Genomic DNA, 55,903 nt, shown 5'->3' with positions numbered 1-55,903 from the left:
GTTGGCTGCGGCGAGTTCGTTCCAGGCGCAGTGGCCGGCGACCGTGGGCGCGAACGATCGGCTCTGTTCGTCGCTTGCGCCGCGCATCAGATAGAACGGCGCGCCCTGCGGGTCTGCCACGAAGGCGAAGCGGCCAACGTCGGGGATATCGGTGGGTTCGACGTGCACGCTGCCGCCAAGCGAATTCAGTTTGGCGGCAGCCGCATCGACATCGTCGACGCCGATATAGAACAGCCATTGTGGTGCCATGCCGGCGTCGTCCGGACTGCGCAGCAGGCCGCCGACCGCGCTGTCCATGGTCGAGATGATGCGGTAATCCCGCTCCAGACCGCCGGCCGGCTTCGATACCGACCAGCCGATGACGGCGCTGTAGAACGTCTGTGCCGCGTCGGCGTCGCGGGTGAGCAGTTCGTACCAGATCGGGGTGCCGTGACGATTGCGCATGTCAATTCTCCGGGTCGGCGGTGTCCAGCAGCGGCGCGAACCCGCCCCAGATCATGCGCATGCCGTCGAAGGGCATGTCGCCGAGTCTGCATGCGCGGGTCGCTCTGCATGCGTTCGGCGCCGGCGTCGCAGGTTGCCCGGTCGGGCCATTCGATCCAGGCGAAGACGACGGTCTCGTCCGCTTTCGCCTTGACCGCGCCCTGGAAATCGGTGACCTTGCCGGCGGGCACGTCCTCGCCCCAGGCCTCGACGATTCGGGTGGCGCCGAATTCCGTGAATATCGGCACGGCCTTGGCGGCCATGTCGCGATAGGCGTCCTTATTGGCGGTGGGCACCGCGACTACAAAACCCTGGATATAGCTCATTGCAGGTCTCCTTGTTCTGACTTTTGTTGTGGCCCTTGTGTGGGGCCTTTTCTCCATATATCGGGCAGCCGAGCCGCGCTCAGCCGGCGTAGTCGAGTTGTGGATACCAGTCGCGGCCGCGCCCGTCGGGGGTCGCGTCGAGGATTGTCCATAGCGGCATGAGATCGGGTGCGCCGCGCGGATCTTCGCCGGGGTCGGCGGTCACGAAACCCATCTCCTGGCCCCAGAAGTGCCGGATCGCGCCGTCGCGGCGGATGAATACGTTGAAGGCGGGGTTGTCTTCGCCGGTCGCCGACAGGGCGTGATAATCGCGGCAGAAGGCGGCGCTCGTATCTGAATACAGCGGGAGGTGCTGCCAGCCGCGTTCACGCTTGAACGCCAGCAGGCGTTCGATCGGCGCGCGTGCGATCACCGCGAAAGCCACGCGCTGCTCGACATCCGGCGCTTCGCCGTCCCAGGCGCTCAGCAGCGAGGTGCACATGGGGCAGGGGCGCTCACGCTCGGGGCCGAACATGTAGTTGTAGACCACGAGCGTATTCTTGTCGCCGAAGAGTGCGGCGAAGCTCACGGCGCCGTCGACGCCCTCGAACCGGTAATCCGTGGTTACCTCGCCGCCCGGGGGCAACGCCCGGCGCTGTGCGGCCACGCGTTCTATATGCCGGCGCAGTTCGATCTCCTCGGCGAGCAGGGCGTCGCGGGCGATGCGATAGGCGCGGCTTTCATTGGGGTAGCGCACGCCATTGGCCTGGGCGAGGTCGGTGGCCGATTCCAATCGATTCCTATGGCTCGTCATGATCTTCCTCCTGATCACCGCGATTCCTTGCGGATAGGTCCGGCGCAAGTGCATGGCCGTCTGGGCCTAGCATTGACAATATAAGTTGATATCAACATAATAAGATCATGTCAACAGACACAATCCAGAAATCCCCTGTCCCCTACGAAACCACCCTTCACGTTCGCGATCATTGCCTGTGCCTGCACACGCAGCGGACCGCACGGACGCTGGCCCGGCGCTTCGACGAGGCCTTGCGGCCGGCGGGTATCACCAGTGGCCAGTTTTCGCTGCTGATTTCGCTCAACCGCCCGAAACCGCCGTCGATAGGGTCGGTAGCCACGTTGCTGGCCATGGACCGCACGACCCTGACCGCCAACCTCAAACCACTGGAGCGGCGCGGCCTGTTGACGGTGGTTCCCAATCCCGAGGATCGCCGCGGTCGTCTGCTCACACTGACCGCGGACGGCCTCAATCTGCTTCAGGCCGCCGTGCCCATCTGGGAACAGACACACGCAGACGTGGAAAGCGCGCTCGAAGACCCGGACGCGGATTCGCTGCGTCACGGGCTGGCAGCGTTGCGGTGAGTCAGGGCAGGTTGCCTGTATCACGCGATAGTGTGTGACCGGGCACCAAGCACCGATGACACCGGCATGGATGGCGCAGGCCAGGGCCGGTGCAGAAAGAACGCGAATCCCGACGACTGTCGTTGCGGGCCTCAGGCGCGCAGGCGGCCGACGAATCCGGCAATCGCGTCGCCGATCTCATGCGGCGAGTCTTCCTGGATGAAATGCACCCCGCTGACGGTGACTTCTTCCTGATTGGGCCAGCCACGACAGATTTCGCGCTGTGCCCCGATCAGGATGCTGCCGGGGTCGGCGTTGATGAACAGCTTGGGTAGAGAGGCGTCTTCGGCCAGCCAGCGGCCGTATTGAGTGACGATCTCGTGCACGTTCGCGGGCTCGCCGTCGATCGGGATCTCGCGCGGCCAGGTCAGCGTCGGGCGGCGGCGTTCGCCGCTGTCGGCGAACGGGCGACGGTATTCGTTCATCTCGTCCTCGCTCAGATCACGCAGTATCGAGCCGGGCAGTATCCGTTCCACGAAGATGTTCTTTTCCAGCACCAACTCCTCGCCGGCGTCGCTGCGCATGGCCTGGAAGATGCCGCGCGCATTGTCGGGCCAGTCGGCCCAGGTGACGGGTGCAACGATCGCCTCCATATAGGCGATGCCCTGGATTTTGTCGCGGTTGCGGTTCGCCCAGTCGAAACCCAGGCCTGAGCCCCAGTCGTGCACCACCAGCACCACGTTGTTGTCGACGCCGAGCTGTTCGAGCAGCGCATCGAGATAATTGCGGTGTTCGGCAAATGTGTAGGCATCGCGTCCGGTGGATCCACTCGGTTCGGAATCGCCCATGCCGATAAGATCCGGCGCGATGCAGCGGCCGTGTTGTGCCAGATGCGGCATGACGTGACGCCAGAGATAGGACGACGTCGGGTTGCCGTGCAGAAAGACGATCGGGTCGCCTTGGCCCATCTCCACATACGCCATCCGACGGCCGTGTACGTCGATGGTGCGTTTTTCGGGTCTGTCCGAGGTGGTGGTCATGGCGGCATCGCGGTTCGAATCGAAGCTCGACGTTAGCAAAGATTCGGGGCGATGTCGGGCGATTGCGGCGCAGTCTGCGGCTACGCAATGCGGCGATCGGCGAGTTGTGGGTCAAGGACGCTCGCGAAGCCCTAGGCAGGTGCCGAGCGCAGCATCGTGGTGCCGTGGCCACGCGACCATCTGTCGATCGGCCGCTTGACGCCTGTTCCCGCGCCGAAAGATACTCAGTCGCTGAAATGACGTTTTAAAAAACAACAGGTGGGTCATGAGCGAGTTGGAGGAGTTCCGGGCCGAGGTGCGTGCCTGGCTGGAAGACAACTGCCCCGAAGAGATGCGCCAGCCGCTGGCCTCGAACGACGAGCATGTCTGGGGCGGCCGCCGCTGGGAGTTTTCGTCGGACGCGCAGCGCGTATGGTTCGAGCGCATGGTCGCGCAAGGCTGGACCGCGCCGGCCTGGCCCGTCGAATACGGCGGCGGCGGCATGACGCCCGCCCAGCACGACGTCTTCAAGGACGAGATGAAGCGCATCAACGCGCGCAGCCCGGTCAGCAACTTCGGCTTCTGGATGCTGGGCCCGGCGCTGCTCAAGTTCGGCTCCGAGGACCAAAAGCGCGAACACCTGCCGGAGATCGCCCGCGGTGAGATCCGCTGGTGTCAGGGTTACTCCGAGCCCAATGCCGGTTCCGATCTGGCCAGTCTCAAGACCTCGGCCGAGATCGATCGCGACCACTTCGTGGTCAACGGCCGCAAGATCTGGACGTCCTACGCGGATCGCGCCGACAAGATGTTCTGCCTGGTCCGCACGGATCCGGAGGCCAAGAAGCAGGCCGGTATCTCGTTCATCCTCCTGGACATGGATATTCCGGGCGTTTCGACCCGGCCGATCCAGCTCATTTCCGGCGAATCGCCGTTCTGCGAAACCTTCTTCGACGACGTGCGCGTGCCGCGTGCCAATCTCGTCGGCGAGATGAACCAGGGCTGGACGATCGCGAAGTACCTGCTCACCCACGAGCGCGACAACATCGGCGGTGAGCCGCCGGGGCTGCTCAAGGGCCGCGATCTGGCGCAGATGGCGCTGGAAGCGATCGGTAAGGACGAGGCCGGTCGTCTGGACGACCCCATGCTGCGGGCCGATATCGCGCGCCTCGAAATCGATGCCATGGCCTTCCGGGCGCTGGTCGAACAGACCCGCGCCAAGGCCGAGGCGGGCGAGGGCGTGGGTGCGCGTTCGGCCATGCTCAAGTATTACGGCACCGAACTGAACAAGCGCCGCTACAACCTGATGATGGATGCCATGGGCGGGCTCGGCCTGGAATGGGACAGCGAGCGCACCGGCGGCGGGCGCTACGCACGCGAATGGTTGCGCTCGAAAGGCAACTCGATCGAAGGCGGCACCTCGGAGATCATGCTCGGCATCATCTCGTCCGCCGTGCTCGAACTTCCCAAAGGTTAACGAGGCATCTCCATGATATTGAATGAAGAACAGCAGATGCTCGCCGACCTGGCCGAGCGCCTATTCGCCGACAAGGCAAGCGTCGATACCCTGCGCGCGATACGCGGTGGCAGCCACGGCGGTGACTACGACAACGCCCTCTGGCAGGCCATGATCGAATCCGGGCTGACGGGCATTCTGGTGCCCGAGGCGCATGGCGGCATGGACTTCGGCCTGGTCAGCGCCGGGCTCGTGGCTCGCGAGACCGGGCGCCGGCTTGCACTCACGCCGTTTCTGTCGACCGCCGTGCTCGGTGCGACCGCCATCGGCCGAGCCGGCGATGCCGAGCAGCAGCAACAATGGCTGGGGCCGATCGCCGAGGGGCGCCTCATCGTCGCGCTCGCGGTCGATGAAACCGGCAAGCACCGGCCCGAGCGTATCGCCAGCCAGGCGAAAGCTGATGGCAATGCCTACACGATCAGCGGTGACAAGACGCTCGTGGTCGACGGCGCGAACGCCGGCCTGTTCGTGGTCAGCGCCATGCACGACGGCAAGCCGCGTCTGTTCGCGGTCGAAGCGGCCGATGCCGGCGTGAACGTCGAGGCCGTCGCGGCGGTCGATACGCGAAGCATGGCCAACGTGCGTTTCTTCAATGCCAAAGCCCAGCTGCTCGACGCCAATGACAACGCACTGGACGATGTGCTGAACGCCGGCCGCGCGATCCTGGCCATGGAACTGGTCGGACTGTCGCGCGCTGTGTTCGATCGTACGCTCACTTATCTGAGCGAGCGCAAGCAGTTCGGCCTGCCGATCGGTGCCTTCCAGGCACTGCAGCATCGCGCGGCACATCTGTCGGTCGAGATCGAGATCAGCGAAGCGATGGCCTTTCAGGCGCTGGCCGCTTTCGATGCCGACACGGTCGATGCGCCCCAGCAGATTCTGGCCGCCAAGGCTCGGGCCGCGGATACCGCACGACTGGCCAGCGCCGAAGGCGTGCAGATGCACGGCGGTATGGGCATGACCGACGAGTTCGATATCGGCTTCTTCATGAAGCGCGCGCGTGCTGCCAGCGAACTGCTGGGCGATGCCAACTTCTGCACCGAGCGCTTTGCCCGGACGCGCGGATACTGACCTGATGGCGCCCGCCGTCCGGGCGCGGGCGGCGTGTGGCCCGCTCCGGTATGGCTTACGGGAATGTTTCGGTAAAGAAGCGTTTTAGGCGGTGTTGAGAGAAGACCAGCCAATTGGGGGCGCCGCTGGCCACCCCGGCAGTCTCGATGGCGTGGTGGTTTCTGGCCATCTCCTCGATCGTCTGTCTGTGGCGCGGTTCCACGTCCACGAAGAACACGTGTTTTCCGTCCCTGAGTGCCTGCTCGAACGACTTGAAGTGGGTATTCGGTGTCTGAATGCCCCAGAGCCCACCCTGCCAGGTCAAAAAGCCAAGCACGACGATCGCAAGAAACAGAAAGGGCATCCATCCCGCTGGCGTATAGGCCCAACCGGCCAGATGCGAAACCACCAGCACCAGTAACGCGCCGCCGACTCCCAGTGCGGCCCCGATCAGCGTCGAATGAATAATATCCTTGTGCATGAAGGACGTGATCTGATGCAGCTTCGGATGCGTCGCCGCGCCGCTGTCGTCCAGGGTCAGCAGATGCATCTGGGGCGTCACGACAGCGATACGCTCGAGACTCTGTTCGAAGCGTTCCAGATCGTGGAGGCTCTCGCTGATGAAAAAGAAGCGTGTCAATTTCATGGCCGCTCTCCGTCGAGCCTGCCCTGTGCGAGTCGTCGGTCTGTATCGACAAAACCCTCGCCAGGCAGGGCTGGAGTTCGTCTGGAGATCATCCTCCGAATCAATTCTTGCACTCTCGTTACGTTTTGCAAGCACTTTCGCCACGCGGGGTCGGGCATCGTGGTGAAGTCTTGCGCAAGACGCCGTCTCACCGCGCTCCCGGAAAGATGATCCAATTAAAGCCGATAAACGCGATCATTCGGCCCGGTTCGTCGCTTCCCACTCTGCCGTGGACAGAGGCGCGATCTGCGGATATCCGTCGCGTCTCGGTCGGCCACGCAAACTCGCCGCATTTCGATGCCGTTCGGTTCGACGGGCAAAGGGCGCAAGCGAAAAAAACGCCATGCGCCTTGACGACATGGGCGCGTGGGCTGGCTCGTCAGCGACGTTTCGGCGCGCCGCGCTTGGGCGTTTTCTTCGGCGTGCGTTTCGCCGTGTTGCTGCGTCGGACTTTCTCGCCGGTGGTCTGAGCCTGGCGTACCGCCAGGCGTTCGGCGGCACCGGCGATCTCGCTGTCCAGTTTCAGATAGTTGCCGACGCGCCGGGCATCCAGCGTGCCGGCCGCAATAGCGTTGCGTAGCGCGCAACCGGGCTCCTGGTCGTGCTGGCAGTTGCGGAATCGGCATTGCCGGGCCAGCGCCTCGATATCGGTGAAACCGCTTTCGGCAAGGTCTTCCTCGCCGGTGGGCTTGAGTTCGCGCATGCCCGGCGTATCGATGAGGCAGCCGCCCGACGCCAGCGAAATGAGCGCCCGGTGGGTGGTCGTATGGCGCCCGCGTGCGTCGTTCTCGCGCACGGCCCCGGTTTTCATGCGTTCGCTGCCGACCAGTGTGTTGGTTAGCGTGGACTTGCCAGCGCCGGAGCTACCGACCAGAACGGCGGTCATGCCCGGCCCGAGCCATGCGTGCAGGGTGGCGACGCTGTCGTGGTCAAGCGCGTTGACCGTGCATACGGGCACATCCTGGGCGTCGAGTTCGGCGAGCGTTGCGCGTGCTTCGTTCGCGCGGTCGCCGTTGGCACCGCCGCTGACGTCGGCCTTGGTCAGCACCACGACCGGCTGGGCGCCGCCCTGCACCATGAGCAGATAGCGTTCGATCCGGCGCGGATTGAAGTCGAGGTCGAGCCCGCAGACGATGAACGCTGTATCGATATTGGCGGCGATCAGCTGCTGGCCGTAGTGTTCACCGGCCGCCGCACGCTTGATCGTGCTCCGGCGGGGCAGCAATGCGACCGCCTTGGGCTTGTGCTCCGGCTCGCCGCGGATCAGCAGCCAGTCACCCACGGCGGGACGCTTCTCGGGCGTCAACCGCGGTCGTTGCCACTCGGGCAACGATTCGACGCTGAATCCCTGCTCCGGATGTTCCGCCACGACATAGCCGGAACGATGCTGTTCCACCACTCGCGCCGGACGCGCGTCGGGGTGAGCAGCCATGATGTCGGCCCATTCGCCGGCCGTCGGTGCGGCGCTGAACGGCCAGCCGATCGCACGCAGGGCGGTGAAGTCAGGAATCAAATGCGGTTGCAGACGTCTTTCATGGGTGGAGTCTAATGGCTGCCGGCCCCAGACGCAGGGCGATGCGGGTTTATTCCCGTACCCTCGACTCTTTCGTGGGTGCCGTCCGGGTAGACCTTGAACGTTTCTCCGCCCGAGGCCGCGGGGCCGACCGTGCCGCCGCTCTGCGCGGCTTCCATGCCGGACTCGAACTGGTCGAGCGTAATGCCGCCGGGTTTGGCGTTTGTGGCGCTGTCCTCGATGGTCGGGCTGGTGTCCAGCGAATCGTACATGTCGCTGAGTGTGGAGTCGGCCTCGGCCTCGGTTCGGCTGAGCAGGCCGTCGCCGTTGCTGTCCAGTTGGGCAAATCGGGCGGCGAGGTCGGTGCTGGCATCGTCAGCGGCGGCCGCTTGGGTCGCGAAGCCGCTGCCAGCCAGCAAGGCCAGCGCCAGTACGGTCAGGCTGTTCTTGAACATCGGGATGTCCATTTTTATGTGGGCTATTTGTACAAATTTACGCTGTTCGCGTGAATCCGTCATGAACAAGCCCTGTTGGCGCGAATCGTTACCGGGTAGCGTGGCGGATCGAACCGTTCGGCGGCGGGCAGCTTCGGCGTCGGCTGTAAGGCTTTCAATCATTCTTGGCCAAGGGCCACGAGCCGGTCGGATCACTGTCGCACGTACCCTGCGAATACGTGAGCCTGGTCGTCGTGTAACACTGGCTTTCGCGATCACTCGGTGGAAACGAATATGGATCTGGAGCAGCGAATAGCGTGCGGTATGGAACGGGTTCCGCAACTGCCGGACGTGACCATGGACAAGGCCGGGGCCGAATTGAGGCCGCTGTATCAGGATGTCGAGCAGACATTGCGCGTGCCGTTCGTGAATTTCATATTCCGCATGCTCGCCAATTTTCCCGATTATTTCGAGCCGACCTGGCGTGCGCTTGCCCCTGGACTGCGAACGCTGGAATTCGAGCAGGCCGCGGATCGGTTGCGCGCCGCCGCCGTGCCCGCGCTCTACGTCGATACGATGACCGGCGACGGGCTGAGTCCGGTCGATCGGCAGGCCGTCGTCGACTTCACCGATTCCATCCATTATGTATTGCCCAAGCTGTTGCTGGTTGCCAGCTGTCTTGATCTGCATCTGAGCGGTCATACGCCGGCGCAGCCGGTGGCGCGGTTGTCGCCCCGAGCCGTAGGCGGCGTGGCCGAGGGCACACGGCTGCTCGGATTCGTGGATCCTGCCCGGGCCGATGCGTCGGTGCGACGGATTTTCGATGATATCCGCGGCCTGCACGCGCATCCGGGTGTGGCCAGTTATTACCGTGGCCTGGGCAATTATCCAGGGTTTCTGGATACGGCCTGGTCGGCCGTGCGCACACGGGTGACAACGCCGGCATACGCGGCGCAAAAGCAGTCGGTAATCACACTCGCACAGACGCTTGCCGAGCCGTTCCTGCGGGATGAGTTCGCGTCGCTCGATGCGAGCGCGCATAACGATATCAGCGCGGTGCTGGCGGTCTTTCGCTACCGGATCATTCCGGATCTCCTGCTGGATGTGGCGCTGATCAAGTCGATGCTGGACGGCCCGGAGGCCGCCCGGCGGTCGCGGTTCAGTATTGCCTGATCGATCAGGCGCCTGTGCGCAGCTCAGTGAGCCGGGTCAACGTATCGATAGTGAAATCCGGGCCGAGATCGAGCGTATCCATCTGCATGCGCAGGAGCCGGAACATGGTGCCGGGGCCGACCACCGCGGCCGCGCGCACTTCATCTTGCATCATCTGCCGCGGTACGCGTTCGATCCAGGCGACGTTGAAACCGAAGCTCTTGGCGCCACAGACATCGAAGGGATTGCAGGACACGAATACCACGTCGTCCGTGGTGCCGCCCAGTGTGTCGGCGACCAGTGCGTAGGCGCCGGGGCTGGGTTTGAACATCTTGCTCGGGTCGACGCTGATCACCGCGTCGAGCGCCTGCTTCAGGCCGGTGTTGGCGACCAGGCGATCGAGCATTTCCTGGCTGCCGTTGGAGAGGATGGCCAGCGTGTGGCCCTGTGCCCGAAGCGCCTCCAATGCGGCCAGCGCATCGGGGTAGGGGCTCAGATGCAGATATCGATCGAGGATCCGATCGAAGGTCTTGGGGGCGTATTCCAGGCCGAGGCTGTCGAGTGTGTAGACCAGGGATTCGCGGGTGACTTCCCAGAAATCCACATAGCGGCCCATCAACGAACGCAACCAGGTGTATTCGAGTTGTTTCAGGCGCCAGACCTGGGTGATGGTTTCGCCGTGGCCTGGAAACGCGTCTTCGGTGGCTTCAGCCACCGAATAGACGTCATAGAGCGTGCCGTAAGCGTCGAAAACAAACGTGCTCATTCGGAGACTCCTTGATCAAATTTACGGAAAAAGGGTGAATATGATCGCCGGCCAGGCGCCACAACATATGCGGTAACGGTGCAACTGCGCATCAGTCGGTCTCGACTGTCGCTGGAAAACGCAACGGCAGCACGCGCAGCGACACTGTCACCGGGGGCGCCACGGGTGGGTCGATGCGCAATGTGCCCGTCGTGTGCCTATTCGAAGTCTATACTGGCCGCCGTCAAACGCAGCCATGAACAGGAGCAGCACGTGAACGAACTGCACAGTGGATTTCACCAACTGGGCCATAGCGGTCTCAAGGTGTCGCGGCTTTGTCTGGGCACGATGATGTTCGGCAAGCAGACCGACGAGGCGACGTCCCGGCGGATCATCGACCAGGCGTTCGAACAGGGCGTGAACTTCATCGACACCGCTAACGTCTACAACGGCGGGGCGTCCGAGGAAGTCGTGGGACGAGCGATCGCCGAGCGGCGCGACGACTGGGTCGTGGCCACCAAGGTCGGTAGCCCGATGGGCGACCAGTCGTTGCCGCATCGTCGCGGTCTGAGCCGCAAGCACATGCACAAGAGCGTGCACGACAGTCTCGCGCGCATGGGCACCGACCATATCGATCTGCTCTATCTGCACCGCGAGGATCACGACACCCCGGTCGAGGAATACGTTGCCACCCTCGGCGACCTGATCCGCCACGGTCTGGTGCGCCATTTCGGCATTTCCAATCATCGTGGCTGGAAGACCGCCGAGATCGTGCGTGCCTGCGACCAGCTCGGCGTGGACCGGCCGATCGCTACCCAACCGCTCTACAACGCGGTCAATCGCCAGGCCGAGCAAGAGGTATTTACCGCCGCCGAGCATTTCGATATGGCCGTGGTGCCCTATAGCCCGCTGGCGCGCGGCGTGCTCACCGGCAAGTACGCGCCCGGCGAAAAGCCCGGCGCCGACACCCGGGCCGGGCATCAGGACAAGCGCATGATGGAGACGGAATGGCGCGAGGAATCGCTGGTCGTCGCCCAGAAGATCGCGGACCATGCCCGATCGCGTGATATCGAACCCGCAGAGTTCGCACTCGCCTGGGTGATGAACAACGATCTGGTTACCTCGGCCATCGTGGGTCCGCGCACCGAAGCGCATTGGGACAGCTATATCCGTGCCCTCGATATCGAGTTGACCGAGGAAGACGAGGCGTTGGTCGATTCGCTGATCACGCCGGGCCATGCGTCCACCCCGGGTTTCAACGACCCGGCCCATTTCGTGTCCGGGCGCTATCCGCGCAGCTGAACGGGATCGTGCGGTGCGGCCGGATGCCGAAACATCCGGCCGCATCAATGTCCGTCGACCTAGTTGGTCGCGGTCGGGGCCGACGACTGATAGCCGGCGCTCATTTCGGCCTCGCTGAGCACACCGTCGTTGTTGGCATCGATGGTCCTGAACACGTGATCATGCGCTTGCATGAACTCCTCCCTTGAACACATGCCGTCATGGTTTTTATCCAGCATCGGCATCAGCTCATCGTGATCAGCCATGACCTGCTCTGCGTAATAGCGGTTGTAGTCCATCACCGCTTCGGCCTGTGCCAGCACGATGAACGCAGCCGGATCGGTCAGAGCCGGGGCGTCGCGGTCGGCGGCGCTGGCGGATAGCGCCATGCCACCGAGCGCAGCGCCGGCGATCAGAATGCTCAGTTTCTTGTTCATGGTCGTCTCCAGTACTTTTTGTTATCGGCAGAGTCGATGCACTCCGCCAAGTATTGCGTGATCACGCCGAATGCATGTCATGCGCAATGTCGAAAGCGAGCCATGCTCGCCGGTTTGTCGGTCAGCGTGTCGCGGTCCGGGGCAATCCATGGCGTGTCCAACGCGGGACAAGCCAGCCGTTGAGGGCGCCGTAGGTCACGTGGAGTACGAGGGTGAGCACGACGTATTTGATCGGGTTGCCGATATACAGCGGCGCGTCGGCTGCCAGGTCGTGGCCACTGCCGCCGAAACCGAACAGGCCCCAGCCGATGATCGGCGTATAGACGATCATCATCAGCAGCCATTGAACCAACGCCAGCCCGGTGCCGTTGGCAATCGATACACGATCGCGGAACAGCGCATAGAGAACGACCGCCCAGGCAAAGCCATAGCCGAAGTGCAACAGCAGAGCCAGCGGTTTGGGCGGTATGTCGATGGCAGCCAGAAATGCGGCCGATGGCGACAGATTGAACGGGGCCGCGCCGGTCACGTTCACGCCGACGAACATGACGATGAATATGATCAGGCTGCCGATCAGCCCGACACACCCGGCTTTGATCCAGTTCATTGCGTACTCCACTTTTTCGAATGTCTGACCAATAGACCCGGGCACGCCGATTTTTATTACAGGCGCGATGACGACCAGGACGTGGCGGACGAGCCCGTATCGTGGATTGGTGGCGGCGTCCGGATGAATCCGGTACCGAGGGCGAGGCAATCAGCCGCGGTCGGTGTTCAGCCGCGCCGATCCATCGACTGCCGCACGTTGGCGGCGAAACGCGCCAGCATCCGGCGATCGGGGCAGAACACGCCGATGACACCGTCACCCAGAGGGATGAGCTTGCCAGGTATGCCGTCGGCCTGGACATCGTGGGCCATGGTGAGCGAGGCGTCGGGCATCATGAATATCCGCGCGTGCTCCTGGCCGTGGACGATGTAGAACTCGGCCGCCTCGCGACCGTGGATCATGCTTTCCCGGGCCGACACGACCCGCCCCATGTCTGCAGCGGCCAGATAAGCCTTGAGCCGTTGCGCCAGCCGTGCCAGCCGCGGACTGGTGATCGCCAGTGTCTGATCGCTGGCCGCCGGTTCCTGCATACGGCTTGCGATCGCCCGCGTCAGCGTCTGGCTGGTCTGGTACTCCCGGCCGCCCAGGCTCAGGCCGGTCGCAAGCGCGGCGACGACGGCCGCGGCGGCGAGCCAGCGTCGGACACGTCGCGGTCGCATGCTGGCCGCAAAGCGCACACGCTCACGCAGATTTTCGGGGACAGGAACCCGCAGCGCCGCGTCAAGCTGTTGTTCGAACTGCAGCTGTTCGCCGGCCAGGCGGGCGCAGGCGGCGCACTCCCGCAGATGGGCCGCGACGCGGGTATCGCGTGCGCGCGGCTGGGTGAGCAGCGCTCGGCGACATTCCAGACAGTTCATCGCACACGCTCCATCGTCCGGCCCGGGTGGTGTTTTTCCAGGCCGTCCATCAGCTTGCGACGAGCGCGAAACAGACGTGTCATGACGACATTCTCCGACAGTTCCATGGCGACGGCGATCTCGCGAACGCTGCAGCCGAGTATGACCTGCAGCGCCAGCGGTTCCCGATAATCGGCGGGCAGTGCGTGGATGCGCTGGCGTAGCCGGTGCTGTTCGGTGCCGGCTTCCGGATCGCTGGGGTTCGGATCGGCGATGGTAAACAGGTCGTGGTCGACGTAGTCGAACTGCCTGCGCTGATAAAGCCGTGCATGCTCACGCCGTAGCGTCGTGATCAGCCAGGCTTTCACGGCCTCGGGGTCCTTGAGCGAATCCAGGAAACGCCAGGCGCGCAGCAGTGTTTCCTGTACGAGGTCCTCGGCGAGCTGACGGTCGCCGCTCAACCAGCAGGCATAGCGGAACAGATCGTCCGTAAGCGCACCCACGAGCGCGTCGAAGCGTCGATGTTTGGCGCCGATCACGCGCAGGGCCGCGGGGAACAGATGTTCATACTGGAGAAGACCCCGCCGGCGGGAGATTTCTTACAGCCGATGTTCCCGGGTTTGCGGTGGCGCGCACGGCAGCCATGCGAAGGCATCGCATCGTACGTGTTTCCAAAGCCCGGCCGGCTCGTGCCGGACGGGCTTTCCATGGCCCGGCCTATTCGGACTCTTTGCGGCGTTTTTCCACTGCGTCGGGCTGCAGGTTGCTGCGGGTGCGGCCGTAGAACAGGATCGACGACTTGTCGTAGTGCGAGAAGCCGTAGATGGGGTCGCTGGCATCCTGAAGCGTGCCGGTCTTGGCGTCGTAGAACGTCAACAGGAACTTGGCGACGCCGGTTCTCTCCTTGCTCTTCCAGATTGCGAGCTCGGGGGTGCTCAGCGGTCCGGCCAGCGGGATCGGGATGTCGGCGCTGGGTATGCCGAACAGGTGTTCCGTCTTGTCGATCGACAAGGCCCCGCTGCTCACATCGAGAATGGTGTCGGCGTCGTCGGGGCCATTGGCCAGGGCAAAACCCTGCTTGAGAAGGGCGGCCTTGATCGTGCTTATGGCATAGAGATTCTGGTATTCACCGCTGGAGCCGAAATTGCTCGTATCGATATAGATACGATTGCCCGCGGGCAGATTCGGTGCGATCTGGGCGCTGGCCTGATCGGCTGCGGTGGATAGCAGCAGCTGCTCACGCGCGGTCTGGCCTGGCTCCGTTTCTCGCAGGGTTGTACAGCCACCGAGCACGATCACGCCCAGCAGACAGGGAACTAGATAACGCGGCATCGATCATTCTCCAAAAAACACGGTTGACTTGGAGGCTAGCAAATCTCCGCGTTCGCCACAGAATATGCAATGCGCCCGCCATTGTGTTGTCTCATGCTTGATTCGCGGCACCGATGCCGCCATTGATATAAACAATCCACAGACTCCTGCGGAGGGAGTGACCCGATGAACGCATTGCGTACGACGTTATTGCTGGCCGGCCTGACCGTGCTGCTGGTATTGATCGGCAACGCCCTGGGCGGTACCGGCGGCATGCTGATAGCGCTGATATTCGCAGCGGTGATGAACTTCGGCAGCTACTGGTATTCCGATCGCATGGTGCTCAAGATGCACGGCGCGAAAAGAGTCGATGCCAACCAGGCACCCGAGCTCTATCGGGCGGTGCAGGAGCTGTCGCGGCGCGCGAAACTGCCGATGCCCGCGGTCTATATCATGGAATCGGATACGCCCAACGCGTTTGCCACCGGGCGCAACCCGGAACATGCTGCGGTCGCGGCCACCTCCGGCCTGTTGCGGATCATGAATCGTGACGAATTGTACGGCGTGCTCGCCCATGAACTGGCGCATGTCCGCCACCGCGATACCCTGATCAGCGCGATCGCGGCGACGTTTGCAGGCGCCATCGCGATGATCGCCAACATGGCGCAGTGGGCGATGATCTTCGGCGGCTTTCGCGGCAACAACAACGACAGCGGTGGCGGGGGCCTGATCGGCGGGCTGGCAATGATGATTCTGGCTCCGCTTGCCGCCAGCGTGATCCAGATGGCGGTGTCACGCTCGCGCGAATACGGCGCCGACGCCGGCGGTGCCGAAATCGCCGGCAATCCGATGGGCCTTGCGAGCGCGCTGCGCAAGCTCGAACAGGCCAATCGGGCGCAGCCGATGGCCAGTGCTGCGCACAATCCGTCGACCGCCCACATGTTCATCGTCAACCCGCTGAGCGGCGTGAATCTGGGCAAACTCTTCTCGACGCATCCGAGCACGGAAGAGCGCATCAAGCGCCTGGAGGCGATGGTCGGCCGCATGTAGCCGGCGCGCTACAGGCCGAGGCGTCTCGACTCGAGCCCGGGGCGCGTACCTGCCGTTTCGCTCGCCTGTGTCCGTGGGGCCAGCGCCAGAATCGGCCTGGCGCTGATTCGCATGTGGCGCGGCTCGAACAGCGGGCCTTGAGCCGGGGTATGCCCCGCGACCGCGATCGACCGCGAGATATCGATCGCTGTCGCCGACAGGGCGTCGTGTGTGCTGGCCTGGGAGATGGCAATCTCCAGCAGCAATGGTCGTCGGTCGTCCTCGTAACCGCTGACGCGTCGACGCATGATTTGACCTATCGCGCTCGTTGGGCCCGCAATGACAGCATTGTTCAGCGTCACCATCATCGGGGATTGGTATGACGACACCCGCAGACATGGACGTTCGCGCAGAGTCCGTCTCCCATGACGAACGCCATCGCATCCACCGGATCGGCTGGCTGCGCGCGGCGGTGATGGGCGCCAACGACGGCATTGTGTCCACCGCAAGCCTCGTGCTGGGTGTCGCCGCCGCGGGCACGAGCCGCGAGAACGTGCTGATTGCCGGAGTCGCCGGGCTGGCCGCGGGGGCGATGTCGATGGCCGCAGGCGAATATGTCTCGGTCAGTTCGCAGGCCGACGCCGAGCGCGCGGATCTGGCGCGCGAACGCCGGGAGCTGATCGCGTATCCGGTAGAGGAGCACGCCGAGATGACTGCTATCTATGTTGGCCGGGGCCTGGATGAACCGCTGGCCGCCGAGGTGGCGTCTCAGCTCATGGCGCATGACGCGCTCGGTGCCCATGCCCGTGACGAACTGGGTATCTCCGCCACGATCACGGCGCGTCCGGTACAGGCGGCGCTGGCCTCTGCGGCGGCCTTCGCACTCGGCGCGCTGCTGCCTTTGCTGGTGGTGTGGCTGGCGCCGGCCGGCGCGATGGGCTGGGGTGTGGGCCTGGGTTCGCTTGTCGCCCTGGCGCTGCTCGGCGGCTTGTCGGCACGGGCCGGCGGTGCATCGATAGCAGTGGCCGCGGCGCGGGTCACGTTCTGGGGCGCGCTGGCCATGGGCCTGACCGCGGCGGTCGGCGCGCTGTTTGGCGGGGTCGCCGGTTAGGCGAGCGTTCGGGCTGGGCTGCCGTGAGACGCGTCTTGCCGGGCGTCAGTTTGAACTATCGCTTCCCATTTGCCGGCGGCGGCTCTCGATCTCGTCGCTGAGTCGGTCGCTGCGACTGCGAAATCCGCCAGTCGAAGCACCGCCGCGCTGGAGGCGTGTGCCGGTGACACCCGTTCGCGTCGGCACGCGGCTTTCGCCGCGTAATCGAGCCGGCGCCGAGTCGCGTTGCTGGGTGGCCTCGGGCAGGGCGCGCGAACTCGCGGGTGAATCACTCCGGATCGCTCGCCCGCTGTCGCCGGCGACGTTGAAAGTCGCGGCCGCGCACAGCGCGGGGGCGGCAAGGAGCAGGGCAGCGAGTAGGAATTTGCTGTTCACAATGAGACATCCTTGGCCGTGATTCGATGCTATGCCAGCTTCCCTGAGTACCAGAAGCGTGCGGGCACTGGAAGTGGCTGGGTACAGGGACATGTCGGTAAAGCGTATCCGGAGTCGCCGATTGCGATGGCGCATGATTTTATTGTAGTCACGATTGTCGCGCCGGTCTCGGGCGCGATCCACGTGCTAATGTCGATCGAGAGCCATTACTTGAGTACTGACCATGAAACTCATGCGCCGTTTTTGCTATGCGCTGCTTCTGGGCGGATTGACGGCCACTGCGGTATTGGCCCAATCCGCTGACGAAACCGCGTTGCAGACCGCCGACGGACCGCTGGCCCTGCATCCGGTCGAGCACGCCAGTTTTGTCATGCACTGGAACGGCCACACGATCTACGTCGATCCGGTCGGCGCCGCGCAGCAATATGACGGCCTGGGCGCCCCGGATCTGGTGCTGATCACCCATGCTCACGGCGATCACCTGAGCCCGGATACGCTCGCGGCACTCGATACCCAAAACGCGATCGTGGTGATGCCGCAATCGGTCGCCGACAAGCTGGATACCGAGTACGGCAAATCACGCCTGATCATGGCCAACGACGACAGCGTCGACGAGCTGGGCCTGAACATTCATGCCGTGCCCATGTACAACCTGCCGGAGTCGCCCGATGCCTATCATCCGAAAGGCTGGGGCAACGGCTACGTGCTGACCCTGGGCGGCAAGCGGGTTTATATCGCGGGGGATACCGAAGGCGTCGCGGAGACGCGCTCGCTCGAGAATATCGATCTGGCGTTCCTGTGCATGAATCTGCCCTACACGATGGACGTGGAGCAGGCCGCCGATACCGTGCTCGACTTCAAACCGGCGATTGTCTATCCCTACCATTACCGCGGTCAGGATACGGAGCAGTTCAAGGCACGGGTCGAGGCCGGCGATGCGGACATCGACGTGCGCCTGCGCAACTGGTATCCCGGCTGAGCCGGTTGCGATGCAGCGCCGCCCACGGGCTCAGGCCTTGAGCCGGTAGCCGGTCTTGAATATCCACGCCACGATGAGCAGACAGGCGACCAGGAACACGCAGATCATGAGCAGGCTCAGGCCCACGCTCACGTCGGCGACGTCGTAGAAACTCCAGCGAAAACCGCTGACCAGATAGACCACCGGATTGAGCAGGGTGATCTTCTGCCAGATCGGCGGCAGCATGTCGATGGAGTAGAAGGTGCCGCCGAGAAAGGTCAGCGGGGTGACGATCAGCAGCGGCACGATCTGCAGTTTTTCGAAGTTGTCGGCCCAGATGCCGATGATGAAGCCGAACAGGCTGAAGGTGATCGCCGTGAGGGCCAGAAACAGCAGCATCATGCCGGGATGGGCGATCTGCAACGGCACGAAGAAGGTCGACGTGCCGAGAATGATCAGCCCGAGTACGGCCGACTTGGTGGCCGCCGCGCCCACATAGCTGATCACGATCTCGACATAGGAAATCGGCGCCGACAACAGTTCGTAGACGGTGCCGATGAACTTCGGAAAATAGATCGCGAAGGAGGCGTTGGAGATACTCTGGGTCATCAACGACAGCATGATCAGCCCCGGCACGATGAATGCGCCGTAGCTGATGCCGTTGACCTCGGTGATACGCGAGCCGATGGCCGAGCCGAAGACCACGAAATACAGCGACGTGGAGATCACCGGCGACACCACGCTCTGAAACAGCGTGCGCCAGGTACGGGCCATTTCGAACTTGTAGATGGCAGCGATTGCGTAAAGATTCATGTGTCTTGTCTCACCAGGCCCACGAAGATTTCCTCCAGTGAGCTTTGCTTGGTATCGACGTCGCGCAGGCGGATGCCGGCGGCGTCTAGATCGCGGAACAGAGTGTTGATGCCGGTACGCTTGTCGTTGGCATTGTAGGTGTAGACAAGCGCGTCGCCGTCGGCGGCCAGTTCGAGTTCATGCGGTGCCAGCATCGAAGGCAGGGTGTCGATACGATCCTGCAGTTGCAGGGTCAGGCGTTTCTCGCCGAGCTTGCTCATCAATTCGGCCTTGTTTTCGACCAGGATGATTTCGCCCTGGTTGATCACGCCGATGCGGTCGGCCATCTCCTCGGCCTCTTCCAGGTAATGCGTGGTGAGAATGATGGTCACACCGTGGGCGCGCAACGAACGCACCACTTCCCACATGCTGCGACGCAGTTCCACGTCGACCCCGGCCGTGGGTTCGTCCAGGAACAGAATCTGCGGTTCGTGGGACAGCGCCTTGGCGATCATCACGCGCCGCTTCATGCCGCCAGACAGCGTCATGATCATGTTGCTGCGCTTGTCCCAGAGCGACAGATCCTTGAGCACCTTCTCGATATGAGCCGGGTTCTTGGGCTTGCCGAACAGACCACGGGAAAAACTGACGGTCGCCCAGACGGTCTCGAAAGCGTCGGTGGTCAGTTCCTGCGGTACCAGGCCGATGCGCGAACGGGCGGCGCGAAAATCAGTGACGATATCGTGACCGTCGGCCATCACCTGCCCGGTACTGGGGCTGACGATGCCGCAGATCACGTTGATCAGCGTGGTCTTGCCCGCGCCGTTTGGGCCGAGCAGGGCGAATATCTCGCCGGGCGCGATCTCCAGATCGATATTCTTGAGCGCGGAAAAGCCGGAGTCGTAGGTCTTGGACAGACCCCGGATGGAGATAATCGGTTGCACCGCGTCGTCCTTGTCGATGAATCATGTGCCAGCCGGTTGTCGCGCGGCAAATGCGCGAACGCCGGTCGGCGGCGCCTAGTGTAGTACGACACACGCCGGCTGATCGTACGCACGGTATCCGAGGGCGATGCATGCAACCGTCTTCATGTACGCTCCGACGACAACAACGACATAAAAGGAACGATGCAATGATTGGTTACGCGACGATCGGTGTGAGTGACATGGCCCGGGCGAAAGCCTTCTACGAGTCGCTGCTCGGGGCCATGGAGGCCCGCATACTGCTGGATATGGGGCGTATCTGTTTCATCGGTCAGAGCATGAAGGCGCCGATGCTTGCGGTATGCACGCCCTACGACGAGCAACCCAGCGCACCCGGCAACGGCAACATGGTGGCCTTCCAGCCCGGCTCGAAAGAAGGGGTGGATACGCTCTACCACAAGGCCATCGAGCTGGGCGCGACCGACGACGGCGAACCCGGCCAGCGTATTCCCGACCAGTTCTACGGCGCCTATATCCGGGATCCGGACGGCAACAAGGTCGCGTTCTTCCACTTCGGCTAGGCCTCTGGCCGGCACGATGGCGGACTCGGCATTATCCGGCCGGTTCGCAGCGATCACGCATCGGCCTCCTCACGCCGGGCGTAGGCAAAACTGTGGCGGGATAGCATCATCAGTCTGTCCCGCCGTGTTTTCAGGGGAGCACCATGCAACCAACGCCCGTTGATCATTACCACCCGCTTGCGAAAGCGTTTCACTGGCTCGTGGCGGTACTGGTGTTCGCGGTCTGGCCGCTGGGAGCGGTGATCGAGTTCATCAAGGACGAGGACAAGACGGCGTTCTATCTCTGGCACGAGTCGCTGGGGTTCCTGGTGCTGTGGCTGATGCTGGCGCGGCTGTGCGTGCGCTTTCTCACCGTGACCCCGGCGAAACCGCCGATGCCGCGTTGGCAGTCCGGGCTGGCGAGCACGGTTCAGTGGGCGTTGTATCTGGCGCTCATCGCCATGCCGATCAGCGGTTTTCTGGCCACCAATGCCCACGGCTTTCCGCTCGAGTGGTTCGGACTGCTGCCGGTCTGGAGTCCGATCGGAAAGGCGCCCGATATCGCGCCGCTATTGTCGGCGGTTCACTACTGGATCAGCTGGACCATCCTCACGCTGGTGGTTCTGCACGTGCTCGGCGCGCTGCAGCATCGCATCATCCGGCGCGACGATACCCTGCATCGCATGCTCTAGTTTCGGTCGCCCGCGGCCGCTGACCGGGTTTCATCGCAAGGTCGTTGCCGGTCGCGATCAGCGCACAGCCGCGCTTGTCCGGTCGGCCCGTACAGTGGCGGTGTGGTCCGAGCGCCATGCGATAGCCCAGATCAGCAGGCCGCAGACAGCGAGCGCACAGCCGACCACGCCGGTCGAGCGCAGGCCGTAGCCGGCCGCCAGCGCCAGACCCGCCAGCCACGGGCCGAGCGCATTGGCCATGTTGAAAGCGACGTGATTGAGCGCAGCGGCGAGATTCTGGGCGTCGCCGGCCACGTCCATCAGCCGTGTCTGCAGGACCGTTGCCAGCGCGGCGCCAAAGCCGATACAGAACACATCCAGCGTGATCGCCCAGACGTGACCGGTCGCGAGCGGAAACAGGGCCAGCGCGATGATGGTCCAGCCGAGCAGGAAACCCGCCGTGGGCATCTGTGCTCGATCGGCAAAACGCGGCACCACGATATTGCCGGCGGTCATGCCGAGCCCGAACACACCCAGCACCAGCGGTATCCATGCCTCGGACATGCCGGTGATCTGGTCGAGCGTCGAGGTGAGATAGGTATACACCGAGAACAGACCGCCGAAGCCGATCGCGCCGATCGCGAGCGTCAGCCAGACGGCACCGCTGCGTAGTGCGTCCAGCTCACGCAGCGGACTGGCGCCGGCGGTCGCGCCGGTGCGCGGGGCGAACCGCGCGATCAGTGCGATGGTGATGGCCGCCAGTGCGGTCACACACCAGTACCCCCAGCGCCAGCCCACGGCATTGCCCAACCAGGTCGCCAGCGGTACGCCGACAATCGTCGCGGCGGTCAGCCCGAGCATGACCGCGCCCACCGCCTGGGTGCGCCGGCCGGCCGGCACGACCGATGCGGCCATCAGCGCGGCCAGTCCGAAATAAGCCCCGTGCGGCAGGCCGCTGAGAAACCGAAACGTCAGCAGCCAGCCGTAGCTGGGCGCGAGCGCGCTCAACGCATTGCCGAGGGCAAACATCGTCATCAGTGCCAGCAACAGCGGCTTGCGTCCGATACGCGCGGCCAGGACGGTGATGATGGGCGCGCCAAACACCACGCCGAGCGCGTAGGCACTGATGATATGGCTGGCCGTCGCGGCATTCACCTGCATGCTGTTCTGAATGAACGGCAGCAGGCTCATGGTCGCGAACTCGGTGGTGCCGATGGCGAAGCCGCCGGTCGCCAGAGCGAGCAGAACCGGGAGCGGATTGACTGGGCTGGACATGTAAATTCCGTGGTTCGAGAAGGCGTCACGCGAGCGACGCGCGGCATCAAGATTCATTCGCGCAGAGTCGAGTGTCGACACAGCAGCGCGGTCGTTGCCGAGCGGTGGACTTCATTGCCGGACCGGATGCTCAGACCATGAATGCGGTGGATGACGCCGCGGTGACCGCGTTCCTGGACGGTTGCGACACCGGAGGTTTGAAAAGACAGGTCGGCCGCGACGGTAACGACAAGTATTGCGATGAACGGCCGCTTGGCCGTTCGCTCTTTTCGTCATCGCGGGCGCCGGAGGTTCATGGATATGGGCGGCTTTGCAGTGTGCAATACCCCCATGCAATATCCATACAAACGAACGAAGGGATGACAACGAGCGCGATCGCGCGACGGGGCGTGATCCGCATAAACCGACGAATTCCATTACCCGTGGTGCAGCGTGCGGTGCCGGCGCCGTACGTTGCCGCTGACGCCCCGTAGGCGAGAGATGCCAACAGCCGTCACGCGACGATATGAAGCGGGGCCCGCGCCTATTGGCAGGAGACCCGGATCGGTGATATCACGGCCGCATGAATCAGGATCTCGTCGTCGTTCTCACCACCCTCGCGCTCTACGCCGGCCTCGTCGTCAGCCCCGGACCGGGTTTTGCGTTGATCACGCGCCTGTCGATGTCCGGGGCGAGAACCGCGGCCTATGCCGCGTCGCTGGGCTTTGCCGTCGGCGCCACCTTCTACGCGATCCTGACCATGACCGGTCTGGTGATTCTGCTCGAACGGGTGAGTTGGCTGGCCGCCGCGGTCGAGGTGGCCGGCGGCTGTTATCTGATCTATTTCGGTGTATCGGCCTGGCTCAGCGGGGCGGCGGCTACGGGCGGCGAGAGCCCGGATATGCCCACGGGCGCCTGGCGGGGCTTTCGGATCGGGCTGCTGGTCGATCTGTCCAATCCCAAGGGCATCGCGTTTTTCCTGAGCCTCTACAGCGTGGCGATTCCGGCGGGTACCGCGCTCTGGGCCAAGGCCGCGATACTGGTCGGCGGCTTTGCCCTCGAAGTGCTGTGGTACAGCCTGGTCGCGCTATTGCTCTCCAGCCGGCCCGCGCGAGCGACCTATCGCCGATTCGGCGGCTGGATCGAGCGCGGGATTGGCACCGTACTGGCCGGCTTCGGCGCTCGATTGATCGCCGCGCGGCTGTAAGTCCGGTTCGCGGTCCGTTTGCTGCCGCGCGCAGCGCGGTAGTCAACGCCTGTATGGTCGGCGAGCCGGCTTGACCGGACGCTCAGGCTCTAGGGTCCATCCGCGTATCGGTGTCGCAGTCACTGTACCCGCGCGCCTTCCTTCTATCCGAGACTGCACTCGAACTGGCGCGCAAGCACCGCGGGCGACGGCGGTTGCAGAGCTTTGGCACGAGGTCGGCCATGGTCGATTGTCGACTGCCATCGTGTCGGGCTATCGCGACGTTAGTGCGATTATTTCGTGCGATAGGGTCATCGTGGCCGGAACAGGAAATATTTAAATAAAACCGCGCTAAAAGGGTTGAAAAACCCCCGAATCGTGTCAATATCTCGCCCTGCCAAAGAGGTTATTGGATAATACAGCAATCGCCTGCCTTGGCATTTTGGTATGCAGACGCTTCAGATGCCCGCAGCTGGTGTTGTGGCCCGTTAAAGATAGCTTCGGGACGCCGCATTCACTCCCGGAGCGGGCGTGCCGGCGATCGATGCGATTACGCTGCTGGCCTGATGGCAGCCGGGCATTGGTGATCTAGGCGGCTGTAGAGGAGCGGATGCGCCGCGCGAGCGGATTTTCGAGATCGAATGCGCGCAGGACGCCCACGTGCATCGTCGAAAAAATGAGTTTCAGGTTACATGGGCGGCCAGGGTGCCGGTCATGCGTTCAGTAGCAAGGGGCGTCTTTGACAAGACGCTCATTCAGAGGAGGATTGGAAATGTTGGTGCTTCGTAATTTCGCTTCGCGTTCATTGATGTACGGTCTGCTGGTGGCGTCGATCTGCATGCCGGCGGTGGCCATGGGGCTGGCGTATGACGCCAATCCGCAGACGGCTGTGACTGCTCAGAGCACGCACGTGCCCATGCAGTACATGATCAAGCGGGTCGATCAGCCGCTGGACTGAATCACCGCATGCCAGATGTGAAAAATGCCCGGCTTCGGCCGGGCATTTTTTTGCCTGGCATCCGAGGGGTCGGCCCGCCAACTCCGCTCAGCGTAGAGGGCGGTCGGTTGTCCGGACGCCGGCGGGGAAACGTGGCGCCGCGGCACATGACACAAGTCAGAATGTATCCAACCGCATGAGCCCGAAACGCGCCAGTGCGGGCATGAGTATTTGCGTTGTCGCCGCTGGCCCGGTGCTTGCTACGATTCCCCGTGGCCTGCGCGCCGGCCATGACTGCGCGCAGGTGAGCGCCGCTACCCGCCGGGCGATGGCATCGCTGCTATCGACGAACTGCAGGTCGGAGGCAGCAGCGGCCGCCAGTTCATGGGCGACAAGCGGGAAATGCGTGCAGGCGAGTACGACCGTGTCCATCGAGCGGCCGCGAGTCTGGCTGTGAAGACCGGAAAGCGCGTTCGAGGCGGCCGGCGAGAGCCGGGTGTCGCCCACTAGCCGTGCTTCGGCGAGATCCACCAGTGCCGGGGCGCCGTGCCTGAGAATCGTGCAGTCGGGTGCGAAGTCGTCGATCAGCTGGTCAAGATAGGGTTGTCGTATGGTGGCGTGGGTCCCCAGCACGCCGATCACGCCGGTTCGGGTCCGCGTTGCTGCGGTCTTGATCGCCGGCACGGTGCCGACGACGGGTATATCGAGCGCGTGGCGCACGGCGTTGATCGCGATAGTCGACGCCGTGTTGCAGGCGATCACCAGCAGTCGGGGGCGGTAGCGCTCGACCAGCCGGCCCAGCAACGCGGGAATCCTGCCTGCCAGATCGGCATCGTCGCGCATGCCGTAGGGGTAGCCCGCGCGATCCATGGCGTAGACGATGGGCGCGGCGGGGCAGTGCTGTCGAATCCGTTCGAGTACCGACAGGCCGCCGACCCCCGAGTCGAACACCAGCAGGGGTGCCCGAGCATCCGGCGCGGCTGTCTCCGGTGACAGCATCAATCGATGCGGGCGAGTGTCCGGCGCGCGGGGCAGTGGATATCGCAGCAGAAAACTCGCGGCGACGCGTTGCCGAAGGCGATTGAAAGTGTGATGCACATATCGGTGCCGGCACTCGACTGATAGGGGCGCGAGATCTTGTGACGACGCGGGTCGCTCATGGCCGCACGAAAATACTTTCGGCGAAACCAGGTGCCGCCGCTGGTGTCGCTGATCGGACCGGTCTGGCGCACACGCGTGGCCGCGGCCTCGTTGCCGCGAAAGTGCACGACTTCCTCGCCCCATTCATTGAGCAGATAGCAGCGCGCGGTACGCGGCAGTTTCAAAAGCGATTCGCAGGTCTGTTGGATCGGCGCTCCGTTTTCGATGGCATCGGCCACGGCGCGAAACACGTCTACATAAGGCGCGAGTTCGCGACGGCTCGCGTTGTCATCGGCCAGGGCGGCCTCGGCGAAGCGGGTGGTCAGCGATTCCAGACAGCGCGTGGCCTGTTTCGGGTGGCGGTCGATCGTCTCCACCGGATAGCCGAAATAAAAACCCTGAACGAAATCCACGTCGGCGTTGATGGCCAGCAGTGCCTGCGCTTCGGTTTCGATGCCTTCGGCGAGCACCAGACTGCCGGCTTCATGCATGAGCGCGACCAGATTCGGAAGGACCTGGCGCAGGTGTCCGGTGCGGTGCTGTTCGGCCTCGACGATAAGCGAACGGTCGAGCTTGATGATATCCGGAGCGACACGCCAGATGCGATCGAAGTTGGAGTGGCCTGCACCGAAATCATCGAGCGCCACCAGTGCGCCCATGTCGCGAAAATAGGTCACTGCCTCCATGAGCAGCGACTCGTCGCAGATACTCGATTCCAGTATTTCGATGACAAGCAGATGCGGTTCGAGCGCGGCCTCTGCGAGCGCGTCGGCGAGCAGGCCTTTGCGGTAACTTCGCTGGGTAATGGTGTTGGGATCGAGGTTGAGGAACAGCCAGCGGCGTTCCGGCGTCTGCATGGTGAAGTTCCGAACATGCAGGGCCTGGCAGGTCTGGTCGAGTTCGAGTACCCGCTGATGACTGTCGGCAGCTGCGAACAGTTCGAGGGGCGACACCGGTGTGTCGGCCGCATCGGTGGCACGGATGAGCGCCTCGAAGCCCACGGTACGGCGGTGACTGAGGCTGAAGACAGGCTGAAACACGCTATGCAGGGCGTAATCTGCAAAGGGTGCACGGATGCTGGCGTGCACGGGGCGCGTTGATTCAGCGATGGTCATGGATCAGCAAATCTCCGGCTCGGAACAGGATACGCGGCAGGCCCGAAAAAGGACGCCGGGGGCGAATGAGCGCTCGCCCCCGGCTTCAAATCGTCCGTTTTTACGAAAGAACCGGCGGCATATCATCAATCCTGACAGGCACGCGTCATGTTCGATCAGGTAAATATCGGCCGGGTGATAGCGTTTCTTGACCCGTCCGAAAGAGCAAAGCAAGGATCAGGCCGGAAAGTTACGATTGGGATCGTAGGCTTTGAACGTGCGCTGATAGCAATAGATATAGGCAGCGAAGAATCCGGCGGCAATATAGAACGGCGTCGCGAGATAGCCCGCGCCGAAGAACAGTCCGGCAAACAGCGGGCCGGCCGCGCGCGGAAGCTGTATCGCAGCACTGCCGGTGCTGGCAGCAGTGCCGCGCCGGTGGGGCCGCACCAGACTCACGGTCAGGGCCTGGCGCGCGCCGGCACTGCCCCGGTTGAGCGCCGAGCGTGCGATATGCAGCACCGCGGCCATCCAGAAGCTCGGCATGAACGGCAGCAACAGCAGCATGACCAGACCCAGACTGCGCATCCACACGACCGCGCGGACCACGCCGGTGCGCCTTACCAGCCGGCCCGCGCCGATCGACGAAACCGCCGTCACCCCGTAGGCCAGCGCCATGACCGGGCCGATATCTTCCGGCCCTTGGCCGAATCGCAGCGCGAACCAGTACGCCATCAGGGGGCCGACCAGTCCGATCGCCACGCCGTTGAGTGCATTGATGCCCATCAGGCGCAGCAACAGCGAATTCTCGCGGCGATTGTCGTCGTGGTCGTCCTGGACGCTCTGCGCGCTGTCGGTGCTGAATATGGGCGGCCGATCGCGGGCCAGCGAGATCAGCAGCAGACAGGTGAGCGCGCCGATCAACACCAGCCCGAACAGCGGCCGGAACGACAGGGCGCCCGGTAGCCAGGTCGAGAACAGTGTCGGCGTGGCCGCGAGCAGGGCGCCCAGGCCCATGCCCCCGAAGCCGAGCGCCATATTGAGGCTGTAGACGCTGCCACGTGCGCTCGCGGCCAGCGGCTGCGACAGCCAGGCGAGTTCGACCGGCGCGAACGGCCCGCTGCTGCCGTTGGCGCCACGGCCGAATCCACCGAAGAGCGCGGCGAGCACGAGCAGCGGCGTCGCGGCGGTGGACAGGGCCAGCAGGGCGGCGACCACCTGCACGCATTCGTAGCAGAGCAGGAAACGCTTGCGGCCGAAGCGATCGCTCAAGGGCCCAGAGGCGATCACCAGCACGGCGTCGAACAGCAGGCCGGCGGTGAACAACGCCCCGATCGCTGGCGCGCCCCAGCCGAGGGCGTCGAGATACAGCGCGAAGGCGACGATCAAGGCCCCCTGACCCACGCTGCGGGCGGCGCGTGTGCCCAGCAGCAGACGGGTATCGCGCGGTAGACCGGTGCGGCGGGCGCTCATCGATGTGACTGCTGTGGTTGCCTCAAGCGTTCGCGCTCACGCTCTGCCATCGGCGCTTGCCGGGGCACTGACCTGGCGCGCGCCGACTTCGCGGATCGCCTGTTTTCCGCGCACGGTGAGATCGCTGATGAAACTGAACTGGTCGCGCATGTCGAATGGATAGGCCTTGAGCCGGTAATGGGTGCCCCACGGCGTTTCGTTGAGCATCACCAGCACCGGCTTCGCATATTCGAGATAGGCGCTGGTCAGGGCCACGTCTTGCAACGCGGAGCGCAGGCGGGCGGCGTCGTGATCCGGGGCGACATAGAACTCGGCGATGCACATGAGCGTGCGCGATCCGTCGTTCGAGTTGGAGATGTTGCCGGTCCAGAGGGTGTCGTGGGGCACGGTGATGATGTTGTCGGCGGCCGTGCGCAGGCGGATTGCACGCATGCCGACCGAACGTACCTCGCCGTAGTCGTCGCCGATCTCGATCCAGTCGCCGGGCCGGTAGGGGCGCTCGACGATCGCCACGATGCCCGCGATCAGGCTGCTGATGTAATCCTTGAAGGCGAAGCCGATGGCCACGCTGGCTGCGCCGGCGATCACCAGAAAGTTCTGGAAGGTCACGTTGAAGATCAGCGGGATGACCCAGACGATGGCCAGCGCCAGCAACAGCAGACGCACGATGGGCACGGCGCCGAGCAGGAACAGCCGCGTCTGATTGGGGCCGCGCTCGGCCAGATACGGCAGCGCGCGCCGCAAGAGATAGATCGTGAACCAGGTGCCGAACAGGATCAGCGCTATCTTGGCGATGTTGATGTCCTGCAGATTGTTGATCAGCTGGACGGCCTGTTCCTTGCTCTGTTCTGCTGCAGCCATGTTCTACAACCTGTCCATGGAAAAGCCGGCGGTCGACAGGCCGCTGCGCACGGCGGGATAGGCCGCCGGGGTACAGCGCAGCTGCCCACGCGTCTGTTCGACTACGCCCGCGCGCACCAGGGCCGACAATACGGTCGACTCGCCGACCACGGGTACGACGTCGCGCAACTCGGCGACACTCAGCGTGCCGTGTATCAGCAGTGCCTGCAGGACCAGCAACGCCGGTTCCGCGTCGTCGCCGGCGGGCAGCGAGAACTGCTCCAGTGCGACCACCCAGAGGGTCTGCTCGTCGTCCGGATGGACTTTTTTAGGCGCCTCGGTTTCGTCGTCGGGCCGGTCCTCGGCCCCGGTCGATTCGTCCGCGTCGGCGCTGGAGCGCAGGCTGCTGCGCCAGATATGCCAGGCGACCCAAGGGATGCCCAGGCTGCGCGCCGCAAGCCCGGTGAAATGATCGTGCTTGAGCTGACCGTCATCGTCCTCGGCCATCACATCGGCGCCACTGTCGGATACCCGGAAGGTGATATGACGCAGGCTGTCGTCACCGGCCAGCTGGGAAAACCACTGGCCCAGGCGGGCGCCGTCGAAGGCACGAAACGTGAGCCCTTGGGGCAGGATCATGTGGGCGCCGACGGCTTTGCACAGGAATGCCCAGGCCCAGCTGTTGCAGCCGATCACGCAGCGGCGCTCCAGCGTATCGAGCCGGGCCAGCAGCGCCCGCACAAGAGTGAGCCCGTTGCGATGGCGCAGGAACCAGCGCTCGAGTTCGGGGATGACGAGCACGCCGTCGCCGTCCAGGTTGATCGGATCCGCGGTGGTCGCCGATAGCAATGTCGTCCGGTCGGGTGCATCCAGCACCGCGTGGCCGTATTGCCGTGCCCAGGACGCCAGTACCCCGTTCTCGTCGCCCGGGGGCAGGACGATCAGTTGCAGGTTGAACCGCCGCTGCGGTTGAGCGATCCAGTCGGCCAGGGTGCTCTGCAGTTCGTCGATCAACGGCCCGCAGGCCGGCGGGGCGACGATATCGTCGAGCATTTCCAGGGTCGATCGCTGCAGACGGTCGTCGGCAATGAAGGGCGTGTCGTCGGTCTTGTGGAACAGCGTCCTGAGCCGCGCCATCAGCGCTTGCAGCGTATCGACGGTCGGCAGGGCAGGTGCCTTGTAGCTGCCCAGCGGTATGAACAGGTTGTCGTCGGGTTGTTCAGTCGTCATGCGCGTCCGTGGAGAGACCCCGGGCCGGGGCGGGGTCGAAGCATGCGCTCATATTACAGATCGTGCGTGATCGATGATCGGCCACGAACCGCCAGCGCGCCGGCTCGCCCGGTCCGACAATACAAAAGGGCCGACCGGTCGGTTCCGGTCGGCCCTTCTGATCACCTGCTCGGACGTCCTAGTTGTTGTCGGGCAGGGCGTAGGCGATCACATAATCGCCGGTCGGCGTCTGCATGAAATGATGGCCCGTGGCCACGATCATCAGATATTCCTTGCCGTCGGCTTCATAGACGAGCGGGTTGGCCTGACCGCCGGCGGGCAGGGCGGCCTGCCAGACGGTCTCGCCGGTCTCGATATCGATGGCCCGGATCAGGTCGTCAGTGGCCGCGGCGATGAAGATCAGCCCGCCCGCGGTAACCGCGGAGCCGCCATTGTTCGGCGTACCGATGTTCACCGGCAGACCCGAGCGGATGCCGAACGGGCCGTTGGCGCGTGCGGTGCCCAGCGGCCGGTCCCACAGCGTCTTGCCGGATTTGACGTCGACAGCGCGGATATGACCATAGGGCGGCTCCTTGCAGAGCATGCCGGTGAACGGCACGCGCCAGCCGGCGTTGACGTCGATGGCATACGGCGTGCCGGCCTGCGGGTCGCCCGCGCCTTCGGCGCCGCCGCGATCCTCGGCCTGTTCATCACGCGGCTTCCAGCCGTATTCGTCGGCCTTGGCGCGCGGTACCAGGGTGTTGTAGTTGGGCATGTCGTTGTAGTTGGCGATCAACACGCCACGGCTGGGGTCGATGGCGACACTGCCCCAGTCCGAGCCGCCGTTGTAGCCGGTGTACTCGATCCAGTGCTGGCCGCTCGTGGGCGGCGTGTACATGCCCTTGTAGCTGGCGTTGGCGAACTGGATACGACAGTACATCTGGTCGAACGGTGTCAGCCCCCACATGTCGCGTGGGGTCAGGTCCGGCTGCTGCAGGGTGTGGTAGAGCGAGTAGGGCTGGGTCGCCGTGCGCTGCTCGGGTTCGACGCCGCCCTGCGGCACGGGCCGTTCCTCGGTACCGCCGCCCAGCGGGGTGCCGTCGCGGCGATCGAATACATAGATGCCGCCCTGCTTGGTCGGCATCACCACCGCCGGCACGTTGCCGTGGTCGGTGGGGAAGTCGATCAGCGTCGGCTGCGAGCCGGGGTCGTAGTCCCAGACGTCCTTGTGCGAGGTCTGGAAATGCCAGGTAGGCAGTCCGGTGTCGACGTTGATCGCGACCATGGAACTGGCCCACGCGTTCTCGGCGGGCGTACGCGAGCTGCTCCAGTAGTCGGCGGCGGAGTTGGCCATCGGCAGATAGACCAGGCCGAGCTTGTTGTCGCCGACCGCGGTGGTCCACATGTTGGGCGAACCACGGACATAGGTCTGGTCCCCGGTGAGCGGCTCGCTCTGGTCGGGACGGCCGGCGTCCCAGGCCCAGTCGAGGTTGCCGGTGACGGCGTCGAAGCCCTTGATCACGCCGGAGGGCGCGAAACGGCGCTGGCCATCCAGTACCTGATGACCGGTGACGAGTACGTTGTGGACGATCACCGGCGCCGAGTTGATCGATACATAGCCGTCGGGCGTCGAACCCATGTTGGGCTTGATATCGACCTGACCGTTGTCGCCGAAGTCGGTGCAGGGCTTGCCGGTTTCGGCGTCCACCGCAATGATGCGGCCGTCCAGCGTCGGCGAGAAGATACGGGTGCTGCAGAACGGCGCGTCGCCCTCACTGGCGCCCGCGCCCTGACTGTTCGCCGTGGTCGCTGCCGCGGGCTGGGCCTGGCCGGGCTGCACGGTAGTTGATGTATCGCTATCGCTCGTGTCGCCGGTGGCTTGCGCCGCGCCCAATTCGCCGAGCCGATCCTGCGGCACCTGATAATAGGTCACGCCGCGGCAGGCGGCGGTATAGGGAATGGCGTCCTCGGAGACGTGCGGATCGTAGCGCCAGTTCTCCTTGCCGCTCGCCGCGTCGAGCGAGATGATGATGTTGCGCGACGAGCACAGATATACGCTGTCGCCGACCTTGAGCGGCGTGGTCTCGGCGCCCCAGCGATGATCGAGGACATCGCCGGTGCGATAGACGAAGGCCTGTTCGAGCTGACCGACGTTGTCCGGGGTGATCTGGCTGAGCGGCGAGAACCGGGTGGCCGCATTGTCGCGGCCGTAGGCCGCCCAGTCGCCGTCGGCCGGCGCGTCGGCCAGCTGCGTGTCGCCAGTGTCGGTGCGGAGCGATGCGCTCTGCGCCGCCGGTACCTGGCCGGGGTGGGTAACGCCGTGGGGGGCAAAGGCAAGCGCGCCGCAGACGGCCAGCACGATCAGCAGGGCCGCCGTGGTGCCGAATGCCGCGCCGCGGGAGAAGCCGGCACGCAGACGCGTGCTGGTGGCCGCCATCAGGATGCCGAGCACCAGCACCATGTCGAAACGCGGCACCCAGCGCCAGTAGTCCAGCCCGGATTCCCAGGCGGTCCAGATGAAGGTGCCGATGAACACCAGCGCATACAGCCAGGCGCCCGAGCGGCGGCCGCCAGCGAACAATATGCCGGAGATGAGCATCGCGATACCGGCAATGACGTAGTACCAGGAGCCGCCGACGCCTGCGAGCCAGCCGCCGCCGATTGTCATCAGCAGCCCCATGAGCGCGACGAGGCCGCCGACGAGCCGTGGCCCGAGGCCGACGCCGGTTGGATGTGAAATGTTGTTCATGAGAACTCCCTGGAAAAGTGTTCGGTCGAAATCTGGAAAAGAGTTGGCACGCCGGTCGCTGCCCTGCAAACGCGCGTCTTGGCGTTGTGATCCGTCTGTTTTTCGGGGAGGGCGCCGACGCAGACGAATCATCGATTATTTATGTCTGTATATTGAACCTAATACGTTGTGCTGGCCAGCCGGCAGGGGCTCTTGCACGGCCAGAGCAGCCGCTGAAGTCCGCGCTAGTCCGGCCAGGGCGCGAGCAGCCTGGAGGGTGATATGGCCCCAATAGACAGCAGCGAAATCGAAGCGGCGCGTGCCGGCTGGCATTATCGCGGCGCGCACCGGCCGCCGTTCGCGATCAGCCCGCAACCGGGCCAGGAATCGGTATGGGACTACCCGCGCCCACCGGTATGCGTGCCCGATCGCCGTCATATCCAGATATATCTGGGCGACCGCCTCGTGGCCGATAGCGGCGCTGCCGTGCGCGTCCTGGAGACCGCGGGGGCGCCGACGTTCTATCTGCCGCCGGGCGATATCGACGCGGGCTGCCTGCGGCCGGCGCGGGGCGTTAGCTTCTGTGAATGGAAGGGCGCTGCGCGCTATTGGCATGTGATCGCCGGCGCCGATACCGTGACTGCCGCCGCCTGGGCCTACCCCGACGCCGGCGGCCGTTTCGCAGCCATTGCCGGATATCTGGCCTTTTACTGCGCCGAGCTCGACTGTCGTGTCGACGGCGAGCGGGCGCGGCCGCAGTCCGGCGGCTTCTACGGCGGTTGGGTCACTGACGAGATCGTGGGGCCGTTCAAGGGCGAGCCGGGCACATCCGGCTGGTGACCAGCGGCCGGCGTGAGTTCCCACCGGATCTTGGGGCCCATGATCTGTTCGCTCTTGTGCCCTGGCGATCGAACCGTCTGTGTTGCGCGCCTGCGATCAGGACTGTGACCACGGCAGGCGGCTCAGATCGACGTTGCCACCGGTGAGAATCACGCCCACGCGCTGGCCCGCGAATGTCTCCGGATTGTTCAGGATCGCCGCCAGCGGCAGCGCGCAGGAGGCCTCGATGACGATCTTCATGCGCTGCCAGATCAGGCGCATGGCGGCAACGATATCGGCTTCGGAGGCCAGGAATATGTCGTCGACGTGGGCCTGGATTATCTGCCAGGTCAGCGGCCCCAGCGATGCCCTCAGGCCGTCGGCGATGGTGTCCGGGGCGTCCTCGACCAGTCTTTGGCCGGCTTTGAGCGACCGATAAGCGTCGTCGGCCTGGGCCGGCTCGGCGGCGTATACCTTCATGCCTTCGGCCGTGCTCTTGCAGGCGATGGCGGTGCCGCTGATCAGCCCGCCGCCGCCGACCGGGGCGATGATCGCATCGAGATCGGGCATCTGTTCGAGCAGTTCCAGCGCGCAACTGCCCTGGCCGGCGATCACGGCGGCATCGTTGAACGGGGCCACGAAAATCGCCCCGCTTTGCTCGATCACCGTCTGCAGCGCGGCCTCGCGCGCACTGTTGGTCGGCTCGCAGAACAGGACGTTGCCGCCATAGCCGCGCACGGCGTCGATCTTGGGTTGTGGCGCGGTTTTGGGCATGACCACGGTGCATGCGATGCCGCGGCAGGCCGCGGCACGGGCGAGGGCCATGCCGTGATTGCCGCTGGAATGGGTAGCGACGCCCTGGGCGGCCTGGGTGTCGGTCAGCGAGAACACCGCGTTCACGGCCCCGCGCGCCTTGAACGCACCGGTCTTCTGGAAGTTTTCGCATTTGAAGAACAGCGACGCACCGCTCATGCGATCCAGAGTGTCGCAGGTCAGCACCGGGGTGCGATGAATCCAGGGTGCGATACGGGTTCGCGCCGCATGAAGATCGTCAATCGTGGGAATCGGCATGGGCACCGCTCGATGAGGGTCGGGGAGACAGGAGGTTATTCTGCCTGAGCGGGTGTTGGCGCTGGCAAGTCGGTGTGATCGTCATGCCGGCGCGCGATGACGATCAGGCGCGTCGCTCCCGGAACGTTTCGGCGACATGACCGGCGAGCGCATCGAGGGCCGCGTCGCCGCTGTGTCGACGCACCATGGCCACGTGATAGTCGCCCAGCGTCGGCAGCCCGGCCAACGCATCGATGCGTTGCAGTGGCGGCTCGATCATGCTCAGAGGAAAAGGTGCAATCGCGAGATCGGCCTGCATGGCTGCCGCTTGCGCCGCGCAATGCTCGCTCACATAGGCGATGCGGTAATCGATGCCGGCGCCGTCGAGTGCGTCGAGCGCCATCGCCCGCCACGCGCAGCCGTGATTGGCCAGCGCGATCGGCAGCGGCGTGCGTTCGCGCGCAATGCCGCCGCGCAGGCCGGCCCAGACCATGGGCTCTGTGTGCACGATCTCGCCGCGGGTGGCGTCGATATCGGTATTGCCGACGGTGACCAGCACCAGATCCAGATTGCCGGCGTCGAGCTGGCCCAGAATCTGGGCGCTGGTGCTGGTCACCACGTCGACCTGCACCGCCGAATGTGAGCGCGCGAAGCGGGTGAGCACGCGCGGCAGGATACGGGTGCCGACATCGTCCGGCGTGCCTAGGCGAACCGTACCGGCGAGCGGTGGCAGCAGGAAACGGGCCACGGCTTCCTCGTTGAGCTTGATCAGCCGCCGGCCGTAGCCGAGCAGCGTCTCGCCGCCCGGCGTGAGCCGGACCTGTCTTGCTTCGCGCACGAACAGCCGCTCGCCGAGCATTTCTTCCAGCCCCTTGATCTGCATGCTCAGCGCGGAGGGCGTGCGAAACACCTGGCTGGCGGCGCGAGTGAAGCTGCCGTTTTCGGCGATCGCGATGAAGCTTCTGAGCACATCGGTATCCAGCAGCGGTGTCTGACCGGGGCTGATGAGCTTTCTGGAACCGTCCATGGCAAGCATTAAGAATAATTGAAAGATAAATGTAGATCTCTTCGTTTGATTGATCAACCGGCCTGCGGGATGCTCTGTCTCGAGGTCGCGACCCTCGTGCCAATCCATTTACCGACGACGGCTTCTGTGCCGTTGTCCCGGCAGGAGTGCGTCATGTCCGACCGCAACACCCACAACTCAACGCCCCGGAAACCGCCGGTTTTCGATACCCCCAATTTTCATAAGCTCTATATGCCGGCGATGCCGCCGCTGGGGCTGATCCGCGTCTTGCGCAGACTGTTTCGGGAGCTGGCTCAACGCCGTCGCCTCAGGCAGTTGCTGACCTGCGATGACGCGCAGCTCGACGATCTCGGCTACTGCCGGCACGAACTGCGGCGTGTGCTGCGTCTGCCGCTGAATACCGATGCATTGGCCGCCATCAACCGCGTCGGTAATCGGCTCGACAGCCGGCACGGATCGTGTGCGGATCGACAATGCCGCGGCCACGCAGGATAAGATGCGGGCATTGAATGAAACGGCGTAGCGCCCGTGTCGGGAGCGATCTCTCGCCGCGGGCGCTACGCCGGGCCACCGGCAATAGGAAAAACGATGCGGTTTTTTTGTGAACTGGGCGATGAAGAGCATCTGGTCGATGCCGACACGCCGGAAGACGCGGCGCGACTGGTTGCCCGGCAGCAGGCCGAGCGCACTGGCGTCGGGTCGCTCACGCTGACGGTCAACGTGGCGGAGGCCAACGAAGCCGATCTCCCCCTGATCGCAGGCGACGACTACACGGTCACTGTCGAGGCGTCGTCGTCGCAAGGCGGGCGGTGACCCTGCTTGCGTGTGCACACGGGACTGTTATCGCGTCGGTGAGAGCCGACCTCAGCCGTCGGCAGGACAGCGCTCGGCCACGAACACCGCATAGTCCTTCTTCACGCAGCGGGCATAGGTGAAGGCCAGGTCGACGACCATTTCCTTGAAGTCTTCGCGGTGCGCTTCGCAGCGCTGCAGTACCGCCTTGCAGAAGGTGCCGTGGGCATCGGGATGCAGCGTGCGCGCGCCGCGTATGTGTTCACGCGCCAGAATCCGTCCCCATTGGCGCGTGAGCCGCCGATACTGCTTGAAATTCTTGATCTTGTGGGTGGGAAAGTCCTTCTTGTAAGGGGAACGCTCACGTACCGAGAAGTGTTTCTTGCCCAGTGACAGCCAGCCCAGATATTCGTCCGGATGGTCGGCCAGCGCATGGAAGGCCTGAAAATGACGATGGCCCTCGTTGCAAAAGGTCTTGCGCCAGGCGCGGCGCTCGCGGTTGCGCATGAAGCGATAAGCCGGCGGCGGGGTCTGTTCCTTGATATCGAGAATGATGTCGTCGTCCGGGCCGTCGGTCGCGCCTTCGATCAGGGCATAGTAGCGATCCAGGCCGAGCGAGCCGATGCCCGCATCGACACGTCGGGCGATATCCTTGACCTTGAAATGCGACGCTGGCGGGGTCGATCCGTTGCCGTCGAGCGTCCCCGGGTACTGTTCGGCCAGTGCCGCGACGAGCTGTTCTCGTTCGGACGCCGAGACGCGACCCATCTTCTTCTTGTCGAGATTGAAGCGGCGCTCGCCGTTGTCGACGACCGTCCATTTCGCCAGGTACTTCTGCGGACCGCTTTTTTTCATCACCTTCTTCATGAAGTGGCTCAGCGGTTCTTTCATGTAATGAACATGGATGTCGTCGGCCGGGCGACCGTCCTGGTGCTGGACCAGGGTGTCCAGATAGGTCGAGAGCAGGTGGCGGATGGCGCGGCGGATCTCGTCCGGAGCCAGATCGACGTTCTCCTCGGCGTCGAGCACCATGCTCGCGGCGTGGCGCCAGAGATCGTACTGATAGTCGCCCACCAGCGCGTCGTCGAAGTCGTCCATGCCGTAATGGATGCCCTGGCTGTCATCGCCGTAGGAACCGTGGTTGTAGACGTGCGCGTCGCCCTGCAGCCATGTCTGGGTGTTCTGTACGCCGCCAAAAAGGTAATACCGCCAGTCCTGCCAGACATCGCCCCAGAACAGATGATTCGTGCCCCGGAAGAAGTTGTAGGGCGATTCCGACATCTTCCGGTACTTGCGTTTGCGATCCGCCTTGGCGAGCGCGCGATTGGCCGCATCGATCTCGTCGAGCACGAGCTGCTCGCGGCTGTCGCGCATGAAGTGAAATGCCATTCGTGTTCTGGGTGCGTGCGGGGAATCGGCTATTAAGCTAGCACGCGGCTCGATTGTCAGCGATCGAGCGGGCGCTGACCGTGGCGCCGACATGAATCAAGGCCGCCGCGCGCAGCGAGGCGGCCTTGCGTGTGCGTTACCGCCGGTGGATCAGGCGATGGTGTCGACCACGCCGCCGTCCACGCGCAGCGCCGCGCCACTGGTCGCCGACGACAGCGTCGAGGCCGTATAGACCACCATGTTGGCCACCTCCTCGACGGTAGCCGCGCGCTGGATGATCGAACTCGGGCGTTCGCTCATCACGAAGTCGGCGGCGAATGCCTCCATCGACTTGCCGCTGTCCTTCTGGCCTTCGCGCAGCATGTCCTCGACGCCCTCGGACAGGGTCGGGCCGGGCAGCACCGAGTTCACGGTGACGCCGGTGCCGGCCAGGCGCTTGGCCAGACCGCGCGAGATCGACAGCACCGCGGTCTTGGTGAATCCGTAGTGGATCATGTCGGCGGGGATATTCAACCCGGATTCCGAGGACAGGAAGATCACCCGTCCCCAGCCGCGCTCGACCATGCCGGGCGTATAGGCGCGTGACAGCCTCACTCCCGACATCACGTTGACGTCGAAGAACGTCTGCCACTCGGCGTCGGGAATATCGTAGAAATCGTGCGGACCGAACAGGCCGACGTTGTTGATCAGGATATCGACCTGCGGCTCGGCGGCGGTGACCTGCTTGCAACCGTCGGCGGTGCCCAGATCCGCGGCAATACCGCGCGCACGGGCGTTCGGGACCGCTTTGTTCAGATCCTCGAGGGCCGCATCGACGCGAGCCTGCTTGCGGCCGTTGAGGATAACCGTGGCGCCGCTTCCGGCCAGGCCCTTGGCGATGGCCAGACCGATGCCGCCGGTGGAACCGGTGATCAGCGCGGTCTTGCCTTCCAGTTCGATTTTCATGCCGTTCCTTGTGTGCGTATGCAGTATGCAAGGACATTGCGTTGCTTCGGCTGTCATTCAAGCGCGGCGCGCGTGGGTGAATGGCTGTCTCTGTTCCCGGCACGGATCGTGCTTTGTTCGCTATAAGATTTTGCGACGACGACAGATTGCAGCGCGGTCCGGGATTGAAAGATGCGCCGTGCTTGGCGTGCGATGGCAGCAATGCCTTGCGCAGGCGATCCGTAGGCGTAACCGACCATGGTCGTCTTTGCGTTTATTTCCGGTTGGACTAGACTCGATGGACAGCCGCATGACAGCGGCACGGTGTTTGCCGTCATCACAAGAGGGGGTTTTAGCAGTATGTTTTCCAAGTATCTGAAGCTTTTTGCAGGAATCGCGCTGATCGTTGGCTGCGTGCCACTGGCGAGCGCGAAGACGTTCATCACCATCGGCTCCGGTTCCACCACGGGGCTCTATTATCCGACCGCGGTCGGCATGGCCAAGATCGTCAACGAGGCCGGTATCGATGTTCGCGCGAATGCGCGCTCGACCGGCGGTTCGGTGTTCAACGACCGGGCCGTGGGCGCGGGTCAGTTGCAGATGGGCATCAGCCAGAACAACGTGGCCTATTACGCCTACAACGGTTCGGGCGTGGAAGCATTCAAGGGCAACCCGATCGAGAATCTGCGCGGTGTGGCCGTGCTCTATCCCGAAACCATCCAGATCCTCGCCCGCAAGGACTCCGGCATCAAGACGCTGTCGGACATTAAAGGCAAGCGGGTGTATGTGGGCGATATCGGTTCGGGTACCGAGCAGGACGTCAAGAACCTGCTGGGCGCCTTCGACATGAGCCTGGACGATCTGAAGACGCCGGTTCGCGGCAGCGCGGGCAGCGCCGTCGGCCTGCTGCGTGACGGTCAGATCGATGCGATGTTCTATACCGTCGGCCTGGGCGCGTCGGCAATTACCGAGGCCGCACAGACCGCACCGATCGACCTGGTATCGGTCAAGTCGGACAAGATCGAAGAACTGAACGCCAAGTATCCGTTCTACACCGAGATCAAGATCCCCGGTGGTACCTACCCGGGCATGGACGAGGATGCGACCGCGGTCACCCTCAAGGCGATGCTGGTAACCTCTTCGGACGTCTCCGAGGACGCGATCTATCAGTTCATGGAAACGGTCTTCTCCAAGAACAAGAAAGCGTTCTACAACGATATCCAGAACCCGAACCTGAAGAAATATTTCACCCTGGATTCGGCGCTGGAGGGCATGTCCATCCCGCTACATCCGGGCGCGGCCAAGTTCTTCAAGCAGCACGACATCTCGATCAAGGACAGCCAGATGCCGCCGTCCTGATCGGGGATTGATGGCAGTACAGGTAGCGAACGTGGACCCCGGCCATTGCGTCCGGGGTCTTTTCGTATCGACGTCGTGATTTGAGCAGGAATTGGTACCGATGACCGAACACATACGCCCCGAAGCCGAGGATATCGTCAAGGCCAGCGAGTACGGCGGGCGCGAACCCAGCGCCGGCTGGCAGCGCTGGCTGTTGATCGTGATTGCCGTTGCCTGGAGTCTTTTCCAGCTTTATGCCAGCTACTTCGGCACGCTCAATCCGCAGAAGGTCGGCTCCATCCATCTGGCGTTCGGTTTCGCGCTGGCCTTCCTCGCCTATCCGCGCAAGGGCGGGGCGATGGATCGCATCCCATGGTACGACTGGATTCTCGCGGCCGCGAGTGTGGCGACCGCGCTCTATATCTTCGTCGATTACTACAATCTGGTCGTGATTCAGGGCGGCCTGCCGATCACGCGCGACGTGTGGATGGGCACGGCGCTGCTGGTGTTTCTGTGCATCGCCGCCAGCCGCATCATCGGCTACGCGCTGCCGATCATCGCCGGCATTATCGTCATCTACGGCATCACCGGGCCGGCGGGCATCATTCCGCTGACGCCGCCGGACATCCTGTATCTGCACAACGGCTACGACTGGTCGCAGGTCATCCAGCAGCTGTATATCACCGGCGAAGGCATCTGGGGCACTCCGATCCAGGTGTCCGCGACGTTCGTGTTCCTGTTCGTGTTGTTCGGCGCGCTGCTCGAAAAAGCCGGCGCGGGACAGTATTTCGTGGATCTGGCCTATAGCGGGCTGGGCACATTCCGCGGTGGTCCGGCCAAGGCCGCGGTGGTGGCGAGTCTGCTCACCGGCGTGATTTCGGGTTCCTCGACCGCCAACGTGGTCACCACCGGCACGTTCACGATCCCGTTGATGAAACGGGTCGGCTATCCGGGCGTGAAAGCCGGGGCGACCGAAGTGGCGGCGTCCGTGAACGGTCAGTTGATGCCGCCGATCATGGGGGCCGCAGCCTTCATCATGGCGTCGTTCATCAACATCCCGTATTCGCAGCTCATCATCTACGCCATCGTGCCGGCGGTGCTGACGTATCTGGGCTTGCTGTACGTCGTGCACCTCGAGGCCCTAAAACTCAACCTCAAGGGCCTGCCCCGGTCGGAACTGCCGCCGTTCTGGCCGACGTTCATCAAGGGCGTTCACTACCTCATTCCCGTCGCTTTCCTGCTCTACGAACTGATGTGGGTCCAGCTCACGCCGGAGCGCAGTGCGCTCAATGCCACGGTCGTGCTCGCAGGGCTGATTCTGGTGCAGGAGGCGGTCAGGGGCTGGAAAGGCGAGCGTGGTCTCGGTGCCGGTCTGTTGCATGGGGTCAAGGAAGTCTTCGGCGGCTTGGAACTCGGTGCCCGCAACATGACTACCATTGCGATCGCGACCGCCGCCGCCGGCATCATCGTCGGCATGGTTACCATGACCAACCTCGGCTATGGCCTGACGCAGGTGCTGTCGGTGCTCTCGGGTGGCCATATCTGGCTGGTGCTGCTGTTGTCGGCGATCACCTCGCTGATCCTCGGCATCGGCCTGCCGACTACCGCGAACTATATCGTCATGGCGGCCCTCGTTGCGCCCGTGATTGCCAACCTCGCCGGCGATGCGGGCATGGTGGTCCCGCTGGTGGCGATCCATCTGTTCGTGTTCTATTTCGGCATCCTCGCGGATGACACACCGCCGGTGGGGCTGGCCGCCTATGCGGCGGCGGCCATATCGCGGGCCGACCCCATCGCCACCGGTGTACAAGGCTTCATATACGACCTGCGCACCGCGATTCTACCCTTCATGTTCTTCTACAATCCGCAGCTGCTGCTCATCGACGTGGGCAGCTGGTACAACGCGGCCTGGGTCATCGCCACGGCGCTGGCCGGGATGCTCGCGTTCGTGTCATCGACCCAGGGTTATCTGCAGATTCGCATGCTCTGGATCGAACGGGGGGTGATGCTGGTGGGCGCGCTGCTGATGATCAAACCCGGATGGGAGTCGGATCTGATCGGCATCGCGATCCTGGTGGCCAGTGTGCTCTATCACCGCTACCGGGCGTCCAACGATCCGGCAACCGCGGTTGCTTGAACTGTCATGGCTTGACCAGGCCCGCCGCACGGCGGGTCTGGTCGGTGCGCGCCAGGCATAAGCCCAGGCGGTTGCCGCCTACACGGCGCGTGGCAGCGGATACCGTCATCAGCACAGATGGGTAGCAAAGGCGGTATTCCGGCTTCATTTACTTCATGCATCCGGGGAATCCCGCTTAACAATTGACGGGTAAGTCCTCTCCCGAGCATGTTTCAAGCTCAGCCCGCCTTGGCCCTGGCTCATTTGCGGTAAACCGACCGCCGCCTGGCCGGTAGTGTTTTCGTTTCGAATTGAGCGCCGGTTTCGCGCCGCTGCGCGAGGCGCTTGTGTTTGCTCGCCCACATAAGTCCTGAATACAAAGGAGACTCTGCACTGCTTCGATGCTTCGCATCGATATCGTGGGCTGTTTACCGACTTGTCGATCTTTCCGGGGAAACAGGCGAAAACTCGCGGCACTGCGCGATTCCGACAGAAGAGCGTGTTTTCTCTTCCTGGCGCTGCCGCTCAACGCAGCGTGAAGGGGTGCAGGCGAATACAGGAAAAGGACACGACGTCTTCGGTCCGTTACGTGTCGACGAGAAGCGCCGACGGAAGGCGCGAGGGGCGATGCGCACGCTGGCACCGTACCTGGGCGTCGTCCCTGGCAGATAAAAAAAGGCCCGGCGTTGCAGCCGGGCCCTTGATCATCGTGCAATATCGCCGAGGCGTTCAGGTCACGGGTTGGCGTTCCCGCTATTACGCCACTGTTGATACTGCTTCCATTCCTGCCAGTCCTTGAAGCGCTGATATTCAGCCGAATCCTTGGGCATCTGCCGAAAACGCTTGTACTGCTCGTACTCCTGAAACTCCCGATAGTCCTGCTGCTGTGCAGAGGTCGGTTGTGCCATGGGTGCGGTTGCAGTCGTGCCAGGCGTGGACGCGGTCTGCGCCTGGGCACCGTTACCGGACTTGATCAGGGCGTTCTTCGACGGCTCGTTGGAATAGACACGAACACCGTCGTCGTAGTCGGAGGTGTCACCGACCTTGAACAACCCCGGCCCTTGCGCCATCTGGTCGCCCGAGCCGGGCAGTTGCTTGTAGTCCACGGGTTTTGCGTCTGGGCCGGACGCGCAGCCTGCAAGCAGGCTGCAGGCGGCGATGCCCAACCCTATCGTGAACAACTTCATGTCGTGATCCATAAAAACCCGTGGCTGTCGTTTACAGGAACTTCAGACGCGTGCCGAGGAACAGGGCGTTGATGTCCTGTGCATCGCCGGTTGCCTGTACATCGGTTCCAGCATCATTGGTGAACTCGTAGTCGGCGTCGTCAAGCGTGTACAGATGATAGGACGCATACAGCTCGACACTGGGAATCCAGTTATACACATAGGACAGACCATATGCGGCTGCCTTACTGCCTTCGCTAAACAGATCATTGGTCCGAGCGTAGCTCAGTTCGAAATGATTCTTGCCAAGAATATAGCCTACGCTACCGAAGTAGTTGTCGGCACTCGGATCGCCATTCTTGAAGTTGCGGTGCTTGTAGGAACCGGTGAAATTAAGGCCCGACGGCAGCAGCACGGAGCCCGAACCGCCGGTTTCCTGGAAACGCGCGCCGTCGTTGAGAACCGTGCCATCCGGCTCGATATCGCGGCTTTGTGACTGGCTGTCGACATAGACACCGACGAGGCCGAACTTGCCGCCGTCGGCGAAATCACCCTCGTAGCGGCCGGAGAGTTCATAGGCGTGGCCGTTATCCAGGCTGGCGGACAGAACCGCGCCGCCGAGGCTCGGGGTGTCGTAGCGCACGGCGTTCTGGCGCGACAGGGAGTCGAATGAATTGAGCGCGCCGCTCAGGTTGATGATGGCATTGCCGTCGTCGTCCAGGAAGCTGATGCCACCGTGGTAAAAGCCGGCGCCGTTGCCGCCGCCCAGATACATATTGCCCGAATAGTTGAGCTCGGACGAGCCGTTGCCGGCGCCGTCGAGCTTGCCGAAGGTCAGACGACCGAAGTTGCCTTCCAGATAGACGTTGGCGAGACGATTGTCGAGAAAGTCGCCGTTATCGCCGCCGCCGTTATTGACATCGAAGGAGGTGGACTCGTTTTCGCCCAGGCCGATTTCGTAGGCGAAACCGAGCGTCATGCCGTTGTCCAGTGCTTGGTCGCCGGTGAACCGGAAGCGGGTATTGGAACCCACGTTGTCGACGAAGCCGACGTCGGAGTCTTCGCCATTGTCGGCGGCGATCATCGCCCGATCGACCTGTCCTGAAATCTTGAACTCGAACGCCTGCGCGGGTAGGGCGACGCATAGCAGAGATGCGACGGACACCGACGAAGCGGCCACTAGCCGTAAGCGAAAATCTTTCATTTAATTTACTCCCCTAGATTCGCCGTCTACGCTCCCGCAATGGGTGGAACGTCACGGCATGCGATGACGCGGCCCTAGGCCCGCTCGTCAACTCGTTGAAAATATTCCCCTTGCAGCGCATGTAGAACCGGTCGCTATGGAGCGGCATGAACGCCGTCCCGTATCAATCCGGATACATGACTGACTGCTGCCTTATAAAGGGAAAAAATAAGCCCTGTCAAGCGCATGAAAATTGATCGTGCGCGATTAATTCTGCAGGGCAGTCAGTGTGTTGGCGCAGATACGTTGCCTTGTTTCGCGGGTGCGCAACCGAGTATAACAACCGGCGGGCCGCTGTTTTCGTTGCGTAATTGGGCACTGCGGTGGGTAGCGCACGACGAAGTTGTCGACGAGGATCGCGGTTCGGATAGTCGAAGAAAGTGGTCCATACATTCGACTAATGGTTGAGTTCTGTTTTTATCGGCGTGTATACGGTATGCGGCGAAACGAGGTGATCTGCGCGCTAGAATGAAGCAGTACGAAAAGAGTCCGCTCGACGGTCGGCAGTGTTGATCGGACTTCGTATTCGAACCCCGCCGCGATCGCGTTGCAACAAGCCCGGAGAATCGATATCCACCGTCAGCAGCCATCAATGAAACAGGAACCGTCCGCGGAGCGTGGCCAGGATCTGGCCACGGCGGCCGACCCGACCGCGGCGTCGGACGAGGTCTGGATGGCGCAGGCGCTGGCGCTGGCGCGGCAGGCGGAGTCGGACGGCGAAGTGCCGGTGGGCGCCGTCGTGGTTCTCGATAACCAGGTCATCGGGCGGGGCTGGAATCGTCCGGTCGGCGACTGCGATGCCACCGGGCATGCAGAGATAAATGCGATTCGAGATGCCTGCAGAACCGTCGGCAACTATCGTCTGCCCGGCGCCTGTCTCTACGTCACTCTCGAGCCCTGTGCGATGTGCGCCGGGGCGATCGGTCACGCGCGTATCGAGCGTGTCGTCTACGGCGCCGACGATTTTCGCGCCGGCGCGGTGCATTCGATCTTTGCGGTTTTCGACGAACCACGCCTGAATCATCGTGTGGCGCATCGGGGCGGGGTGGGGGCCGAGGAAAGCGCGGCCCTGCTGCGGGCGTTCTTTCGGGCTCGCCGAAGCCGCTAGACCGCCCTTGCGCGATGCAAAAAAACGGCGCGGGCGCTACGCCACGCGAAAGCCGACGGCGGCATCGACCGCGCGTTTCCAGCCCGCGTAGAGCGTGTCGCGCTGGCTGTCCGGCATGGTCGGCTCGAAGCGGCGTTCGATCACCCATTGCTCGGCAATCTGTTCGCGTGATTCCCAGAAACCCACCGCAAGACCGGCCAGATAGGCTGCACCTAAGGCGGTCGTTTCGTTGATCTGCGGGCGCAGCAGATCGACTCCGAGCATATCGGCCTGGAACTGGGCCAGAAAATCGTTGGCGATGGCGCCGCCGTCGGCGCGCAGTTCAGTGAGTTCGAGCTCCGCGTCGGCCTGCATGGCGATGAGGACATCGCAGCTCTGGTAGGCGATCGATTCGAGCGCGGCGCGGATCAGGTGCTCCTTGGTGGTGCCCCGCGACAGGCCGAACATCGCCCCGCGCACATGGCTGTCCCAGTAGGGCGCGCCCAGGCCGGTGAAGGCGGGCACCAGATAGACGCCATCGTTGTCCTGCGCGCGTTCTGCATAGGCCTCGGAATCGCTGGATTTGCCGAGCATGCGCAGGCCGTCGCGCAGCCACTGCACCACCGAGCCGGCGACGAAGATACTGCCCTCGAGCGCGTATTCGAGTTGTCCGTCCACTTCCCAGGCGACCGTCGTGAGCAGGCCGTTGGCGGATTCGGTGGCGGTGGTGCCCGTGTTCATGAGCGTGAAGCAGCCGGTGCCGTAGGTGTTCTTGGCCATGCCGGGTTCGAAGCAGGCCTGGCCGAAAAGGGCGGCCTGCTGATCGCCGGCCATGCCGCAGATCGGCACTTCGTTGCCGAACAAATACCTGGACTGGATATGGCCGTAGACTTCGCTGCACGAACGCACCTCGGGCAGCATCGACTCGGGCACGCCGAAAAGCGCCAGCAGGTCCGGATCCCAGCAGCGCTTGTGGATATTGAACAGCAGCGTGCGCGAGGCGTTGGTGACGTCGGTCACGTGGGTTGTGCCGCCGGTCAGGTTCCAGACCACCCAGCTGTCGATGGTGCCGAACAACAGTTCGCCGTTCTCGGCGCGCTCGCGTACACCGTCCACGTTGTCGAACAGCCATTTGAGCTTGGTGGCGGAAAAATACGCGTCGAGCACCAGGCCGGTACGCGCGTGGATGAGGTCGGCGTGGCCGGCTTCGCGCAGGGCGTCGCAGATCTCGGCGGAGTGGCGCGATTGCCAGACGATGGCGTTGTAGACCGGCTGGCCGCTCTTGCGATCCCAGACCACGGTGGTCTCGCGCTGGTTGGTGATGCCGATGCCGGCGATCTCGTCGACATCGACCTGGCTGTTGTTGACCAGTTCGGTGAGCGTGGTCAGCACGCTGGTCATGATGTCGCGCGGGTTGTGCTCGACCCAGCCCGGGCGCGGAAAGATCTGCTCGAATTCGCGTTGCGCCGTGGCCACCGCCGCGCCGTCGTGATCGAACAGCATGGCGCGTGAGCTGGTTGTGCCCTGGTCGATTGCCAGCACGTATTTCTTGTTCATCCTCGGTCTCCTGGTCGCGGCGCGGTCATGGCGCTGACCTTAATGGATCGTCTCGAGCCTGTCTGCGGAATGTCCATGGCCTTGTCGGCTACGGTGTCGTCTATAGGCGCCCGAGATTTGTGGTGTTAGCCTCTGCGCCATGAAAGACAAAGCGAAAACATGGCGCGTCGCGGTCCTGCCCGGCGATGGGATTGGCCCGGAAGTGGTGGCCCAGGCCACGCGGGCACTGGATGCGCTCTGCGACAAGCAGAGCGGCCTGGCGATCGAATGCACGACCTTCGACTGGCCCTCGCACGCCTGGCACGAGCAGCACGGCGAAAGCGCACCGGCCGACTATCTCGACCAACTCGCGGACTTCGATGCGATCCTGCTGGGCGCGCTCGGTGATCCGGGGCCGGCCAGCAATCCGGAGCGTTACCTGCTGTCGGACGCGGTGTCATTGGCCCCGTTGCTGCAGATCCGCAAGCATTTCGATCAGTGGTGCTGCGAGCGCCCCTGCCGGCCGTTGCCGGGTGCGCCGCAGTATCTGGCCGACGCCCGTGCCAAGGATATCGACATGCTCGTCATTCGCGAGAACAGCGAGGGCGAGTACGTCAATCAGGGCGGTCGGCTGGCGCCGGGCACGGTCAATGAAGTCGCCACCCAGGTGGCGCTGTTCACCCACCGCGCCACCGATCGCATCATTCGCCATGCCTTCAAGCAGGCGCGGGTGCGCGCCGACGAGCGCAAGGCCGAAGGGCGCGAGCGCCAGTTCGGGCCCGACAAAAAGGCCAGTCAGGTGTGTGTGGTCACCAAGCGCAACGCCCAGCAGTTCTGGGGCGACATGTACACCGAGATGTTCGCGGAGATCGCCAAGGATTTTCCGGATGTCGCCACTCATCATGAACTGGTGGATGCGGCCTGCATGAAATTCGTCAGCCACCCGTGGGCGTTCGACGTCGTGGTGGCCTCCAATCTGCACGGCGATATCCTCACCGATCTCGCCGCGGTGCTGAACGGTGGCATGGGCGTGTCGCCGTCCTGCAACGTCAATCCGACGGATCGTTCGCGGCCGCCGATGTTCGAACCCACCCACGGCAGCGCGCCCGATATCGCCGGCCAGAACCTGGCCGGGCCGGCGGCGATGCTGCTGACCACGGCGATGATGCTCGACTGGATGGGCGTGGAGGACGACGTCGCAGCGACCGCCGCGGCCCGCCTGCGCGATGCGGTATCGGCGGATCTGCTCGAGCACGGCAGCGAACGCCGCAACACCGACGCCATAGGCGACGCGATCATCGGCGCGCTCTAGCGACGCGCCGAGGCCGCAAAGCCATACCGTGCATTGAAACTGGCCGGCATCCGGTCTAGTCTCGCGCGCAACGTGCAAGAACACATACTGGAGAACCGTGATGACGGGAAAGCGCAAAGGCCAATTGTCCCCGCTGCTCAAGCAGGCCACCGATGTTCATGTCGAACGCGGCGAAGGCTGCTATCTGTTTGACAGCGACGGCAAGCAATATCTCGACTTCACGGCGGGTATCGGCGTGACCAGTACCGGCCACTGCCACCCGAAGGTCGTGGCCGCGGCACAGGAGCAGATCGGCAAGCTGATCCACGGTCAATACACCACGATCATGCACAAGCCGATTCAGGATCTGTCGGCGCGTCTGGGCGAGAAGATGCCCGGCAACATCGACAGCATCTTCTATGCCAGCGCCGGCACCGAAGCGGCCGAATCGGCAATGCGCCTGATGCGCCACGCCACCGGCCGGCCCAATATCGTCGTCTTCCACGGCGGCTTTCATGGCCGCACCATGGGTTCGGCCTCGATGACCACCTCCGGCACGGCCTATACCGCCGGCCTGCAGCCGATCATGGGCGGCGTGGTCGTGGCACCGTTCCCGCATGCCTTCCGCTATGGCTGGTCGGAAGAACAGGCCACCGATTTCTGTCTGCGCGAACTGGATTTCATCCTGCAGACGATCAGCGCCCCCGGCGATACCGCCGGCATGCTGATCGAACCGATCCAGGGCGAGGGCGGCTTCGTGCCGGCCAACACGCGTTTCATGCAGGGCCTGCGCGAGCGCTGCGACAAGCACGGCATGCTGCTCGGCGCGGACGAGGTCCAGGCCGGCTATGGTCGTACCGGTACGTTCTGGTCGCACAGTCACTTCGACGTTCAGCCCGATATCGTGGTGACCGCCAAGGGTCTGGCCAGCGGCTTCCCGCTGTCGGCCTGCGCGGCACCGCGCAAGATCATGGAGAAGGGCATGGCCGGCTCCCAGGGCGGTACCTACGGCGGCAACGTGGTCGCCTGCGCGGCCGCGCTCGCCACGCTCGACGTGATCGAGGAAGAGGGGCTGGTCGAGAACGCTGGCGCCCAAGGCGCCCATCTCAAGGAACGCCTGAACCTGCTGGCCGACAAGCACGCCGGCATCGGCGACGTGCGCGGCAAGGGCCTGATGGTAGGCGTCGACATCCAGAAAGATGGCCAGCCCGACGGCGACCGCGCCGAGAAGATCGCCAAGCACTGTGAAAAACACGGTCTGCTGCTGCTGCGCTGCGGCCCCGGAAAGCAGGTCGTGCGCTGGCTGCCACCGCTGGTGGTCAGTCGCGAGCAGATCGACGACGGCGTGAATATCTTCGCCAAGGCGCTCGAAGCCACGAGCTGATCGACGCGCAGTTTCTGTCTGCGTTGACTCGCACCGAAAGCCGCTGTCTCCGGACGGCGGCTTTTTTTGCCGTGCATCGGTGAGCCGCGCAACAGGATGGCTACAATAGGATTTTCAGGCGGAGTCGCCATGCGCGCGCGCGTAGTCGAGATATATCAGTTCGCCCGCAGCAGCTTCTGGTTTCTGCCGGCCGTGATGATGCTGGTCGGGGTGCTGCTGTTCGTGGTCACGCTTGCGGTCGACAAGTCCGCTTATCTGCGTGCCAACAGTACGACGCTGTTCTACTCTGGTGGCGCGACCAACGCGATCAACCTGCTGCAGACGCTAACCGGCGCGATGGTGGCGATCGCCGCGGTGGTCTTTTCCACCCTGATGCTGGTGCTCACGCTGGCGACCAGCCAGTTCGGCCATCGCCTGATCCGCAGCTTCATGCGCGATCGTGCCAACCAGGCCGTGCTGGGCATCTTTCTGACGACCTTCGTCTATTGCATGCTCGTCTTCCACATGGTCGGCAACGATCCAAGCAATCAGTTCGTGCCCGGTTTTTCGATCACGGTCGGCTTCGGGCTGGCGTTGTTCGCTACCGGCACGCTCATCTATTTCACCCATCACATGGCCTCTCTCATTGCCGCCCCAGAAGTGCTGGAAACCGTGGCGGTGGAACTGGATGCTGCGATCGACAATCTCTATCCCGACGACGGCAGCGACGATGCGTCGCCGCCCGCGCTGGAGGCCGGTGCACAAGATGAAATCCGTGCGCAGGGTGGCGGCTATGTTCAGGCTGTGGATATCCGGAAACTGACGGCGCTGGCCGCGCACCAGGATGTGGTGATCGAGTCGCGCGTGGGCTACGGCGAATATGTGCTGCCGGGAAACCTGCTGGCCGTTGTCCACGGCGGCGCGCTCGGTGACGACGCCACGGCACTGGCGTCCGGTTACTATCTGTTCGGCAACAACCGGTTGACCGGCCACGATCTATTGTTCGCGACTAACCAGGTCGCTGAGATTGCGGTGCGTGCGCTGTCGCCGGCGCTCAACGACCCGTTCACCGCGGTGGACTGTATCAATCGCATGGGGCTATCGCTGGCGCGGCTGGCGCGCCGGCCGTTGCCGTCGGAGGCGCACTATCACGACGACCGGCTGCGGCTGGTTTTCCCGGTGCCGGGGTTCGATGCAATGCTCGATGCCGCGTTCATCCCGATCCGCAATTACGGGCGGACCAGCGTGCTCACCAGCCGCGAGATGCTGCGCGTGATCACGAAACTGGCGCCGCTGGTCCGACGCGAAACCGAGTGGGCCGCGCTGCGTTCCCACGCCCACACCATCCGCGAAGCGGCTCGCAACGGCTTGAGCGAAGAGAACGACAAGGCCCGCATCGAGACGTTCTACGAGCACGCGATCGAAGCGCTCAACACGGCGCGTGGTCACGGATCAACGTCGTAACGTAGTTCATGCGGTCGATCGCGGCAGTTCCTGCGTTCAGCGCGTGTCCAACAGCTCGCGCATGGCCGCGAATATCTGCTGCATGGCGGCGGGTTCGCGGCCCGGCCCGCCGGCGCAGTGGCCATAGTCGGATTCGAGCACGCGGCATTCGGCGTTGGCGCAAAGGGCGGGGATGAGTACGCAGTAGCCGGCCTCGGCCAGTTGCCCTATGGCGAACCAGCCGACAAGCTGGCTCTGCAGGTCTGCACCTATCTCACGGGCGTGATTCGGATCTGGCTGTGCGCGCGGCGTCTGTTCTCGCTGCGGGATGATGCCGCGTGCTTTCATGGCCAGTGCATTGCGACTCTGTATCCAAATCCGCCGACGGGCTGACCGGCGCGTCCTGGCGGTTGGCCGAGCAGGTGACGGGTCGACGTTTCAGGTCCGGGCCGGGCGTCTAACGCGAGCGGTGTCCTCGGTGGCCTCGGTTGTCGTGGCCACGACGGTCATCACGATGACGATCATTGTGGGAGCGCTCGCGTTTGCGCTGGTGGTCGCGCCCGTCGTGGTCGCGCCGCTGGCCATGGTATGCGGTGCGCTGTTCGCGTCGTGGGTCGCGATGACCGTTGTAATGGCGGCCACGGCGGTCTTCGTGACGGCTATGACTCCGGCGATCGTACTGGCGGGCGTCATAGCGCCGATAGTCATGCGTACTTTGATAGCGACGCCGGTTATCGATGTACACCGGCTCCCGGTAGGTGCCGTAACTGCGATAGGCGCGCGTGTCGTAGACGTGCCCGTAACCGCGGCTGGTGCCGGTCGAGACACAGCCGCTGAGCGCGACGCTGAGCAACAGGCATAGAAATAACAGTCGCATCGCCGAACTCCGGGTTAGATGTAGGAACAGGCACAGTGTTGTCCGGCCAGCCTGAACCGGGCGTGAAACATGCACCCGGCGCTGATGGGCCTGTTCGCGCGCGTTATCGGCATGGGCAGCGGGACTGCGCGCGCTTGCGAGGCGGCCGGGGTGCCGGCCGCGGTTTGTTTCTCGCGCCCTGTCACGTCATCATGTGCGGTCATCTGAGCATAGAAAGCCTGTCTATACCGCGTTGTAGAGACCGGTTGCCCCGCTACTTGCCAAGGAAAAACGCACTATGTATCGAGCTCGCGCCCCGCGATATCCATTCGACGCTTTGCGTATTCTCATCCTCACTGTCTGCCTTGCGATGCTGGTGTTCGCACCGGGGGCGATGGCCCAGCAGGAGAAATCGACCGCCGACGGCATGCAGACGAGCTCCGAGCCGCTGCCGCTGAGCAAGCTCGCCGATCTGATCGAGAACGACGAGTCGCGCGCCCAGCTCATCCAGGAGCTGCGCGACGCGGCGGCGCAGCAGCAAACGGGTGACAAGAGCGCGACCGCGGCCAATCAGGCGCCCGTGCCGGAGGCAGCGCCCGAAAAAGGCGAGGATCAGGCGCTGGAAAGCGCGCCGCCGGCGGATGCCAGCCAGGCTACTGTCGAGCAGGCGGCCGCGAGCAAGGAGCGGGTATCGTTTGCGCGTCGGTTTGCCCAGAGCACCTCGGATTGGGCCGAGACCATCGGCACGCGGCTGGCGGTCACCTGGGGCATGATCACCACGATCAACGAGGACAGCGGCCCCGGTCCGGAATTCGATTCCACCGCGTTCTTCAACGCGGTGATCACCTTTGCGCTGGTGGCCGTGTCCACTATCGCGGCGTTCTTCATTCTGCGCTTGCTGGCGGCGACGCTGTTCTCGGCGATCGGACGCTTCGCGCAGAAGGCCGAGACCGGTGTCGGGGTGATCATCCGCCGTGGCACGGCCATCATCGCTGCCATCATCGTGGATGTTGCGGTGGTGTTGCTTGCCGGCGGAGCCGGTTATCTTGCCGGTCTCTACGCGTTCGGCGAAGCCGGCAGCATGGGCACGCGGGAATCGCTGTTCATCAATGCCTTCGTGCTGATCGAACTGACCAAGGTGGTAATCCGGGCGATCTTCGCAGCCCGTTACGAGAACCTGCGCCTGCTCAATATTCCCAGTTCGATCGCCGGCTGGTGGAGTATCCGCCTGCGCTGGTTCGTGGGCATCATCGGCTATGCCACGCTCGTGCTGGTACCCATCATCAACGCCCAGCTGTCGTTCTTCATGGGCGCGATCTTCAGCTTCCTGGTCATGGGCGGCTCGTATATCTACGCGCTGGCGGTGATCTTCAAGAACCGTCGGCTGTTCAGTGAACGCCTGAACCAGAGTGCCAACAACGCTTCGGTCGGCTTCTTTTCGATCCTGTTCCGGATCATGTCGAAACTGTGGATTCTGCTGGCAATTGCCTACTTCACGACACTGTTCATATCCAGTCAGGTCGACCCGACCGACGCACTGCCGTTCATGATTTCGGCCACCCTGCAGACGCTGCTCGCCGCGGCAATCGGTTTCGGCATCTCGGGGCTGTTGTCCAAGGCGATCGGCAAGCGCATGACCTTCTCGGAGGGGGTGCGCGAAAAGCTGCCGATGCTCGAGGCCCGGGTGAACTCCTACGTGCCTACTGCACTCAAGGTCATCCGGGTATTGATCCTGGCCATCGTCGCGCTGGTCGTGGCCAACGCCTGGCATGTATTCAATCTGGGTGAATGGCTCGCCTCGGATGCCGGCCTCACGGTGGTTTCGGTGACCACGCGTGTGTTGATCGTGCTGGCGGCCGCGGCCTTGCTGTGGCTGATCTCGGCCAGCGTGATCGAGCATCGCCTGAACCCGAACACGGGTCGCGGCAAGCCCACCGCGCGTCAGGAGACGTTGCTGGAACTGTTCCGTAACGCGTTGGCGATTCTCATCCTCACCATGACGCTGATGATCGCGTTGTCCCAGATCGGGGTGGACATCGGCCCGCTGATCGCCGGTGCCGGTGTGCTCGGTCTGGCCATCGGTTTCGGTGCCCAGAGTCTGGTCAAGGACATCATCACCGGTGTGTTCATCCAACTCGAGAATGCGATGAACACCGGCGACGTCGTCACTGTCGGGGGGATCACCGGTACCGCCGAACGCCTGACCATCCGTTCGGTGTCGATTCGCGATATCGACGGCGCCTATCACATCGTGCCGTTCTCCTCGGCGACGGTGGTATCGAACTACATGCGCGACTGGGCGTACTTCCGTACCGAATACGGCATCGCCTACCGCGAGGATATCGACAACGCCATCTACTACCTGCGCGAGGCGTTCGCCGAGCTCAAGACGGATCCGGTGGCCGGCGGCAACATTCTCGAGGACATGACGGTGCCGGGCGTTACCGCGCTGGCCGACAGCTCGGTGAATATCCGCATCATGATCAAGACCAAGCCCGGCACCCAGTGGGGCGTGGGCCGTGCGTTCAATCGTCTGGTCAAGTACCACTTCGACCGTGCCGGCATCGAAATCCCGTTCCCACATTCCACGGTCTACTTCGGCGAGGACCGGGAGGGCCATGCGCCGGCGGCGAACCTGCGCGTCATCGATGCCTCCGCGGACGAAAGCGATCAGGCCAAGGCGCTCAAGCAGCGCCGTCGTGGAGACGATTCGGCGCCCTCGGAGACCGGGGACGCGCCGGGCTGATCCGGTACTTTCGGCCTCGACCCGCGGTTCTTCGGAACCGCGGGTTTTTTTTTGCCTCGCGCACGGCGTTCGGTATGTCCGTAATCGCTGTCTACGACTTCGCCCGGCGATACAAGCGGTCAAAAAAACGTCATGTATGGAACAGGCGCTAAGCGACAACGACTTGCGTGATTTGTGCCAAGGTTATCCACAGACTTTTCCCGGCCGATTGTGCATAGTCTTGGACACATCGTCGAACCATGGTGGGCTGTTCAACCGCGCTGTGGTCGCCACTGCCGATATTCGACCGCCCGATGGCAACCGCGGCTAGCGGGCCAGGACGAATTTAGAGTGGGTCGGAGTGCGATCGGTTGAAACGTTGGTGCGATAAGGCTTGAGCGGCCAACGTTCATGCGGGTTTGCGCAGAATTTTCGGGCCCGGCCCGCGATCGAGCGCCGATTATTCGGCGTTCTGCGCGAGCGCAGAGTCGTGCTGTCGACGCTGCGCAAAAAGTGACCAGCTTGCGTCGAGCGTATATATGACGGGAGCCGGGCGCGGTTCATGTCGGCTTGTCCACAGGGTTACCCAAGGGCTGTGTGAAAAAAATCGAATTGCTGCAGCGCACCCGAAAACGGCGGTCGATGCAAGCGGTGTTGACCGCATCGGTATCGTTGCCTCGCACTCGGAGGCTCGCGGCTGCTACGGCCATCGTATCGACGGATCGTAT

General features: G+C 63.6%; 54 protein-coding genes and 1 pseudogene (1 of these 55 only partly in view). 23 read left to right on the top strand and 32 right to left on the bottom strand.

Translation table 11 applies throughout. The features are described from left to right. The 3 genes and pseudogenes from ACFOSU_RS15245 to ACFOSU_RS15235 form a co-directional block, all read right to left on the bottom strand. Nucleotides 1-444, bottom strand: partial view of a VOC family protein gene (locus ACFOSU_RS15245; protein WP_380690797.1) — the 5' portion only. The gene continues 327 nt to the left of window position 1, outside the view; only the first 444 of its 771 coding nucleotides appear in the window; the start codon lies at nt 442-444; its stop codon lies beyond the left edge, outside the window. Nucleotide 445: 1 nt separating this feature from the next. Then, nucleotides 446-809: pseudogene (locus tag ACFOSU_RS15240) on the bottom strand (DUF1428 domain-containing protein). 79 nt (nt 810-888) lie between these two features. Next, nucleotides 889-1,602, bottom strand: coding sequence for a DUF899 family protein (locus tag ACFOSU_RS15235; protein ID WP_380690796.1), 714 nt, complete (start codon nt 1,600-1,602; stop codon nt 889-891). A 107-nt stretch (nt 1,603-1,709) separates the two neighbouring features. Between ACFOSU_RS15235 and ACFOSU_RS15230 the strand changes: the two genes are divergently transcribed. Then, entirely contained in the window at nt 1,710-2,168 is a 459-nt protein-coding gene (locus tag ACFOSU_RS15230) for a MarR family winged helix-turn-helix transcriptional regulator (RefSeq protein WP_380690795.1), read from the top strand. Nucleotides 2,169-2,299: 131 nt separating this feature from the next. Here the strand turns inward: ACFOSU_RS15230 and ACFOSU_RS15225 are convergent, their stop codons facing one another. After that, nucleotides 2,300-3,187 (bottom strand): haloalkane dehalogenase, encoded by an 888-nt coding sequence (locus ACFOSU_RS15225; protein ID WP_380690794.1) that lies wholly within the window; start codon nt 3,185-3,187, stop codon nt 2,300-2,302. A 265-nt stretch (nt 3,188-3,452) separates the two neighbouring features. Here ACFOSU_RS15225 and ACFOSU_RS15220 point away from each other — a divergent pair, with 265 nt between their 5' ends. Further along, entirely contained in the window at nt 3,453-4,640 is a 1,188-nt protein-coding gene (locus tag ACFOSU_RS15220; protein WP_380690793.1) for an acyl-CoA dehydrogenase family protein, read from the top strand. A 12-nt stretch (nt 4,641-4,652) separates the two neighbouring features. Continuing rightward, complete coding sequence (locus tag ACFOSU_RS15215; RefSeq protein ID WP_380690792.1) at nt 4,653-5,750, top strand: acyl-CoA dehydrogenase family protein; 1,098 nt, start codon at nt 4,653-4,655, stop codon at nt 5,748-5,750. Nucleotides 5,751-5,805: 55 nt separating this feature from the next. Here the strand turns inward: ACFOSU_RS15215 and ACFOSU_RS15210 are convergent, their stop codons facing one another. The 3 genes from ACFOSU_RS15210 to ACFOSU_RS15200 all read right to left on the bottom strand — a co-directional run bounded on the left by ACFOSU_RS15210 (nt 5,806) and on the right by ACFOSU_RS15200 (nt 8,382). Further along, on the bottom strand, nt 5,806-6,375 hold the full coding sequence (locus tag ACFOSU_RS15210) for a hypothetical protein (RefSeq protein WP_380690791.1): 570 nt from the start codon (nt 6,373-6,375) through the stop codon (nt 5,806-5,808). Nucleotides 6,376-6,793: 418 nt separating this feature from the next. Further along, nucleotides 6,794-7,927, bottom strand: coding sequence for a ribosome small subunit-dependent GTPase A (gene rsgA / locus ACFOSU_RS15205; protein WP_380690790.1), 1,134 nt, complete (start codon nt 7,925-7,927; stop codon nt 6,794-6,796). Nucleotides 7,928-7,959: 32 nt separating this feature from the next. Next, nucleotides 7,960-8,382, bottom strand: coding sequence for a hypothetical protein (locus tag ACFOSU_RS15200; protein ID WP_380690789.1), 423 nt, complete (start codon nt 8,380-8,382; stop codon nt 7,960-7,962). Between the two features lie 303 nt (nt 8,383-8,685). Here ACFOSU_RS15200 and ACFOSU_RS15195 point away from each other — a divergent pair, with 303 nt between their 5' ends. Further along, nucleotides 8,686-9,534, top strand: coding sequence for a halocarboxylic acid dehydrogenase DehI family protein (locus tag ACFOSU_RS15195; RefSeq protein ID WP_380690788.1), 849 nt, complete (start codon nt 8,686-8,688; stop codon nt 9,532-9,534). Nucleotides 9,535-9,538: 4 nt separating this feature from the next. Here the strand turns inward: ACFOSU_RS15195 and ACFOSU_RS15190 are convergent, their stop codons facing one another. Further along, nucleotides 9,539-10,279: a haloacid dehalogenase type II gene (locus tag ACFOSU_RS15190; RefSeq protein ID WP_380690787.1), complete on the bottom strand. Its 741-nt coding sequence runs from the start codon at nt 10,277-10,279 to the stop codon at nt 9,539-9,541. Between the two features lie 252 nt (nt 10,280-10,531). Between ACFOSU_RS15190 and ACFOSU_RS15185 the strand changes: the two genes are divergently transcribed. Then, nucleotides 10,532-11,560, top strand: a complete 1,029-nt coding sequence (locus ACFOSU_RS15185) for an aldo/keto reductase (RefSeq protein ID WP_380690786.1) — start codon at nt 10,532-10,534, stop codon at nt 11,558-11,560. Nucleotides 11,561-11,619: 59 nt separating this feature from the next. On the opposite strand, the gene ACFOSU_RS15180 is transcribed toward ACFOSU_RS15185, so the two are convergent. From ACFOSU_RS15180 to ACFOSU_RS15160, 5 genes are all read right to left on the bottom strand, one after another. Continuing rightward, nucleotides 11,620-11,976: an EF-hand domain-containing protein gene (locus ACFOSU_RS15180; protein ID WP_380690785.1), complete on the bottom strand. Its 357-nt coding sequence runs from the start codon at nt 11,974-11,976 to the stop codon at nt 11,620-11,622. Between the two features lie 121 nt (nt 11,977-12,097). Further along, on the bottom strand, nt 12,098-12,583 hold the full coding sequence (locus ACFOSU_RS15175; RefSeq protein ID WP_380690784.1) for a hypothetical protein: 486 nt from the start codon (nt 12,581-12,583) through the stop codon (nt 12,098-12,100). A 167-nt stretch (nt 12,584-12,750) separates the two neighbouring features. Then, complete coding sequence (locus ACFOSU_RS15170) at nt 12,751-13,440, bottom strand: DUF3379 family protein (protein ID WP_380690783.1); 690 nt, start codon at nt 13,438-13,440, stop codon at nt 12,751-12,753. Then, complete coding sequence (locus ACFOSU_RS15165; protein WP_380690782.1) at nt 13,437-13,958, bottom strand: sigma-70 family RNA polymerase sigma factor; 522 nt, start codon at nt 13,956-13,958, stop codon at nt 13,437-13,439. The genes ACFOSU_RS15170 and ACFOSU_RS15165 overlap by 4 nt, the downstream gene beginning before the upstream one ends. Nucleotides 13,959-14,136: 178 nt before the next feature. After that, entirely contained in the window at nt 14,137-14,751 is a 615-nt protein-coding gene (locus ACFOSU_RS15160) for a DUF6655 family protein (protein ID WP_380690781.1), read from the bottom strand. A 165-nt stretch (nt 14,752-14,916) separates the two neighbouring features. Here ACFOSU_RS15160 and htpX point away from each other — a divergent pair, with 165 nt between their 5' ends. Continuing rightward, nucleotides 14,917-15,780 (top strand): zinc metalloprotease HtpX, encoded by an 864-nt coding sequence (gene htpX / locus ACFOSU_RS15155; protein WP_380690780.1) that lies wholly within the window; start codon nt 14,917-14,919, stop codon nt 15,778-15,780. Nucleotides 15,781-15,788: 8 nt separating this feature from the next. On the opposite strand, the gene ACFOSU_RS15150 is transcribed toward htpX, so the two are convergent. Continuing rightward, nucleotides 15,789-16,067 carry a hypothetical protein gene (locus ACFOSU_RS15150; protein WP_380690779.1) on the bottom strand — a complete coding sequence of 93 codons (279 nt, stop codon included), beginning with the start codon at nt 16,065-16,067 and terminating at the stop codon, nt 15,789-15,791. A 71-nt stretch (nt 16,068-16,138) separates the two neighbouring features. On the opposite strand from ACFOSU_RS15150, the gene ACFOSU_RS15145 reads away from it, so the two are divergent. Further along, the gene (locus ACFOSU_RS15145) at nt 16,139-16,870 is read left to right on the top strand and encodes a VIT1/CCC1 transporter family protein (RefSeq protein WP_380690778.1); all 732 of its coding nucleotides are present in this window, start codon (nt 16,139-16,141) and stop codon (nt 16,868-16,870) included. A 598-nt stretch (nt 16,871-17,468) separates the two neighbouring features. Next, the gene (locus tag ACFOSU_RS15140) at nt 17,469-18,224 is read left to right on the top strand and encodes an MBL fold metallo-hydrolase (protein ID WP_380690777.1); all 756 of its coding nucleotides are present in this window, start codon (nt 17,469-17,471) and stop codon (nt 18,222-18,224) included. A 30-nt stretch (nt 18,225-18,254) separates the two neighbouring features. Here ACFOSU_RS15140 and ACFOSU_RS15135 read toward each other — a convergent pair whose 3' ends face one another. Together ACFOSU_RS15135 and ACFOSU_RS15130 are read right to left on the bottom strand one after the other, a co-directional pair. Continuing rightward, nucleotides 18,255-19,016, bottom strand: coding sequence for an ABC transporter permease (locus ACFOSU_RS15135; RefSeq protein ID WP_380690776.1), 762 nt, complete (start codon nt 19,014-19,016; stop codon nt 18,255-18,257). Next, a complete protein-coding gene (locus ACFOSU_RS15130) occupies nt 19,013-19,939 on the bottom strand; it encodes an ABC transporter ATP-binding protein (protein ID WP_380690775.1) in 927 nt (308 codons plus the stop codon). The genes ACFOSU_RS15135 and ACFOSU_RS15130 overlap by 4 nt, the downstream gene beginning before the upstream one ends. Nucleotides 19,940-20,127: 188 nt before the next feature. On the opposite strand from ACFOSU_RS15130, the gene ACFOSU_RS15125 reads away from it, so the two are divergent. Together ACFOSU_RS15125 and ACFOSU_RS15120 are read left to right on the top strand one after the other, a co-directional pair. Continuing rightward, nucleotides 20,128-20,499, top strand: a complete 372-nt coding sequence (locus ACFOSU_RS15125; protein ID WP_380690774.1) for a VOC family protein — start codon at nt 20,128-20,130, stop codon at nt 20,497-20,499. 143 nt (nt 20,500-20,642) lie between these two features. After that, entirely contained in the window at nt 20,643-21,170 is a 528-nt protein-coding gene (locus ACFOSU_RS15120) for a cytochrome b (protein ID WP_380690773.1), read from the top strand. Nucleotides 21,171-21,227: 57 nt separating this feature from the next. Here the strand turns inward: ACFOSU_RS15120 and ACFOSU_RS15115 are convergent, their stop codons facing one another. After that, nucleotides 21,228-22,424, bottom strand: coding sequence for an MFS transporter (locus ACFOSU_RS15115; RefSeq protein ID WP_380690772.1), 1,197 nt, complete (start codon nt 22,422-22,424; stop codon nt 21,228-21,230). A gap of 137 nt (nt 22,425-22,561) precedes the next feature. On the opposite strand from ACFOSU_RS15115, the gene ACFOSU_RS15110 reads away from it, so the two are divergent. From ACFOSU_RS15110 to ACFOSU_RS15100, 3 genes are all read left to right on the top strand, one after another. After that, nucleotides 22,562-22,897 (top strand): hypothetical protein, encoded by a 336-nt coding sequence (locus ACFOSU_RS15110; RefSeq protein WP_380690771.1) that lies wholly within the window; start codon nt 22,562-22,564, stop codon nt 22,895-22,897. A gap of 89 nt (nt 22,898-22,986) precedes the next feature. Continuing rightward, complete coding sequence (locus ACFOSU_RS15105; protein ID WP_380690770.1) at nt 22,987-23,610, top strand: LysE family translocator; 624 nt, start codon at nt 22,987-22,989, stop codon at nt 23,608-23,610. Between the two features lie 751 nt (nt 23,611-24,361). After that, nucleotides 24,362-24,547, top strand: a complete 186-nt coding sequence (locus ACFOSU_RS15100) for a hypothetical protein (RefSeq protein ID WP_380690769.1) — start codon at nt 24,362-24,364, stop codon at nt 24,545-24,547. Nucleotides 24,548-24,703: 156 nt separating this feature from the next. On the opposite strand, the gene murI is transcribed toward ACFOSU_RS15100, so the two are convergent. The 6 genes from murI to ACFOSU_RS15070 all read right to left on the bottom strand — a co-directional run bounded on the left by murI (nt 24,704) and on the right by ACFOSU_RS15070 (nt 33,031). Continuing rightward, nucleotides 24,704-25,525 carry a glutamate racemase gene (gene murI, locus ACFOSU_RS15095; protein WP_380690768.1) on the bottom strand — a complete coding sequence of 274 codons (822 nt, stop codon included), beginning with the start codon at nt 25,523-25,525 and terminating at the stop codon, nt 24,704-24,706. Then, nucleotides 25,525-26,781: an EAL domain-containing protein gene (locus tag ACFOSU_RS15090; RefSeq protein WP_380690767.1), complete on the bottom strand. Its 1,257-nt coding sequence runs from the start codon at nt 26,779-26,781 to the stop codon at nt 25,525-25,527. Before ACFOSU_RS15090 ends, murI begins: the two co-directional genes overlap by 1 nt. Before the next feature lie 216 nt (nt 26,782-26,997). Continuing rightward, nucleotides 26,998-28,233: an MFS transporter gene (locus ACFOSU_RS15085; RefSeq protein WP_380690766.1), complete on the bottom strand. Its 1,236-nt coding sequence runs from the start codon at nt 28,231-28,233 to the stop codon at nt 26,998-27,000. Nucleotides 28,234-28,269: 36 nt separating this feature from the next. After that, nucleotides 28,270-29,094 (bottom strand): mechanosensitive ion channel family protein, encoded by an 825-nt coding sequence (locus tag ACFOSU_RS15080; RefSeq protein WP_380690765.1) that lies wholly within the window; start codon nt 29,092-29,094, stop codon nt 28,270-28,272. A 3-nt stretch (nt 29,095-29,097) separates the two neighbouring features. After that, nucleotides 29,098-30,303, bottom strand: a complete 1,206-nt coding sequence (locus tag ACFOSU_RS15075; RefSeq protein WP_380690764.1) for a hypothetical protein — start codon at nt 30,301-30,303, stop codon at nt 29,098-29,100. Nucleotides 30,304-30,481: 178 nt separating this feature from the next. Next, entirely contained in the window at nt 30,482-33,031 is a 2,550-nt protein-coding gene (locus ACFOSU_RS15070) for a membrane-bound PQQ-dependent dehydrogenase, glucose/quinate/shikimate family (RefSeq protein ID WP_380690763.1), read from the bottom strand. Nucleotides 33,032-33,292: 261 nt separating this feature from the next. On the opposite strand from ACFOSU_RS15070, the gene ACFOSU_RS15065 reads away from it, so the two are divergent. Then, a complete protein-coding gene (locus ACFOSU_RS15065) occupies nt 33,293-33,850 on the top strand; it encodes a DUF427 domain-containing protein (protein ID WP_380690762.1) in 558 nt (185 codons plus the stop codon). Nucleotides 33,851-33,946: 96 nt separating this feature from the next. Here ACFOSU_RS15065 and ACFOSU_RS15060 read toward each other — a convergent pair whose 3' ends face one another. Then, nucleotides 33,947-34,900 (bottom strand): pyridoxal-phosphate dependent enzyme, encoded by a 954-nt coding sequence (locus tag ACFOSU_RS15060; RefSeq protein WP_380690761.1) that lies wholly within the window; start codon nt 34,898-34,900, stop codon nt 33,947-33,949. Between the two features lie 103 nt (nt 34,901-35,003). Then, complete coding sequence (locus tag ACFOSU_RS15055; RefSeq protein ID WP_380690760.1) at nt 35,004-35,906, bottom strand: LysR substrate-binding domain-containing protein; 903 nt, start codon at nt 35,904-35,906, stop codon at nt 35,004-35,006. A gap of 153 nt (nt 35,907-36,059) precedes the next feature. On the opposite strand from ACFOSU_RS15055, the gene ACFOSU_RS15050 reads away from it, so the two are divergent. Both ACFOSU_RS15050 and ACFOSU_RS15045 read left to right on the top strand, forming a co-directional pair. Then, on the top strand, nt 36,060-36,401 hold the full coding sequence (locus ACFOSU_RS15050; RefSeq protein WP_380690759.1) for a hypothetical protein: 342 nt from the start codon (nt 36,060-36,062) through the stop codon (nt 36,399-36,401). 93 nt (nt 36,402-36,494) lie between these two features. Beyond that, nucleotides 36,495-36,719, top strand: coding sequence for a hypothetical protein (locus ACFOSU_RS15045; RefSeq protein WP_380690758.1), 225 nt, complete (start codon nt 36,495-36,497; stop codon nt 36,717-36,719). 51 nt (nt 36,720-36,770) lie between these two features. On the opposite strand, the gene ACFOSU_RS15040 is transcribed toward ACFOSU_RS15045, so the two are convergent. Then, entirely contained in the window at nt 36,771-38,087 is a 1,317-nt protein-coding gene (locus ACFOSU_RS15040) for a DUF2252 domain-containing protein (RefSeq protein ID WP_380690757.1), read from the bottom strand. A gap of 150 nt (nt 38,088-38,237) precedes the next feature. Continuing rightward, a complete protein-coding gene (locus tag ACFOSU_RS15035) occupies nt 38,238-39,032 on the bottom strand; it encodes an SDR family NAD(P)-dependent oxidoreductase (RefSeq protein WP_380690756.1) in 795 nt (264 codons plus the stop codon). Between the two features lie 339 nt (nt 39,033-39,371). On the opposite strand from ACFOSU_RS15035, the gene ACFOSU_RS15030 reads away from it, so the two are divergent. Continuing rightward, the gene (locus ACFOSU_RS15030; protein ID WP_380690755.1) at nt 39,372-40,370 is read left to right on the top strand and encodes a TAXI family TRAP transporter solute-binding subunit; all 999 of its coding nucleotides are present in this window, start codon (nt 39,372-39,374) and stop codon (nt 40,368-40,370) included. 100 nt (nt 40,371-40,470) lie between these two features. Beyond that, nucleotides 40,471-42,486: a TRAP transporter permease gene (locus tag ACFOSU_RS15025; protein ID WP_380690754.1), complete on the top strand. Its 2,016-nt coding sequence runs from the start codon at nt 40,471-40,473 to the stop codon at nt 42,484-42,486. A 713-nt stretch (nt 42,487-43,199) separates the two neighbouring features. Here ACFOSU_RS15025 and ACFOSU_RS15020 read toward each other — a convergent pair. Both ACFOSU_RS15020 and ACFOSU_RS15015 read right to left on the bottom strand, forming a co-directional pair. Then, nucleotides 43,200-43,652 carry a hypothetical protein gene (locus tag ACFOSU_RS15020; protein ID WP_380690753.1) on the bottom strand — a complete coding sequence of 151 codons (453 nt, stop codon included), beginning with the start codon at nt 43,650-43,652 and terminating at the stop codon, nt 43,200-43,202. Between the two features lie 31 nt (nt 43,653-43,683). Beyond that, complete coding sequence (locus ACFOSU_RS15015) at nt 43,684-44,835, bottom strand: porin (protein WP_380690752.1); 1,152 nt, start codon at nt 44,833-44,835, stop codon at nt 43,684-43,686. A gap of 631 nt (nt 44,836-45,466) precedes the next feature. On the opposite strand from ACFOSU_RS15015, the gene tadA reads away from it, so the two are divergent. Further along, nucleotides 45,467-45,982: a tRNA adenosine(34) deaminase TadA gene (gene tadA, locus ACFOSU_RS15010; protein WP_380690751.1), complete on the top strand. Its 516-nt coding sequence runs from the start codon at nt 45,467-45,469 to the stop codon at nt 45,980-45,982. 36 nt (nt 45,983-46,018) lie between these two features. Here tadA and glpK read toward each other — a convergent pair whose 3' ends face one another. After that, a complete protein-coding gene (gene glpK, locus ACFOSU_RS15005; protein WP_380690750.1) occupies nt 46,019-47,518 on the bottom strand; it encodes a glycerol kinase GlpK in 1,500 nt (499 codons plus the stop codon). 139 nt (nt 47,519-47,657) lie between these two features. Here glpK and ACFOSU_RS15000 point away from each other — a divergent pair, with 139 nt between their 5' ends. The 3 genes from ACFOSU_RS15000 to ACFOSU_RS14990 all read left to right on the top strand — a co-directional run bounded on the left by ACFOSU_RS15000 (nt 47,658) and on the right by ACFOSU_RS14990 (nt 51,615). Beyond that, on the top strand, nt 47,658-48,809 hold the full coding sequence (locus tag ACFOSU_RS15000) for an isocitrate/isopropylmalate dehydrogenase family protein (RefSeq protein WP_380690749.1): 1,152 nt from the start codon (nt 47,658-47,660) through the stop codon (nt 48,807-48,809). Between the two features lie 100 nt (nt 48,810-48,909). Next, complete coding sequence (locus ACFOSU_RS14995) at nt 48,910-50,172, top strand: aspartate aminotransferase family protein (RefSeq protein ID WP_380690748.1); 1,263 nt, start codon at nt 48,910-48,912, stop codon at nt 50,170-50,172. Nucleotides 50,173-50,301: 129 nt separating this feature from the next. Further along, on the top strand, nt 50,302-51,615 hold the full coding sequence (locus ACFOSU_RS14990) for a DUF2254 domain-containing protein (protein ID WP_380690747.1): 1,314 nt from the start codon (nt 50,302-50,304) through the stop codon (nt 51,613-51,615). Nucleotides 51,616-51,651: 36 nt separating this feature from the next. Here ACFOSU_RS14990 and ACFOSU_RS14985 read toward each other — a convergent pair whose 3' ends face one another. Then, nucleotides 51,652-51,942 carry a hypothetical protein gene (locus ACFOSU_RS14985; RefSeq protein WP_380690746.1) on the bottom strand — a complete coding sequence of 97 codons (291 nt, stop codon included), beginning with the start codon at nt 51,940-51,942 and terminating at the stop codon, nt 51,652-51,654. Nucleotides 51,943-52,051: 109 nt separating this feature from the next. Beyond that, nucleotides 52,052-52,471 carry a hypothetical protein gene (locus tag ACFOSU_RS14980; protein ID WP_380690745.1) on the bottom strand — a complete coding sequence of 140 codons (420 nt, stop codon included), beginning with the start codon at nt 52,469-52,471 and terminating at the stop codon, nt 52,052-52,054. Between the two features lie 277 nt (nt 52,472-52,748). Between ACFOSU_RS14980 and ACFOSU_RS14975 the strand changes: the two genes are divergently transcribed. Further along, nucleotides 52,749-55,196, top strand: coding sequence for a mechanosensitive ion channel domain-containing protein (locus ACFOSU_RS14975; RefSeq protein ID WP_380690744.1), 2,448 nt, complete (start codon nt 52,749-52,751; stop codon nt 55,194-55,196). Nucleotides 55,197-55,903 lie beyond the last annotated feature (707 nt).

The sequence above is a fragment of the Salinisphaera aquimarina genome, assembly GCF_042643355.1.
GTDB lineage: Bacteria > Pseudomonadota > Gammaproteobacteria > Nevskiales > Salinisphaeraceae > Salinisphaera > Salinisphaera aquimarina.
Note: the sequence above shows the minus strand (reverse complement) of the source record. Positions and strands in the feature narration are given on the sequence as shown.

Coding starts and splice junctions, on each gene's coding strand:
- ACFOSU_RS15125 (WP_380690774.1), top strand. CDS start 20,128: ATGATTGGTTACGCGACGATCGGTGTGAGTGACATGGCCCGGGCGAAA.
- ACFOSU_RS15070 (WP_380690763.1), bottom strand. CDS start 33,031: ATGAACAACATTTCACATCCAACCGGCGTCGGCCTCGGGCCACGGCTC.
- ACFOSU_RS15200 (WP_380690789.1), bottom strand. CDS start 8,382: ATGTTCAAGAACAGCCTGACCGTACTGGCGCTGGCCTTGCTGGCTGGC.
- murI (WP_380690768.1), bottom strand. CDS start 25,525: ATGCTGTCACCGGAGACAGCCGCGCCGGATGCTCGGGCACCCCTGCTG.
- ACFOSU_RS15000 (WP_380690749.1), top strand. CDS start 47,658: ATGAAAGACAAAGCGAAAACATGGCGCGTCGCGGTCCTGCCCGGCGAT.
- ACFOSU_RS15145 (WP_380690778.1), top strand. CDS start 16,139: ATGACGACACCCGCAGACATGGACGTTCGCGCAGAGTCCGTCTCCCAT.
- ACFOSU_RS15115 (WP_380690772.1), bottom strand. CDS start 22,424: ATGTCCAGCCCAGTCAATCCGCTCCCGGTTCTGCTCGCTCTGGCGACC.
- ACFOSU_RS15020 (WP_380690753.1), bottom strand. CDS start 43,652: ATGAAGTTGTTCACGATAGGGTTGGGCATCGCCGCCTGCAGCCTGCTT.
- ACFOSU_RS14985 (WP_380690746.1), bottom strand. CDS start 51,942: ATGAAAGCACGCGGCATCATCCCGCAGCGAGAACAGACGCCGCGCGCA.
- ACFOSU_RS15055 (WP_380690760.1), bottom strand. CDS start 35,906: ATGGACGGTTCCAGAAAGCTCATCAGCCCCGGTCAGACACCGCTGCTG.
- ACFOSU_RS14990 (WP_380690747.1), top strand. CDS start 50,302: ATGCGCGCGCGCGTAGTCGAGATATATCAGTTCGCCCGCAGCAGCTTC.
- ACFOSU_RS15215 (WP_380690792.1), top strand. CDS start 4,653: ATGATATTGAATGAAGAACAGCAGATGCTCGCCGACCTGGCCGAGCGC.
- ACFOSU_RS15080 (WP_380690765.1), bottom strand. CDS start 29,094: ATGGCTGCAGCAGAACAGAGCAAGGAACAGGCCGTCCAGCTGATCAAC.
- ACFOSU_RS14995 (WP_380690748.1), top strand. CDS start 48,910: ATGACGGGAAAGCGCAAAGGCCAATTGTCCCCGCTGCTCAAGCAGGCC.
- ACFOSU_RS14980 (WP_380690745.1), bottom strand. CDS start 52,471: ATGCGACTGTTATTTCTATGCCTGTTGCTCAGCGTCGCGCTCAGCGGC.
- ACFOSU_RS15090 (WP_380690767.1), bottom strand. CDS start 26,781: ATGACCATCGCTGAATCAACGCGCCCCGTGCACGCCAGCATCCGTGCA.
- ACFOSU_RS15105 (WP_380690770.1), top strand. CDS start 22,987: ATGAATCAGGATCTCGTCGTCGTTCTCACCACCCTCGCGCTCTACGCC.
- ACFOSU_RS15210 (WP_380690791.1), bottom strand. CDS start 6,375: ATGAAATTGACACGCTTCTTTTTCATCAGCGAGAGCCTCCACGATCTG.
- ACFOSU_RS15030 (WP_380690755.1), top strand. CDS start 39,372: ATGTTTTCCAAGTATCTGAAGCTTTTTGCAGGAATCGCGCTGATCGTT.
- ACFOSU_RS15040 (WP_380690757.1), bottom strand. CDS start 38,087: ATGGCATTTCACTTCATGCGCGACAGCCGCGAGCAGCTCGTGCTCGAC.
- ACFOSU_RS15140 (WP_380690777.1), top strand. CDS start 17,469: ATGAAACTCATGCGCCGTTTTTGCTATGCGCTGCTTCTGGGCGGATTG.
- ACFOSU_RS15190 (WP_380690787.1), bottom strand. CDS start 10,279: ATGAGCACGTTTGTTTTCGACGCTTACGGCACGCTCTATGACGTCTAT.
- ACFOSU_RS15035 (WP_380690756.1), bottom strand. CDS start 39,032: ATGAAAATCGAACTGGAAGGCAAGACCGCGCTGATCACCGGTTCCACC.
- ACFOSU_RS15225 (WP_380690794.1), bottom strand. CDS start 3,187: ATGACCACCACCTCGGACAGACCCGAAAAACGCACCATCGACGTACAC.
- ACFOSU_RS15075 (WP_380690764.1), bottom strand. CDS start 30,303: ATGACGACTGAACAACCCGACGACAACCTGTTCATACCGCTGGGCAGC.
- htpX (WP_380690780.1), top strand. CDS start 14,917: ATGAACGCATTGCGTACGACGTTATTGCTGGCCGGCCTGACCGTGCTG.
- glpK (WP_380690750.1), bottom strand. CDS start 47,518: ATGAACAAGAAATACGTGCTGGCAATCGACCAGGGCACAACCAGCTCA.
- ACFOSU_RS15195 (WP_380690788.1), top strand. CDS start 8,686: ATGGAACGGGTTCCGCAACTGCCGGACGTGACCATGGACAAGGCCGGG.
- ACFOSU_RS15060 (WP_380690761.1), bottom strand. CDS start 34,900: ATGCCGATTCCCACGATTGACGATCTTCATGCGGCGCGAACCCGTATC.
- tadA (WP_380690751.1), top strand. CDS start 45,467: ATGAAACAGGAACCGTCCGCGGAGCGTGGCCAGGATCTGGCCACGGCG.
- ACFOSU_RS15150 (WP_380690779.1), bottom strand. CDS start 16,067: ATGCGTCGACGCGTCAGCGGTTACGAGGACGACCGACGACCATTGCTG.
- ACFOSU_RS15175 (WP_380690784.1), bottom strand. CDS start 12,583: ATGAACTGGATCAAAGCCGGGTGTGTCGGGCTGATCGGCAGCCTGATC.
- ACFOSU_RS15015 (WP_380690752.1), bottom strand. CDS start 44,835: ATGAAAGATTTTCGCTTACGGCTAGTGGCCGCTTCGTCGGTGTCCGTC.
- ACFOSU_RS15065 (WP_380690762.1), top strand. CDS start 33,293: ATGGCCCCAATAGACAGCAGCGAAATCGAAGCGGCGCGTGCCGGCTGG.
- ACFOSU_RS15160 (WP_380690781.1), bottom strand. CDS start 14,751: ATGCCGCGTTATCTAGTTCCCTGTCTGCTGGGCGTGATCGTGCTCGGT.
- ACFOSU_RS15220 (WP_380690793.1), top strand. CDS start 3,453: ATGAGCGAGTTGGAGGAGTTCCGGGCCGAGGTGCGTGCCTGGCTGGAA.
- ACFOSU_RS15180 (WP_380690785.1), bottom strand. CDS start 11,976: ATGAACAAGAAACTGAGCATTCTGATCGCCGGCGCTGCGCTCGGTGGC.
- ACFOSU_RS15170 (WP_380690783.1), bottom strand. CDS start 13,440: ATGAACTGTCTGGAATGTCGCCGAGCGCTGCTCACCCAGCCGCGCGCA.
- ACFOSU_RS15085 (WP_380690766.1), bottom strand. CDS start 28,233: ATGAGCGCCCGCCGCACCGGTCTACCGCGCGATACCCGTCTGCTGCTG.
- ACFOSU_RS15110 (WP_380690771.1), top strand. CDS start 22,562: ATGAATGCGGTGGATGACGCCGCGGTGACCGCGTTCCTGGACGGTTGC.
- ACFOSU_RS15230 (WP_380690795.1), top strand. CDS start 1,710: ATGTCAACAGACACAATCCAGAAATCCCCTGTCCCCTACGAAACCACC.
- ACFOSU_RS15045 (WP_380690758.1), top strand. CDS start 36,495: ATGCGGTTTTTTTGTGAACTGGGCGATGAAGAGCATCTGGTCGATGCC.
- ACFOSU_RS15025 (WP_380690754.1), top strand. CDS start 40,471: ATGACCGAACACATACGCCCCGAAGCCGAGGATATCGTCAAGGCCAGC.
- ACFOSU_RS15235 (WP_380690796.1), bottom strand. CDS start 1,602: ATGACGAGCCATAGGAATCGATTGGAATCGGCCACCGACCTCGCCCAG.
- ACFOSU_RS14975 (WP_380690744.1), top strand. CDS start 52,749: ATGTATCGAGCTCGCGCCCCGCGATATCCATTCGACGCTTTGCGTATT.
- ACFOSU_RS15100 (WP_380690769.1), top strand. CDS start 24,362: ATGTTGGTGCTTCGTAATTTCGCTTCGCGTTCATTGATGTACGGTCTG.
- ACFOSU_RS15120 (WP_380690773.1), top strand. CDS start 20,643: ATGCAACCAACGCCCGTTGATCATTACCACCCGCTTGCGAAAGCGTTT.
- ACFOSU_RS15135 (WP_380690776.1), bottom strand. CDS start 19,016: ATGAATCTTTACGCAATCGCTGCCATCTACAAGTTCGAAATGGCCCGT.
- ACFOSU_RS15050 (WP_380690759.1), top strand. CDS start 36,060: ATGTCCGACCGCAACACCCACAACTCAACGCCCCGGAAACCGCCGGTT.